This is a genomic window from Pseudomonas sp. QD4, assembly GCF_049199125.1.
In the GTDB taxonomy this organism is placed as follows: Bacteria; Pseudomonadota; Gammaproteobacteria; order Pseudomonadales; family Pseudomonadaceae; genus Aquipseudomonas.
On record NZ_JBLZOM010000001.1, the window covers coordinates 1,942,248 to 1,996,551 of the forward strand.

The following is a 54,304-nucleotide window of genomic DNA, read 5'->3' on the forward strand; positions in this document are numbered from 1 at the left end:
CGCACCCGTGAGCTTTATGGCGCAGATCCTGCGGGTCGCGGGCATCCACGATGAACGCCTGGACGCCTACCTGGCGATGCACGCGGCAGAGCACCGTCACCCTGGCTGAAAATCAAAAAAAGCGTGCTCTAATGGCGCCCTTTTTTCAGCTAACCGGACCCCGCCCATGGCTGCCCAACGCATTCGTCCACTTGCCCTCTGCGTCTTTCACCACAACGGCAAAATCCTGGTCAACCAGGCGTACGACAAGGTCAAAAAGCAGCATTTCTTCCGCCCGATCGGTGGCGGCATCGAGTTCGGTGAGCTGAGTGCACAGACGGTGGTCAGGGAGGTCCGTGAGGAACTGGGCGTGGCCATCAGCGGCGTTCGGCTGCTCGGCACCCTGGAAAGCCTGTTTATGTACGACGGCACCCAGGGTCATGAAATCGTGCAGATCTACGACGCCGACTTCGACGACTCCAGCCTCTACCAACAGCCTCACCTCAATGGCCATGAAACCGACGGCATGGCCTTTACCGCAAGCTGGCATGACAGCTCAAGCTTCACCCACCAGGCGCCACTGGTGCCCGTGGGGCTGTACGAGCTGCTGAAGAAGGCCGGGCTGCTCGACTGAGCCCGCGCTGCTTCAGATATCCAGGCGCGGGTAGCGGCTACCTGTCTCGGGATTGCGGATCTTGTGCAGGCGATACAGCGCCTGCTCCTTGAGCACCTGGTCCTCGGACTCGGCAAACGCCTTGATCACCGCCACCGCCTCGCTGGTGCCAATCGCCCGTAGCGCCCAGAAGCACTTCTTGTAGTAGGCACCATAGTCGTCGTATTCCAGGTACTCCAGGAGCGGCTTCAACAACACCGCCTGGCGCAGGAACGGCACGCTGCCAGGGTCGGCGGCCTGCTGCAGCGACCAGATGATTTCTTCATGGTCCTCGTGGTCGGTCATGATGAGGCGTTCGCAGGCCTCCTTCAGTTGCTTGGCGTCCATGGGGCGTAATCCGCAAAGCGGGCGCGAAATTGCGACCGCGGGCAAAAATACAACAGAGTGGGCGTGCGACGCGATCTTCCGGGCCGTGCAACGTCCCGGCCCGCAGGTGAACGTCACAGGTCCATAAAGGTCGAAACCTTTATGAAGACGCTGCTGATACGGGCGAGAGTCAAGATGTCGTGATCAGCGATAAGCGGATTCAGACGCAGCGAAGCACTCTGACAATCGAGTACTTCGCCTGATCGAGCGAGCACCCCAGATGTTCCGGGTGCCGCCCGCTTAACGAAGGAGACACTCAATGGTTACCCACTACAAGGTCGCAGGGCACCTTGCCTGCGGCCACCACGGCACCCACCTGGTCTCAAGCTCCGAACTGACCCGGGTCAAATGCCGTAGCTGCAGAAATACCGAGGCCTACAAACAGGCCCGCAAGGATGAGCGCAACGCCACCCGTCGCGCCGCTCGCAAAGCCAGGGCCACCCACACCGCCAATGATTGGCGCGCCGCATGGCGAGAAAGACTGACCGCCATGAAGGGGCCGCAACGCTTGCCCCGGGGCTTTGCTTCACAGCCGTTTGTCTAAACATTCGGGGCTGCAGATCCAGCCTATCCACTGCGCAGCAATGACCTGAGCACTGATCCGCCAAAGCCCGCCGAGTGCGGGCTTTGTTGTCCATGCCAACCCTGCAGTTGCCTGTCTGTACGAATTTCCAGTAACGCCCCGAGCCGCGCAAATAGTAGCCTCAACCACCCACACGGCGTCTTGCTCACCTGCATGCCCTTCAGCGCATGCACGCTGCTTTGATCAGGGACGGCCATCAGAAAATAGCGCACGCGCAGAGCTGGAAACGAAGTCGGGTGGGGCACGTTAATTGCAAAAAAATAACCATAACGAGAGCACGAACAACGAGTCGCGCTCCTTTCGCCTGATGTGCAGTTCAGAGGTCGCCCTTGCATGGATCTTTCAAAACTTACCCCGTCCCTGGAGTTTCAGGACCAGCGGCTGAAGTATCTCTTTCTCAGCTATCAACTAGGGTCCATGCGCGCTGCGGCAGACCAACTGGGGATCGCCCCATCGTCGGTCAGCCGGCAAATAAATTTATTGCAGACAGAGCTGAGCATCGATCTGATCGAAGCCGGCACTCACCGCATTCGCCTGACCGAAGCGGGCCTGGTCACCGTGGATTACTACCGTGCACGGGCGAGCCAACATGAGGCGCTGCTCAACCGGCTGGACGATTTGCGCGGCCAGCATTTGGGCAAGACAGTGGTGGCCGTGGGTGAAGGGCTCTTCGGTGCGCAGCTGATCGGCAAATTGCAGAGTTTTTTCAAATCCTACCCGGGCCTGCGCACCGAGATCCTGATTGCCCCGACCCTTGAAGTTCAGCACATGGTGATGGAAGACCAGGCGCAGATCGGCGTGCTCTTCGCTCCCCATCCCAACCCTGCATTGCGCCGCCAGTTCGGTATCAAGCAGCCGCTGCGGGCCATCGTCCACCCTGATCACCCGCTGGCCCGACAGCCATCCATTACCCTGGAACAACTGGCGAGCACCCAACTGGTATTGCCCAACCACGGCTATCGGGTGCGGGAGTTGGTCACCCTGTCGTGCAAGGGCAAGCCGTTTGAAATTGAGCCGGCAATCACTGCCAACTCACTGCAGGTGATCATCGACTTCGTCAAAGCCAACATGGCCAGCACCCTGCTGGCCGAGGTGATGATCCTGCCGGAGCTCAAGGCCGGAACCCTGGTGGCCCTTGAGGTGGAGTGCCCGGAGATGAACAGCACCGAGTTGCAGATCATTCGCCGCCAGTCACGCAAACTGCCCACCGTCACCCAGGAGCTGATCCGCCACCTGGCGCGTTCAATCAGCAAATTGAGCAACGCCGGCTGAGCCGGAACCACAAAAAAGGCGGAACGTAGAAACCGTTCCGCCTTTTTTGTCAGGGCAAGGTCAGTGAGGCAAATCCGGTTTGCGCCGGATGCTGAACAAGGTGCCCGTGGTGATCAAGCCAAACACAATCAACATCACTGACACCGGCCAGGCCGAGTGGAAGGCCCCGAACAAGGCCGTTGCCGCCAACGGTGCGAGCCCACCGGAAAAAATCGACGCAATCTCGTGCCCCAACGCCATGCCGGAATAGCGCACATGGGCCGGAAACAGTTCCCCCATCAACGCCGGCTGGGTACCGATCATGGCGCCGTGGCAGAAGGCCAGGCCGACCAGCAATGCCAGGTAGACGTAGCCGCTGACATGGGTATCGATCAACCAGAAGAACGGGAACGCGAATAGCACCAGGCTGATGGAACCGATGGCATAGACCGTACGCCGGCCAATGATGTCGGACAGCCAACCCCAGAACAGAATGGTGAAGGCCTCGACAATCATGGCGACCATCACCCCGCCCAGCACCACTTGCGTGCTCAAGCCGGTCAGCTTTGCGTAAGCCATCACGAAGGCGAGGAAGATGTACGCGCAGCTGTTTTCGGCCATGCGCAGCCCCATGGCCTGGAACACTTCCCTGGGGTGCTTGCGCAGAACTTCCATCGCCGGCGGATGCTTGACCTTCGCCCGTTGCGCCGCAGCATCCTCGAAATCGCGGCTCTCCGGCAGGTTGCGGCGAATGTAGATACCGACCCCGAACACCAGGACACTGGCCAGGAACGGCAGGCGCCAGCCCCAACTCAGGAAATCCTCGGTGGGCAGCATCTGCACCAGGTAGAACGCTGCGGCCGAGAGCACAAACCCACCGGAAACACCAAGCTGGCTCCAGGCCGCATAGAAACCGACGCGATTGGCCGGCGCGTTTTCGCTGATCATCAACACGCCACCGCCCCACTCGCCCCCCGAGGCGATGCCCTGGGCGATACGCAACAGCACCAGGGTGATGGGCGCCAGATAACCCGCTTGTTCGAATGTCGGCAGCAAGCCCATCAGGAATGTCGAAACCCCCATGATGCTGAGCGTCATGACCAGCGCTTTTTTGCGGCCGTCCCGGTCGCCGATATGACCAAAGATAATCCCGCCCAGGGGCCGGGCAAAAAAGCCCACGGCAAAACCTGCGAACGCGCCCATGGTGCCAAGCACCGGATCAGTCCCGGCAGGAAAGAACAGCGGGCCGAAAATCAACGCCGCCGCCGTGCCGTACAGGAAGAAGTCATACCACTCCAATGCGTTGCCAAACACCGAGGCGATGACAATTCGGCGCATGGTGGAAGAGCTGGGTGTTTGGGTGACGCCTGCTTTGAAATTACTCATCTACTTCTCCAAACCGAGCCAGCGGCTCACCAGATCTTCCAGGTGTATGAGGTGACGAGGCGGTACTCGTCATAGTTGTTGCCGTACTTCTGCTTGGTGTTGAAGTTCTTCAGGTCAACGCTCAAGCCCTGGAGCGCACCGCTTTGAACCACATAAGACAGGAAGATGTTGCGTTCACTTTCCTGGTCATGACTCAACCCTGCACCACGGTCGATCGCGGTGCCCTTGATGTAGCGCGTGAACAGTTTCAGGCCGGGTATCCCCATGTTTGCGAAGTCATAGCCATAACGCACCGACCACGATCGCTCGTCCGGCCGGATGAACGGCAGGCCTGCCCAGTTCGGCAGATACGGTTGCGGAACATAGCCGTTGAGCGTCGGGAACACCGTTTCACCCAGCATGCGCTGATAGCTGACGCCAAACAGATGGGCGCCTTTTTGCAGGGTCACCAGGCCGCTGTAGGATCGGTTGTCGACCTTGCCTGCAAGGGCACTGCCATCTTCACTGTTGTTGAAGTAGCCCAGGTCAGTCTTCAGGACGTAGCCGTCCCCCAGGTCCAGCGCATGTTTGAGACCGGCGTAGTGTTGGCGGTAGATATCGTTGAGCACGCCATAAAAATAAGTGCCTTGCAGGGTCGGCGTGAACGAGTAGGTGCCGCCGCCGAAATCCAGCCCCTTGCTGTCCAGATCGTCGGTCGAGCCGTACTTGTAGAGCTGCTCGTGGTTGGAAGACTGCCGGGTGACGCTGGACCAGAAGCGCCCTCCCGTCAGCTCCAGGCGGTCTATTTCCCGGGAGTTGACCACCGCCCCCTGGTAGATGGTATCGAGCTGCCGACTGGGATCGTTGGAAGCGATCGGCAGGTTGGGTTTCTGGTCACCGATTTTCACTTCGGTTTTCGAGTAACGCAGCTTCAGCGTGCCACCGGCGCGGCTGTAGTCATTAGCAGCCTTTTGCTCGTAGGTGCTGTAGGGCAATGAACCATCGTTGCCCGTGGAATCAAGCCGCAACGCGTACTGCGCATTGGCATCGAAACCGATGGCCAGCGGGGTGTCGGTGTATCCGGATTGAAACTGCAGATCAAAGCCCTGGGACCAGTTGCCGACTTTGGAGGTGGGCGCCTCGCTGTTGGTGAAGTTGCGGTTCAGGTACAGGTTCCTGAAGTTCAAGGACAGGTGACTCTCGTCCATCAGGTCGGCGTGAGCCGACCACGGTATTGCTATCCCTATAAGCCCTAAGTAGTGAATTGCATGCACACGCAAAGCTCGCTTTGACATAGTTACATCCATACAGGTTTGCCACGGTTGGGGGCAGAACTTCAGAGACATGGCAGTGAATGACAGCGCCGATCTGAACGCCCGCGGCTGTCATGTTTTTTATTGTTGTTTGAGTGGTGAATCAGATATCCAGAACCAGGCGCCCGGAGCGCGCCCTTGAACAGCACAGCAGCATTTGATCGTTCGCCTCGCGCTCGTCTGCAGTCAGGTAGACGTCACGGTGATCGGGCTCTCCTTCCAGCACGTCACACAGGCAAGTGCCGCAGACGCCCTGCTCGCACGACACGTCAATGGCGATGCCCACTTCGGCCAGGGCCTGCACGATGCTTTGCCCGGCTTGCACCTGCAGGGTTTTACCGCTGCGGGCGGTGTGGACTTCGAAGGCCTCACCGGAACCGTCAACCTCAACCTGGAAATACTCGCGATGCACCTGCTCATTGCCGTAGCCAGCCGCCGTGGCCGCGTCGATCACCCAGGTCATGAACCCCGACGGCCCACAGGTGTACACATGGCAGCCTGGAGCCGCAGTGCCGAGCACGGCATTCAGGTCGAGCTTGCCGGCCGGCTCATCATCGAAATGGGTGCTGACCCGCTGGGAAAACGGTGCGCTGGCCAGTTCTTGCAAAAACGCCGCCTGACTGCGCGAGCGACCGCAATAGTGCAACTCGAAATCAGCGCCCCGGGCGTGCAGTGCATAGGCCATGGCGATCATCGGTGTGATGCCGATTCCGCCACCGATCAACAGTGAACGCTGGGCATCAACCGCCAAGGGAAACAGATTGCGCGGAGCGCTGATGGTCACCACGCTTCCCTCGCGCAACGTGGCATGAACCGCCTCGGAGCCACCGCGCGAGGCCGGATCCTTGAGCACCCCCAATCGATAGAGGCCAGGGTCTGCCGGATCGCTGCACAGCGAATACTGGCGCACCAGGCCATCGGGCAAATGCACATCCACATGGGCCCCGGCCTCGAACGCGGGCAACGGCGTGTCATCCGAGGCACACAGGTCCAGTACCAGCACGTTGCCGCCCTGCTGCCGGGCCTTGTGCACCACAACCTTCAATACACTGTCAGTCATCGATTCACGCCCATGATCAGAGGATGTAACCGATACCGGCGAGGGTATCGTCGGAGTTGATCAGGCGAATCAGCTTGCGCTGAATCTTGAAGGTGCCTGCGTCCCGTTCCAGCTCATAGACGATGTCGGCGCTGTAGTGCTTGAGCGAGTCCTTGCGAAATTCCCGCAGGTTCTGCGCACAGCGCACCGTCACCTGTTGCGCGTTTTCCGACAGCACGCGAAAGCGCGACAACGTGCGCACGGTACGCGGCTGCGGGCTGGTGGAAATCGACTCGCCGCTGGTCAGGCGCTGCACCCGCAGCTGGCGCATGCCGGCGTCGTCATAGGCGTAATTGAGGGTGTTTTCGAAGTCCTGCTCCTGGGGGTCGATCGGGATGATGTAAGTGCCCTTCTCCGCCCATAGGTCCAGCCAGGCATCGAATTCGCCATGGTCGAGCATGTCGCCTTCCTGCCAGATGAAAGCGGTGACTTCGTTCAGTAATTTCAGGTTCATCAAGGTTCTCCGCCGGTTACACCGACATCATCTTTTTCCACTGCTGGTAGGCCGCGCGCATTCCGGTCTCAGCACTGACATCACTGACCAGGCCATCCTCGGTCGCCCGTTCGCCGGGCAAACCACGGTTGAGCATGATCCAGAGGTTTTCCCCGGCACTGGCGCCCTTCTGCACCCGCTCCCAGGCTTCGGAATCGTCCGGCGTGCCAAAGCCCATGGGGCCCTGGAAGTGTTCGTGCAGCCGCAGGCGGTAGCGGTTGGCCGCAACCGGGCCACCGTCCATGGTGATCACCGAATGATGGATTTCGGTCTCCAGCACCGAGATTGGCTGCAACACACGGAAGAACGCCATGGAGCAGGCGACGTTGGGAAACAGGTTGAGGTTGAAGCCCGAACCACCCACGGCGCGAACAATGCGCCGCACCTGGTTCTCTTCCAGGCCTTCATCGCGCAACTCGGCAGCCAGCCCGGCGAAACGCTCCGGGATCGGCTTGTCGAGATCGGCTTCCAGGTCCACCAGGTCGGGAATCATCACCATCACGCTGTGACCATTGCCCAGGTCTTCGACGTAGCCCGGGCCTTCGACGAAATCGAACAGCGCCAGGGTCTGTTCATCCACGGACGACAGGAACGACTTGTGCACCAAGGGGAAGTGGTAGGCGTCGGTGGTGTTTTCCAGCTGGATCTTCCAGTTGCCAGGGAAGCGGAAACGGTGCTCGCCCGGGACCTTGATCGGATAACCGGCGCCCTGCTTCATGAACAAGTCCATCCACTTTTTCGCCGGGCCGAGAAAGTCCACCAGGGGTTCGATGTCGTCCTTGAAGGTGGCGAACAGCATCCCGGCGTACTCCTCCACCCGCAGGCTCACCAGGGGCAGTTCGCCTTTATCCAGGCAATCCCCGTAGCTCTCCGGATGCGGCACACCGCGCAACGACCCATCGAGGGCGTAGCTCCAGCCGTGGTAGGGGCAGACGAAACTGTTGGTCTTGCCCTTCTTGTGCTCGCAGACGGTTGCCCCGCGATGACGGCAACGATTGAGGTGCACGTGCACCTGCTTCTTGCGGTCACGCACCACAATCACCGGCTGCTTGCCGATGTAGGTGCTTTTGTAACTGCCCGACTCCGGGATCTCGCTGACATGCGCCACCCAGACCCAGGTGCTGTAGAAAATCTTTTCAAGCTCTGCGTCGAACAGCTTGGCGTCGGTATACAGCGAAGTGTGGACACGGTCCGGCTTGACCAGGTCAGCGGGGTTGATGCCCAGGTTCACGGCGTCGATAAGTTGGGTCACGGTCAGGTCCTATACGTTGATGTCGAGCAGCGTTTTTTATGAGTCAGGCGTTCGCGATGGCGCACAACTGCGCATCGCCGCCCTTGCGCCCGATCAGTTGCAGGCTGGTTTTCAAACAGGTTTGTGGACAGGGGATGGGCACACTCAGGGCCGGGTGGCCACTGAGGTTGAACGGGCGTAGAAAACGGGTCAGATCGATTACCGGCGCACCAGCGCGCACATCCGCCAGCAAGGGCGGCAATCGCGGCAGGCTGGGCAGCACCAGGGCGTCGAACTGCGCAAGCAACCCGTCCACCTGTCCACTGAACGCAGCGCGGACAGCCTCGGCGGCGCGCAGCTCGTCGTCATCGGTGGCGGCTGCACGCAGCAGTCGGGCTTCGATGTCTGCACCCAGCAGGCCGCGACCGGTGTATTGGCCAAATGCGGCCCAGGTTTCAGCATTGATCACGCTCAACGCCGCTTCGAACGCCGAGTCCAGCAGCGTCAGGCTGACGACTTCACACTCCCAGCCACGACGGCTGACTTCCTGGTCAATGGCGGCGCGGATGTTGGAGTCACAGGCCACATCCACCAGGCCGATACGGATCCGTTCGGGCTCCCGGGGCATGACAAAAGTGGCGTCCATGGCGAGCATCGCGGCGACCAATGTGTCGAGATCGCGGGCCATGGGGCCGACACAGTCCAGGGAACTGAACTGCGGGTACACACCTTCCCGGCTCAAGCGGCCAAAGGTCGGCTTGAGCCCATACACACCGCAGCAGGCGGCAGGCATGCGAACCGAGCCACCGGTATCAGTCCCCAGCGCTGCATCGACCGCGCCTTGGGCGACAATCACCGCAGAACCGCTGGACGAGCCACCCGCAATGCGCTCGGGAGCCTGAGGATTGATCGGCGTACCCGCCCAATCGTTGATCCCGGTGACGCCAAAGGCCAGCTCGTGCAACACGGTTTTACCGATCACCTGCCAACCCGCGTCCAGCAGCGATCGCACCACGGTAGCGTTGCGCTGGGCCGGCGGCGCCGCTTCAAAGGCACGGCTGCCACAGCGGGTTGGCCAGCCGGCCACATCCAGCGAATCCTTTACGGCCACGGTAGGCCCTGGCCCCCGCTTATGAGTTTCAACAACCAGCGGGCTCATGACTGTCCTTCCTGTGCGTGCGCAAGGGGGCAGACATCGAGTCGCTCAGTGGTGAAAGACTCTATGCGCCAGGCGCCCTCCTCCAGGCGAAAACTCAGGCTCAGCGCAGCGACAATGGCTTCCCCCTGCCCCGAGTCATAACGCGAGAGCTGCTGCAGCAACCAACGGCCAGTCACCTCAAGACCGTCAACGGCGATTTGCTCGCCCGCCAGAAAATGCGCATTGAAGCGAAAGTGCGGGTTAGGCGGCAGATAACCCGCAAGCATCGCCACAATCGCCTCACGCCCCTCAAGCCGACCGAACTTGCGGGCATAACGCGACCCCACACCCTGCCAATACGCATCGCTGCAAAACAACTGGCGCAGCGCCGGCAGACGATCTTCCTCACCGGGAACGTCGCACAAAGCCATGTAGCGATGCAGCACCCGCCGCACCGCCGACTCAGCCTCAAGCACCCTGACGCGCTCGGCCAGGACCGTAATATCTGCAAGGGATGAATTCATAAGAGAGCACCTGCCAGCGTTTACATTGCGATGACAGGAAATTAGCGATGAGCTGAAGGGGCAACAATCACAGGGCGTGAGTAACTTGTTGCGTTTTATGCAACGAGTTGAGGGTTGGGGGGCGGGTGGTGAGGGGGCATGGCGTTGGGTAGGTGGGAGCGGATCAGTCTGCTGGAAGCTGGTGCACGGCTATCCCATGAAAGAGGCAACAACAGAATTTAATTTCATGAGGGATAACCTCCAGACATAAAAAGCCCCGCTAAGGCGAGGCTCTTGAGACGTATTTCTTATCACCACCCTGAAGAATCTGAAGTCTCTTCAATAACATTTGAAGGAGCTTTGACAGGCTGAGCATCAACAGCTTTCGACATCAGTTGGGGCTGTGAACTCTTCCGACCTTCCAACGGCTGAGCTTCCTCACGAAGCTGCTTGGAATCAACCCAGTAGGACGTCAACGCCATAAAAACTTTCATTACCTCCAGCCCCCCGATCCCGCCTGCCAACTCGACGGGGCCCGTATCAACATCTGGCGAGTCCTGTTGTCGCTGTAAACGTTCCTGAACTGCCAACTGCCGAACACTCTCACGGTACTCTTGATAATCGAGCGCATAAGGCAGAGCCACCATACAAGCCTTCATTGCCGCCAAACTCGCAATCACTCCCACCAACGCGTTGGCCCAAAACAAAGGAATACGACCACGCAAACGGATGGTTATATTGGCAACCAAAGTCCAAACTAAATAAAAGAGCTGAAAAGGGAGTGCGAGTATTGCGATAGACTCAAAAGCATCCCAATGGAACAACACCCAAAGCGTCTGTAACACCGATAACTCTCCATAAACCAAATGCCGTAGGGAAGCCGGGCAGCACTTGCTTGCCTTCTAGTCGAACCGCACATATCGATAGACATTCATATCAAATGATACGTACTGCGTTCTGAACTTTTTGAAATTGAATGCGAGTTCAAAAAACTACGGGAGCCCATTGCCAGGCTGAACCTCGTCTTTTCGCTTGCCAGTCCTCCTCGCCCAGGTAACCAACCCCTTTACTCGCAATGAATACTGTCAATAGTTGCGTCGCCAGTAAATTGCATACAACTAAACGACCGATCATTCCGTTTGATCTCCTTCCGAGGACCAAGGATCGTAGCGCATCTGCAGAGCAAGCGTTACCGACATTCAAACTAAGGTGCTAGCAAAGCAGGCACCGAGAAAACTTTTAACACCAGAACTTGAGTTATGCCGCGTGTGGACTATTTGCTTATCAAACGATTTGATTCGCCCACTCCCCTGACTCTCACTCAGCGACGCCGCCAAACGCGCACCAGTGGTTCCGCATCCGGGTGCGAGCGCGGTAAGGTAATTACATTACAAAACCAATGAAGAAGCTTGTGGACAGGAATATCTAGCACACAGACTACCAACCACTCAAAGCAAGCAAACCACAGCCTCTACTGGAGCAGAGGCCGGAGTAGGGATAAGAAATCTAATAAGCCCCCCTGGTAGGACGCTGTGTCCCTGCAATTCGCAAAATTGCCGTGTGGGGGGATGTGAGAGTATTTTCTGGAAATGAAAAAGCCCAACCTGTGAAGATTGGACTAAGTCATTAAAAATATGGTCGGGACGGAGTGATTCGAACACTCGTCCCCGAGCCCCCCATCTTCTTTTTCATACTTCTTGAAAGCTTCCAAAATTTTGTACAGGATTTTTCCAAGCCAGTATTTACGTGAGTTCCAGCGGTGTTCTGCTCTACGTGAGTCCGGTAACGTCCATCAGGAACCGACGTTTTTGTGGGGGTAAAAATAGGGAGCGCCCGTTTCATGGCCAAAATCACCATCAAAGAACTCGAGTCGCTGACCGCCAATGATGCCGGCCGCATCCTCAGGGAGGATGGCAAATCCGCCGGGCGAATCTCAGTGCGTAAGGACGGTGTGTCGGTCAGCTTTTTCAATCGTTATCGCTGGGGCAACCAGAACAAAAAGTACGCCTGCGGAACCTGGCCGCGCAAATCCCTGACGGACATCCGTAAGGCGCGTAACCAGGCCAGGGTGCTCATTGATGAGCAGATCAATCCCAACGAACACAAGAAAACAGCCAAGGCACAGGCATACGCCGCGGCTACCCTAGCGCATTCAACCCATAGCCAATCGGCGAAAGACTATCCCGACGCCGATTTGCCACCCGGTTCCTAGTGTCGACACAGTAAGACTGCAGACGTTCTAAAAGTAGTATTTGGCTACCAGCTCATACTCATCAACCCCGGTACTGTCACCCTGCTTGTTCCGGGCCATATCGAACTTTCTCTCAAGGCCAATCGCAAGGCTGTCATGCAAGGTGATCAGGGCAAAACCGGCCACCGAATACCCGCTGCGACCGTCACTGTTTTTGTCGGAAAACAGATTGATCCCGCCATACGCCTTGAAAAACCCCAATTCGCCCATTTCCGGAAATGAGTAGCTGCTGTAGGACTCCACGGCCTTCGCTTCACGGTAGCCGCTGGACGTTGGCGCTGAAGCGTTGAGGTTGCGGTACTCGCCGTACACCAGCGCGTGGTACCAGGGCGCATTGGTATACGTCACCCCCGACAGCCAGCCTTCGACGTTGGGGTGACGGGTGTTGAGTTGAGCCCTGGTGTCCAGCGAGCGTTCGCTCATTTCGGTGACGCCATAGGCCAGGCGCAACGACCAATTCTGCGCCGGGCGCCAGATGGTACCGACCTGGTACAGCGAGTCCCGCGAGCTGTCGACAAACTTGCCGGGGCCCACACTGCTGGGGTTGACGGAGTTGTGCACCGGACCGGTGCCAAAGCCGTACATCACCCCGAGCTCGAAATCGCCGCTGCGCACCCGGTAGTACAGCGATTTGTTCGGTCGGGAAAAGCCCAGCAACTGGTTGCCGCCATAGCCGTTGAACGTGCCCTGGCCCTTGGTGCCATAACCCAGGTACCAGTCAGTGACGGACCCGACCATGTCGAATGTCAGGGACTTTTGCTGCCCGTAACTCAACTGCCCCCAGCGGGCATTGCGCACAAACACATACTGGAAACGTTTGATCTGGGCGGCCGTGTGATCGTAGTAAAACGGGTCGTAGGCCCATTCCTGGCGCATTCCCACGGCCCACTCAGTACTAAGCTGGTGGGTGTAGATCATGTTGATGCGGTGGCCGATGCTGCCGGTGTGGCGGCCCTGGATGTAGACCTTGTCGTTGGCGGCAAAAATGCCTTGGGCGTGCAGTTCCAAGCGGTCACTGTCGGTTTTGATCAAGTCAATTGCCAGCGCTGACTGGACAACACCCAGCGCCAGGAGCGCCGCCAGGATAAAACGATGGAGCACGCAAAAGCCTTGTCCAACACGACGAACAGAGGAAATCATGGGGGAAGCTCCCGCTGCGCCACCAGGCAATGGCGCAGACGTTCAAGAGGTAGGTAGTGCTAAAGCCTGGATATTTTTATTTTTATGGGGTGTAACGGTCAGAACGAGACGGCTTGGCTCACCCTCACATTGTCCGACGCACTGGCTAGCTTCAAGGTGCGCTCGCCCTTTGGCAGTTCCCAGGTTTGGTTGTTGACCGCCCAATACTGGAGCTTGCGCAGCGGTACCACGATGGACACGGTTTTGGTTTCGCCGGCCTTGAGGCTTACCCGATCAAACCCAACCAAGGTCTGCGGTGCGAACTCGGCACCTTCGACCGGTTGTGAGGGAGCCCCGAGGTACAGTTGCGGCACTTCATCCCCCGCTACGCGACCAATGTTGGTCAATTTGAAATCGACCTTGAGGTCGCCATTCGCCAGGCGATGCGTCTGCAAGGCGCGGTAGTCGAAGCGGCTATACGACAGCCCGTAGCCAAACGCAAACAGCGGCGTTTTGTGCTGCGATTCGAACCAGCGATAGCCAATGTTCACGCCCTCGGTATAAGTGACTACGCCGTCAAGTTGCTGGCCACGCTCGGGGTAGCGCGGGTCAGTGGCCGGGTAATCCTGCAGGCTATGGGCCCAGGTGAACGGCAAGCGACCTGCCGGATTACTGCGCCCTGTGAGGTTATTGGCGGTAGCCGGGCCGCCTTCGTCGCCGGTCCACCACATCTGCACCAGGCCCTTGACCTTGTCCAGCCATGGCATGGCTACCGGCGTGCTGGTGTTGAGCACTACCACGACGTTGGGATTGATCGCGGCGATTTCTGCGATCAACGCGTCCTGGTCACCCGGCAAACCGAACTGCGGGTCGGTGCGTGCCCAGGCGAAAAACACCACTTTCTTCGCGCTGCGCGCCGCAGCCAACGCCTGTGCCCGATTGGCTTCGAGCATGGCCGGCGTGACCCACGCCAGGCGCACTTGAACCGGCTCGCCAGAGGTGTCGCTGTAGGTGCTGACTTCGATCAGGTGCTCGCCACGGCTGAGCTTGACCATGCGTCGCACGTTGTTGAGCCCGTCCGTGGTCGGCATCAAGGCGTCTTGACCGGGATGCACAACATCACCGTGCAAGGCATTTTTCAAAGAGCTGCTTTCACCGATGACTTTGCCGTCGACTTTCAATACCGCGCCGGCGCCGAGCATTTGCAGGTTGAGGTTGTAATCGCCTTCCTGCTCGATGGTCAGGTTCGTCTTCCAGGCCGGCAAGGTGTTGGCCGGCAAGGCATTGGCCTGCGTAAACGCCAGTTGGTTGTCGCGCGGGGCCAGCCCTTCCCTTACCCACCCCGGCTTGCCTTCAAACGACACGAACTGCGCCGGAATCGCGACGCCGGTCATGTCGTTGGCCACGGCCACGCTGACCTTGGCGGTTGGCTCCAGCGCACGCAACACGATGGCAGGGCCTACTTGCAGCGCTGGCACACCGATCGCGTGCTCGGCGGACACGCCCAGCGCCACTGGCTGCAACGCCCCCGGACCGATCATGGCCAGCCCCTTGAGATCCTCCTTGGACAGCGGCAGCACGTTGTCCTGGTTTTTCAGGAGCACCGCCGAATGCTCGCTGGTCCGGCGCACGATCTGCGACAGCCCGGCAACCATGGGCGTCGACTGCGGCTGATAACTGCCCTTGTCCAGCATGCCGAAACGCTCGATCTGGCCAAGCACCCGCCGGGCGGCCTTGTCGATATCCTGCTCTTGCACGGTCTTGTCGCGCAGGGCCTCAAACAAGTTGCTCGGCTTCTCGTCGTTGGGGAACTGCCCCAGCAGCACATTTGGCCGCTGGCCAACCATCCACTCTTCCGGCATGGGGCGGGCAAATACCTTTTTCATGCTGCCCATCGAGGTGTGCAACGCCGGCTGTTGTTGCTCGGTATTGTCGTAGTAGGAACGCATGATGTCCCAGAACGGGTGCTTCTCGTCGATGCGGCCGGGCATTTCCATGTCCATGCCCTTCTTGACGTACTGGGCACTGTGCACGCCACCCCAGTCGGAGGTGATGAAACCCTTGAAGCCCATCTGGCCGCGCAGTACCTGCTCCAGCAACTGTTCGTTGCCACAGGCGAACTCGCCGTTGAGCTTGTTGTAGGAGCACATGATCGAGGCCACACCGGCATCGATCGCGTCCTGGAAGGGTGCCAGGTACACCTCGCGCAAGGCCTGCTCGGGAATGCGCGTGTCATAGCCGGTCATGTCGTAGCCGACCAAGTGTTTGGCCTGGGCCATCACGCCCTGGCCCTGGATCCCCTTGATCACCTCGGCGCCCATGCTGCCGGTCAGCAGCGGATCTTCGCCGTACGTGTTCCAACCACGTCGGAAGCCCGAGTCACGGAACATATTGATGAAGGGCTCCAGCGCGACATCGATGCCCAGGCGCTTGGCCTCCTCGCCGATCACCGCGCCGTTGTCATAGGCATCCTGCTTGCTGAAGGTCGCGGCCAATCCCATGGTCGAGGTCGGGATGATCGAGGCTTTGCGGGTCAAGATACCGGGCGGGCCATCGGCCAGGCGCAACGCAGGCACACCGAGGCGCGCCACCCCAGGCAGGTAGCCGGCCTGGCCCTGGTTGGTGCTATCGTCCTCGGTCACGCCGCGAATCAGGTTGAATTTTTCATCCAGGGTCATCTTTTTCAGCAGTGCATCCACCCGCGCCGTGTCGGCCTCAGGGCGGACTTCAGCTTGGCTGGCCATGGCCGCACCAGCCAAGGATGCGCACACCGCCGCCGCCGTCAGCATCGACAGTCGGAAAAGTCGCGGGCGAACGCGCCCGTACCGCGTAATAACGCTAGTCATGATTAGCTCCGTTACTTCTGGGTTAACGTTGAATGGGTTCTTTGACGAGCAGGAGACCCAGCAGGGAAACCAACCCGCAAACCATCAGGTAGAACGCCGGCGCACTGGGGTTGCCGGTGAGTGATATCAACAGCGTGCAGAAGAACTGCGCAAAGCCACCGAAGATGATGCTGGCCAACGCATAAGTCACTGAAAGCCCCGTGGCCCGGACCTGCGCCGGAAAAATTTCCGCGAGTAACACCAGCGACGGCACGGTATTGCACACCAGCAGGGCTGCCAGGGTGCTCGCCACGATCACCAGCACCGGCAAGGTCGGCGACGCTTGTAACAGCACGAACGCCGGGTAGATCAAGACCAGCAAGGCGATCCTCGACCACAGGATCATGCGTTTGCGTCCCCAACGGTCGCAGGCGCGCCCGGAGGCCACTGCCAGCGCCACTTGCACGGCGCCCGCTGCGCAACCGGTCCAGATCCCTGCGGACAGCGGCAAGTGCAACTGCGCCACGGCAAAGTTGGAGAGGTAATGCAGGATCACGTAGGAGCCCGAGGTGCCACCGATTGCGATCAAGATGCCGGCGACCAGCGCACGCTTGTGTTCACGCCAGCTCAAGCGATGGCTGACGCCGTGCTTCACCTGTTCGCTTTCTTGCAGGTGGCGGCGCATATAGGAACCCACTGGAATCACCAGCAGCCCGATCACGAAAGGCAGTCGCCAACCCCAGGTCATGACCTGCTCTTCACTCAGCGCGTAGTTCACGCTCAAACCGACCAGCGCCCCGAGCAAGACGCTCAAGCCTTGGCTAAAAAACTGCCAACTGGTGAAGTAACCGCGCTCGTGACTGTCGGCTTTTTCCATCAGGTAGGTGGTGGATGCGCCCACTTCGCCGCCAATCGCAAAGCCTTGCAGCAACCGGGCAAACACGATGAGTAACGGCGCTGCGATACCAATTTGCGCGTAGGTGGGCGTCAGCACAAATATCAGCGAACCAATGGCCATCAACCACAGGGTCAGCACCATCGCGGCCTTACGCCCTACGCGGTCGGCGTATTGGCCGAGCAAAATGCTGCCCAGCGGCCGCATGAAAAAACCAATACCGTAAGTGGCGAACGCCAACAGCAACTGGTTCGTACCTTCCATGGGGAAAAACTGTTTGCCGATCACCGTGGCAAAAAAGCTGTAGACCGTGAAGTCGTAGAACTCCAGGCCATTGCCGATGGTCACCGCGGCGATGTTCTTTTTCCGGCTGGGCCGGACCGGCACCGATGAGTCAACGGGCACGGCAGACGCTTCAGATGAAGGAGTGTGCATGATTGAATCCGGGCCTCATTGAGCAGACGGAGCAGGCTTCAGCATTTTTTCCACCAGCTTGACCCAATACGAGGCACCGACCAACAAACACAGGTCGTTGAAGTCGTATTTGGGATGGTGACACATGACGTTCTCGGCACTGTCACCATTGCCAATGATCAAGTAGGAACCGGGGCATTTGGCCAACATGAAGGCGAAGTCTTCACTGCCGGTCAGCGGGCGCATGTCCTGGATCAAACCCTCTTCGCCGACCCATTCCAGCGCGGCACTGCGGGCCAGTTCGGTTTGCGGCTCATCATTGACGAGTACGGGATAACGCCGGTTGTAATGCACCTCGGCGTCGCCGCCATAACTCTGTGCAATGTGCTGCGCCAGCGTGGTAATGCGCGTTTGCAGGGTGTCACGGGTTTCTGCGCGCAACGAGCGCACGCTCACTTGCAGCGTGGCCGAGGCCGGAATCACATTGGCAGCAGCGCCCGCATGAATCGAGCCAACACTGACGATGGCGGTGTCCAGCGGGTCAATGTTACGCGACACGATGCTTTGCAGGCACAGGGTCAAGGTGGCCGCGATCACCACTGGGTCCACTGTCTTGTGGGGTACTGCGCCGTGGCCGCCGACGCCGTTCAAGGTAATCGTCGCGGTGTCGGATGAGGCCATGAACGGCCCCGCCAGAAAGCCCAGCTTGCCCTGAGGAAAACCCGGCATGTTGTGCATGGCGAAGATCGCATCGCACGGAAATAGCTCAAACAAGCCTTGTTCGACCATTTCGCGAGCGCCACCCAGGCCCTCTTCCGCCGGCTGGAAGATCACATTCAAGGTGCCGTTGAAACGTCGGGTATCAGCCAGCACTTTGGCTGCCGCCAGCAGTGTAGCCGTGTGGCCATCGTGGCCGCAGGCGTGCATTTTGCCGGCCTGGGTGCTGGCGTATTGCAGGGCGGTCTCCTCGTTGATCGGCAGCGCATCCATGTCGGCACGCAAGCCGATGCGCGGGCCGCTGCCGTTACACAGCTGGCCAACCACGCCAGTGCCCGCCAAGCCGCGATGCACCTGATAGCCCCACTCTTCAAGTTTTTGCGCCACCAAGTCACTGGTGGCGAACTCTTCGAAGCCCAATTCTGGATGCGCGTGGATAGCGTGTCTGATCGCTATCATCTCCTCCTGAATCTGCTCGATTTCTGCCAGTATTGTCATTTTTATTGTCTCCTCAGACTGAACATGGCCCTGATTCTGACCCGTATTGACAGGATGAAAAGACAAGGTTTAGGCTCGATGACAACTTTTAGTTGTCATCGTGGAGCGGCATGAAAACCAATCAGTTCGTAGCATTGGTGGCGGTTGCCGAGACCGGCAGCATCCGCAGCGCAGCCAAATCGATAGGGCTGACGCAAGCAGCAATTACCCGCACATTGCGTGACCTAGAGCAGCAGCAGGGAATGGCGCTACTGGAGCGAACGCACACGGGTGTGCGATTTACCGAAGCGGGCAAAAGCCTGCTGCACCATGCACGGTTGATTCTCAGCGAGATAGACAAAGCCAAGGCCGACTTGAATTTGATTCGCAGCGGTCAAACGGAGCGTTTGCGCATCGCCATCTCGCCGATGGTCAACTTCACTTTTTTGCCGGAATGCCTGAGCCTTTATCAGCAACAACACCCGCACGTGTTCCTGGAAGTGTATGAGGGACTGCACGGTATTTCCGTGCCACAACTGCGAGACGGCTATCTCGATTTTGCGATCATCCAGGCCAGTAATTTTGCCGCCGAAAATGAGTTTTCCATCGAGCCGCTATTTTCCTACCAGGCTCATGTGGTCGCGCGCAAAAACCACCCGCTGCAACACTCCAGCTCCATCGACGAACTCAACTCGATGAAATGGCTGGCCAACTACCCACCCTCGCTGCACAACAACTTCATCAACGACCTGAACCGAGAATTCCGCCTGTCTCCACCGCCTAGTCACGTCGTCAGCGTACATTCGGCCGGAATCCTGCTGCCGATACTGCTGCAGACTGACTCGCTGACGGTACTTCCCGATGTACTGCTCAAGTCGCCGTTCTTTTCCACCACCGTAGAACCCATGAGTGCGTTCAAAGCGTCGAAGTCCAGAATCCTCGGCGCCGTCAGCCGGCGCGGTACCGTGCGCAGCAAAGCCGCTAACGGCTTCATCTCGCTCTTGAAACAGGTGATCAAGCAGCACACCCGAAACTCAAACTCGCCCTACGGTGAGATGCTGTCACCCAAGGATCTGTTTTTTTGAGCGTCGATCTAAGCTCGACCCGGCAAACCCTTTGCCGGCGGTTATGCACTGCAAACGCCGTTCGGCACGATGCCGGCGAGCAACATCACCTCCGACAAGAACGCCGGTATCGGCGCCTGGTCCGAGCAGGAGTTCAACCGCGCGGTGCGCGAAGGCAAAGGCCGGCATGGCGAAAGCCTGTACCCGGCGATGCCCTACAACGTCTTCGTGAAAGTCAGCGACCAGGACATGCACGACCTCTGGGCGTATATGCAAACGGTGCTGGCGGCGGACAACGAAGTCGGCTCCAACCAGTTGCCTTTCCCGTTCAACATCCGCCTGATGATGGGCTGGAACCTGCGGTACTTCGATAACACGCCGTTCAAACCGGTGGCTGGCGCGTCTGAGCAGATCAACCGGGGCGACTACCTAGTGCAGGGCCTCGGCCACTGTGCAGCGTGTCACACATCGAAGAATTTTCTCGGCGGCGACAAGGGCGACGCGTTCCTGCAAGGCGGCGAACTGGCGGGCTGGCATGTACCGGAAATCACCGGCAACCCGTATGTCGGCGTCGGCGGCTGGAGCGACGCGCTGCTCGTGCAGTACTTGAAAACGGGCAGCAACTACGTCGCAGTAGCCTCATGCCCCATGGCAGAAGCGGTCACCAACTCGACCCAGCACATGCGTGACGAGGACCTGTACGCCATCGCCGCCTACCTCAAAGAGCTGCCCGGCTCGGCTACCCGCAGCCCCGCAATGCCCAAAGCCAACACCTCGCTGATGCAGCAAGGCGCCAATGTCTATTCGACCAGCTGCTCGGCGTGCCACAACAGTGACGGCAAGGGCATCAACCAACTGGCCTCGAGCCTGGCCGGCACGCAAAACCTCAGGATGGGAAGAGAAAGGAGCGACAGCATTGGTACAGAGACCATGCGCGAGTGCTAAAGCCTGCGTCCGTCCGCGCGAAAGTCGTAAGGATTCCACCCAGAGCCAGAAGTTTTGCGGGGGGGAGTAAAAAGCCTTAAAAGTAAAAAGGGGTCGCGAGATAAAATCTCGCAACCCCTTGAAATATATGGTCGGGACGGAGTGATTCGAACACTCGACCCCTAGCACCCCATGCACGCAGTACCCACGCAAGACCTTTTGTTTTGGCTGTAATCATTGGCGCTCGCTGCAATCGACTGCCCATAAGAGCCTGCAAGTGCGTGAAAGAGTCACGCAAAAGTCACGCACCCTCCCCTGGCGTCCTGCCGACCGAACATACCCCCCTTCAACTGCACGACACCTTCCACAGCTGATCAAGCTTGGTGGTGTAGCTCTGACTCATCATCTCCCGTCGCATTCCCCAGTCCGGATTGGTCGGTACGCTGGCTGATCGAAGCGTCCCCCGGCCCCAGCGGCTATTGATCTGATCAAGGACGGCCATCACCTTCGTGGCCTCGGCTGGCTGAGATATGGCGAAGAGATCGTCGGTGTACTCGCCAGGCTGGCACAGGTTCAGCAGCATCACCTCCGCCTTGCTGTAGTTGAAGCCGGGCCTGAACACCCGATCGAGGGCGTCAACCGCGGCCTTGGTCAGCAGCCGAACATCGTCGGTCGGGTATGGCAGATCCACTATCACGCCATTGGCGTACTTCGCCTCCTCCGGATTGAACATGCCGGTACGGATGCTGACGCGGATCTTTTTGCACAGGGAATTCTGGGCGCGGAGCTTTTCCGAGGCGCGCATCATGTAGGTGGCCACGGCCTCTTTAATCGGTGCCAGGTCCTTGAGGCGCTTGCCAAACATCCGGCTGCAGCAGATCTCCTGTTTCGGCGGGTCAGGCTCGTCCAGCTCCAGGCACGGCGTGCCGGCCAGCTCCCGGGCCGTCTTCTCAATCACCACACTGAAGTTCTTGCGCAGCGTCCAGGGGTCGGCCTTGGCCAGGTCCATCGCGGTCTTGATGCCCATGGCGTCCAGGTGCGCTTTCATCCGCCGACCAACGCCCCAGACCTCGGACACGTCGGTGTTGCGCAATACCCAGTCCCGCTTGACCTGGTCACAGATGTTCACGACGCCACCGGTTTGAGCCTGCAAGCGCTTCGCTGTGTGGTTGGCCAGCTTGGCCAGGGTCTTGGTGTGAGCAATACCGACGCCGACCGGGATTCCGGTGCAGCGCAGCACCTGGGCCCGGATCTGCCGGCCGAGCCCGTCCAGGCCGTTGATCCCCGTTAAGTCGGCGAAGGCCTCATCGATGCTGTAGACCTCGACCGCCGGCACCATCGACTCAATCAGCGTCATCACCCGCTCGCTCATGTCGCCATAAAGCGCGTAGTTCGATGAGAACGGGATGATGCCGTGCTGGCGAAGTTTCTGTTTGATCTGGAAATACGGCTCGCCCATCTTGATAAAGGGCTTGGCGTCGTAGCTGCGGGCGATGACACAGCCGTCATTGTTCGAAAGCACCACAATCGGGACCTTGGCCAGGTCCGGCCGGAATACCCGCTCGCAACTGGCATAGAAGCTGTTGCAGTCAATCAGGGCAAAAACAGGCGGGGCTTTAGACATGACTGCGCACTGTGCTGGTAATCACACCCCATATAGAGAGCTCGTCGCCTTCCAGGACATACCGGGCCGGGTATTTAGGGTTCTCGGACAGGAGAATGACTTCCTTGCCGCGCTTGCACAGGCGCTTGCAGACGGGATCATTGTTCAGCAATGCGACGACAACATGGCCATGGGCTGGCTCAATCGAGCGGTCTACCACGGCCAGATCCCCTTCATAGATTCCGGCACCTTGCATGCTGTCACCGGTGATCGACACCAGGTACACATGGGGAGCACGGATATTTAGAACCTCATCCAATGAGATGTGTGCCTCGATGTGGTCAGCCGCTGGAGATGGAAACCCGGCAGGGACCTGGAAGAGACACAGCGGCAGCTTCCGGCCGCCCTCGGCGATAGGGCCTAAAATTGAAAAGCTCATGACGCAGACGCTCAATACTGTACGAATGTACAGTTAACTGTGAGAACGGCTTGCGGTCAATTTCCACGTAGGATTTATCTGACAGGCGGATTGATATCAGCCGAGCTCGTCAGCGTATCCAGCGTCAGCCTCTTCCATCAGCTCTTTCCACTCCCACTTGTCGATAACGCCCCGCGCCACCAGGTCATCAGCAAGGGCCAACCTGGCGTCGTAGCGATCTTCAGGGGTCCCGGCTAAAAACTCGGGATCGTTAAACAGCGCGTACCACGCTTCAAGCTCGTTGATTTTTTGGATGTCGATTTTCATGACGATGCGCACCGGTCGGGGTCTACAGTATTGAAAACGGCCACGCCGGGCCGTTCAGTACTTCCGACATGTGGAGGCAGCGATGTGCGGACGCTTCGTGCAATACGAGGGGATGGCGGTCTACATGGAAGAGCTGAGCCCGCAGCTCAAGCTGTTCAGCGGCTACGACGCTCAACCGATAAACCGGTTCAACGTCGCACCTTCGACGCGCGTGCAGGTGCTGCACGGCCAAGAGGACGGACTGCACATAGATGCGGTCCACTGGGGATGGGCGCCATTTTGGGCGAAGGGAAAGCGGCCCGACCCGATCAATGCCCGGGTTGAGACCGTTACCACCGGCAAGTTCTTCAAACAGCTCTGGCCAAAAGGCCGTGCCATCGTGCCCAGCGAAGGCTGGTATGAGTGGGTAAAAGATCCCGATGATCCCAAGAAGAAGCAGCCTTACTTCATCCGCTTGAAGAGCGGGCGGCCCATGTTCTTCGGCGCCCTGGCCCAAGTTCACCCCGGGCTGGAGCCGCACGAAGGGGATGGCTTTGTGATTATCACCGCGGCGAGCGACTCAGGGATGGTCGACATCCATGACCGCCGGCCGCTTGTGCTGACACCTGAGCAAGCGAACGAGTGGCTCGACCCAGAGCTATCGCCCGAGCGTGCCGAGGAAATAGCCAAAAACCTATGCCAGGCCACTGAAGAGTTTGAGTGGTACCCAGTCGGAAAGGCTGTAGGCAACGTGAAGAATCAAGGCCCGGAGTTGATAGAGCCTGATCAATCCAATGAGTAAATCCAAAACACAAGCGCGACCGCGCAGACCCACGCCAAAGTCAGTAGAAACGACAGGCCAGCAAGCCGCTTATCCATCAATGCACCAGCATCATCTCAAAAAGTTGATAGTTAGAGCATAGGCGGCGTGCAAGTTCCCATCATCGTTTCAGCGTGCTTATTTCCCGAGCGTATGCCTGGCATGCCCGTAAGGCGATCAGTCCTTGATCGCCGTCTCCGGCGATGGCGATAATTCGTTGAGCAGCCGCTGGGTCAAGTCGGGCGCGTGTTCTTCCATGAACCACGCCGCCGGCGCCGGAACCGGTTGGCACTGGACAACCACAGGCCGACTCGTCGGCGTCGACCAGGACTGACAGCCGCAGGTCAGCAGTAGCAAGCCGGTCACGCAGGCGAGCCTGATTGGTTTGAGCATCACGCAGCTCCTTGTAATGGGTTTCGTCATTCACCTGCAGGCGGGTTTCCAGCGCTCGGCGCTCAACCTGCTGGCGTTCTTGCCACTCAATCACCGCCACCGCCGCCTGCTCACGCTCACGCTGATGCACCTCGGCCTGGGTGGCCAACTGGCGCTCGTAGCTGTTGGCCTGCCACTTCCAGGCAGCCACCCCGCTCCCGGCCATCAGTAACAGGACGACAAGAACCACGCCACACAGGCGCCAGATTGCGCCACTCACGACAGCACCTTCGCGGCCAGGTCACGCAGTGCCACGCGATCTGCTTGGCCAGTCAGCCCGCCGTTGATCGTTCGTGTGATCTTGGCGAACTGCCCAGAGTCGGCCAGCTCATTGAGGCCGTTCGACTGCCAGAACCACCCAGCGACCAGGGCGGCAGTCTCGGGCTGCTCCACCAGTTCAGGGTGATTCACTAGGTCCAGGCCCAGGGCGGCGCCGGCGGCGCGGTAGTTGTTCGCACCGGTCAGCTGGATCAGGCCCCGGCCTCGGTACTTCCAGCCGTCGCCCGGAAGCGCATTACCCATCCGGCCTCCATACGCGATGTTCGCGATCTGCTCCGGCTTGCGTGCCACCTGCGCGGCCAGGGCGGCGTCGAAGCGATTCGGCCAAATGACCTGGAGCCGATCCGCGCTGTAGTTGAGGTTCTCGACCATCCGGGTCAACTGGCCAGACTCATGCCCGACCTGGGCGATGAAGGCCGCCATGCGCACCGGTGAGTTGATCTTGAAGCGCGCCATCGCTGCATTCAGCGCGGGCACAAAAAAGCCCGCGACTTGGCGGGCTTGGGGAAGGATCTGCAGCAACTGCTGCTGGGTAATGGGCATGGTGTTTCCTCAGGCAAAAATAAACCCGCTCGATGGCGGGTGCGGTGTATCAGGTTGGCTCGACTGGCCGGTGGGTTGAATCAGGGTAGCCCTGGCGCCTGCGGTCCACGCTCGCAGAGCGTCGGCCGAGTCTTTGACACAGCTCTGCATCAGTGTGAGCGAGAAGATCCCGCCTGAAACCGATGCCCCCCCTGGTAAATTAGTGCAAAAGATAGTGCGCCCGTTTTATACCATGTTATTTATTTCCACTAAGAGATAGGCTTAGCGAATACTATCGGGACATAGAAAGATACAGAGTTACTAACCCCAACAATGAAAGGCACAACCCTGTTATTTTCGTACTCCCAGGTGCAGTATAGTTTTGCGTATGTTGTACTAGAACTTCCAACGTCCATGCCAATCGTATTTATCAACATGTAGTCTCCGGTATCAAGGGGCGAGTAAGCCGTCCAGTTACTCCTTCTTTGACCCTGACCAACAGTAGATGAACCTATGTAAGTCCAGTTCGTTATGGTTCGCGTAAACTGTGCACAAGGCGTTCCACTGTCGAATAGAAGTTTGGAGTTACCATCCCAAATGCGAAAACCATAGGTTGCAACCTCTCTTGATTGGAACGCGGCGCAGAAGAATTTTCCTCCACCGCCCCCAATAAAAGAAAACCCCGTCCAGTTGCCAGGACCACCACTAATGGTTGCGTATTGAAACGTGGTACTTGCATCAGGCCTGACAAATACCAGGGGCGGCTCCTGCGTGGTAACTGCGGGGGAGAAACCGGCGCCCCCTGCATACCTACCGGACTGCAAAACGACTAACCTTGAAAACTCCGAATCTAAAGTGACCACGTTATTGTTGTTGGTAAATTCAACACCATAAGACATCTATCTATCCTTCATAACCAAGAGCCGTTGTGTTCCCAGGCCAATCACCGCAGTAGAGTGGGATCTATTTCCAAACCAAACATAAACCCCGCCCTCGACAACCTGCGGCTCAAACTGAACCGCATAGGCATTTTGCGCATTTGGGTCTTGGGGGTATGCGCCGATTGGAAGGCATACAGCAGAGTGTGTTGAGGGGCTGACTCCGGGAATACTTATGTAGGTATTCCTAGGCCCTGAGTTATTAGGTACGCCTCTGCTGACAAGCCCTGAATACACAACTCTTACCGTGAACGAATTCTCATCCAACTCAAGATTGCCGGTTGGCCCCCATACTCTTATCCCATAGCTCATGCGGAAAGATCTCCCCACTGGAAGCGCCTGGCATCGTTCTCGTCGAAGATTTTGCCGCCGCGGTTATTGATGTTTTGGCGCCCACCAACACCGACGGTGCTGTTCAACTCGAACTCACCAGTGACAAAATTGATCATCAGCCCTGTTTTCCCCGGGACGTAGTTTGCCGACTGGATACTCTGGGTCAGCTTTGCCACGCCAATCGAAGCGTCCTGGATGAACGCCGACTTGATGTACGCGGCGTTGTTCTGCACCACAAATGGGTAGAACACATCGGTGGTGTTGGGGTCGATGATGGCGAAGCGGCTCGCAGCGATCAGCACCTGGCTGGTGATGACCCCCTCGTCGTTCTCCACCCCGACCCCGATGCCGGCCAGGTACGGCTTGCCGTCGACGGTGAGCTGGGTCTTGATCGAGTACATCGCTGCCAGTTCGGTCTTCAGCGCTTCCACCTCCACCGACGCACCACCGCCCGAGTCGATCTTCTCCAGCAGGTGCTGGCTTAACTGAGTCTCGGTGATCTGGTCGTTGAGGTAATCCAGGATCGGACCAGCGTCCGACGATGACTGCCCGGTGACCGGCCCGAAGAACGCCCCCTCGTTGCCAATGCGGTCGACCAGGCGGGCCCAGAAGAAGAACTGCACGCCGGCCGCCAGCCCCATGATCGTCAGATCTGTCTGCGGATAGGCGTAATCGCCGAACTTTGTCGCCGTGCCGACCTGATTGGTCTGGCTGTACCAGATCTCAGTCCGTTGAAGGTCGGCCGTGCTGAGCCCTGCCGGAATGCCCCACTTCAGCTTGATGCCGAACACAATGGACTCGGCGGTGAACGAGGACGGCACCGGCGGCGGCGTGGTCTTGCCGTTCAGCACGGTCTCAACCGAAGTGGCGAACACCGAGCCGATATCGAGCGAGTTGATGGCCCGCACCTTCGCCACGTAGCGCCCGGCGTAGATACCGCTGACATCAATGGACGTGGTGCCGGTGCGGCCGGCGAAGATCCAGTCGCCATCGTTCTTGCGCCAGTAGACTTCGTAGGCGATCGCAGCCTCTGGCTTCTCCCATGCGATGGTCATCACGCTGATTGCGCTGCCCTGATCCACAAAGTGCTCATTGCTGACGGTGACGTTCGTCGGCGGGCGCTGGACGCTCGGAGGGATCACCGTCACCGGCGGCCGCTCGATGCGTGTGCCATTGTCGATCGCATCGAACTTGCTTGAGTTGTGGCGCACCGCACTGATCGTGAACTTGATCTCAGAGTCGGAGAAGTCCTCAGCAACGGACATCACGCGGAACTGCTGGGTGGCCAGGGTTGGCGAGTCAATCGCCCACATCGAGTGCTGTGGTGGCAGTTCATCCAACCTCTTCTCCAGCACCACTTGCTGGACTTCAGCAGGAAACCCAGTGGTATCCATAGTTATCCGGCCGCTTGACCACTTGATCCCATTATGGTCCCAGGTCAACGGATACCCGACCGACTTGATCTTGCTGGAGACAGCCGTACCCGTGGGCATGATCACGGTGACGGTGTCGCCGGGGTACGCCTTCACGTCGGCATCCAGTATCAGGGTATCGAGCGTGGACGAGCGCAGGCGCCCGCCAATTCGGCGCCCTGCCCGATCATTGTCTGCGATGCGGATGATCTGCCCGGGGCGTGCCAGGGTGCCGTCCAGGCCCACGGAGAACCCCACGCTTTCGGTTTCCAGGCGGTTTGTCAGCAATGACCACTTACCAATGCGCTGGGCCTGAGCCTGGGAAGTGCAGCCGGTGGCGGAGATCTCAGTCTGCTGGATACCGTAGCGAGTGATCCCGGCTTGATCGTCGACGTACTCGACTTTCTGCCGGTAGAAGTCGGCCGGGTCGTTCCAGCTCACCAGGGCCACGGTGTAGCGAGTCTTCTTGGCTGAGCCGAAGTAACCGAATTTTCCGTCGATCACGTTGGCGTTCGAGTAGGTGTACACCGGGTCTTCCGGGATATCGGCAATGGCCATGACCGAGCCGGCGGCCCAGTAGGACATGCCCCTGAATGTGGTGGCCAGATCCTGCAGCACGTCCAGCGCGTTCGACCGGGTCTGCAAAAACAGATTGCAGGTAAACCGCGGCTCCATGCCGCCCTTCCCGTCCGGGACCGGCTGGTCGCAGTACTGGCCTATGCGGTACAGCTCCCACCGGTCGACCTGGCCCTCATTCAACAGGTGGCCCAGGCCATAGCGGAAGTGCAACAACAGGTCGTAGAAGATCCAGGCCGGGTTATCGGTCCAGGCGGACTTGAACGAGCCATCCCAGACGCCGGAGTAAAGCCGGCTTTCCGGGTCGTAGTTGCTCGGCACGCGAATGATGCGACCACGCAGGTCGAAGGACCTGGTCGGAATCGCCTGGAATTGGGAGGCGTCGAACTGCAGTCCGACGACAGCGGAACCCGGATAGCGCAGCTTGGCGTCGATGATCTCGGTGATGGCGTCGATGTTGGTGGTGTCGGCGATCACGCTGCTGGTGCTGTTCGGCGTCAGGCGCGACACACGCACCTGCCAGCTACTGCTCGCCGGCGGCAGGTTCACACGGTGCGATCGCTCGTACTTCGTCGAGGTCTTGCCGCTGAACGCCGAAACCAGCACCTGGACATAGGGCCCGCCGTCGGTTGAAACCTCGATTTTGTACTGCACGGTGTAGCCGTTGGTGTCGCCGTTGCTGGTGTTGGTCTGAGCCAGACGCGGGGTGGACAAGCGCACGCGTACGGCCGACAGCTGCAGGTTCTGCACAGCGCGAACCCAGGGCTGCCCGAACTTCAGCTCTACTCCCACGGCGATCTCACTTTCAACGGCAGGAAAGCCCGGGATATGCAGCTGATCCTGGCTGCCTGTGCGGGCATCCAGGGTGACGCCGCTGAAGTTCCGGGTGCCATCGGCATTGGCCAGCGGAGTCTCGTCGAGATAGACCGAGCGCTCACCTGCGACCAGGCCCTGGATCTCGCCCTCGCTCACAAGATCGAGAATCCGTGCATAAGCGGTGCTCTGCAGGCTGTCGGGGGCCTCAACTGACGGCCGCGGCTTCGACTCGCCGCCCTTGCGGCCGGTGATTTTATTGGTGGTCATGGCGTTCCTTCAGGCGAAAAAAACCCGCTCATGGCGGGCCTGCTGGCTGGGGTTCGAGTTACATCTGGTCTTCGGAGTAGATCCCGGCGCTGATCACTGCACTGCCGACGATCATTCGACCGTAAAGCAATGGGACTGGGTTGCCCTGGACGCTGGTGTTCACTGCACCATTGAATGAGTAGCTTGGCCTGTTATTTGGTCCGTCTTGTGAACTGAGGCCTTTCGCCTGCGGACTAAGCATTTGCATTACCCCGCCCAGCGCCATAGATGCGCCTGTCGTCCCCGCGAACATCACGCCAGCAGCAGACCACCCCAAAGGGTTCCACCAAGCCAAAGCGAGAATCACAACGCCGATAACTGTTTGCAGGACCCCAGCGCGCTTCGACCCACTGATTACCGGCACAATACGAATGACATCACGTCCAGTTGGCTTCCCGAGGTCATCCTCTCCGATGTTCTCTTTGCCATTGAAGATGGCGTACCGGAGACCCCTGCCTTCACTTTCCATCATGTGCTGCTCGAAGCCGGGGAACTGCTTGAAGTAGCCCGTCACATCTCTGAATCCACCGCTTGTGGTGAATCTATGACGCCGGCCGAACTGGCGAGCAAGAGAGCCAGAAAGCAGCACCGTTTGCATTTTTTCATTGTTCAAAACGTTTTCTCCAGGCAATAAAAAACCGCCCGAAGGCGGCGACTATTAATTTGACATTTAACTGCTACAAACTTTCACCACGCTGGTGACCTTTTCTGGAGGAGACTGCCACGTTCTGTAAAAGTGGTATCGAATAGCCGAGCCTGAGCCGGCGGGACTAACATCGACAACGTGCCAAGGCGACTCGGTATTGGGCGCCACAACTGAGTACTTTTCCCCAGACTGTTGCAGAATTCCGCCAACGCTGCCACCGACCAGCGGTGTATCCTGCCACCCATCACGGATACACTCAGCAACAATCCTCGCAGACCTGCTACTGGATACATCAATCAGTGCTCGCGTTTCCCGTATTTCGGAAACGCTTGAGCAAGCTGCGAGCGATACTAAAGAAGCTATTGCTATAGCTTTATAGAAGTGACTTGCTGACGTTTCAAAACTGATCATGGCTTCGGCGCCTCGGGAATCAAAGGATCGACAATATCATCTGAAATAACAAAAAAATCGCCAAACCTATTCTTCCCAAACGTCACATATGCAGCTCGCTTTGTTGAGCGATTAATTACTTTATCACCATCATCAGGCCAAGACGGATAGGTGCGATCTGGGTCAGGCTTACCAAACTCAGATTTTAGATACTTAACAATCGCCTCATAGGACGACTTTGTTCCAGGAATGATCAAAGCCGTATAAAAAACGCCATTATAAAAGCAAATATTTATTTTTTTAACTTTAACATCACCTACCACTCCCGCAACATCACTGCCTGAATAGCAAACATCTAAACCTTCAGATTTCGTCTGCTGCAAAGATATTTCAAGATTTGGGTAAGACTCGCCAAGCTCATATCCGTATATTTTAATACGTGGCGAGCGGTCTATACGCACGGCCAATCCTTCTATCTGAAATTTATACTGTAAAGGTCCATAGCCCTTTACATCCACCTCTATGAAAAGCCTCTTTGCCTTAGTTACTGTTCCAGCAAACGAAACCACTTGGGTGGGAACAAGATGCACTCCATCGTCAGTTGAGAAATTTTCCTCCCTTACCTTCCCTTCATCAAATTTTACGCTCACTTTGCAAAAGGAACTATCAAGAGATGGGCACCCATCTGCCTTTCCTTTATCCAAGCTCAAGACAACTCCAGGATGTCCATCATCTTTATCTAGAATCATCAGGGTCACTTCAGGCCCCGTACCGGATATCGGCATTTCCGTTTGCCGAAATACAGTCGTGGTCTCACTACGCATTTCGTCTTTAATTTCAGACTTTTTCCACTCAGCTTGGGCTGACGACACCAGCCAAGGGGCAAAAGTGAGTGCCAAAAAAAATTTAATGATCATTGGGTCCCTCCGTTGAATAGGGAGAAACTTTATCACCTGAAAGAGCACATCACCAAAAGCGCTTCGCAGCCTCCGTACAGACAAAGGTAACTTCCGATAGGCAACCTAAAGAAACCAATCAGTGCTCCGCGCTTCGGTGCCGCCAATAGCTGACCGTCACTTCACCCCAGTACCCGCCATACGTGTCGCGTTTGCTGTCCCGACCATAGAGGTGGTGCAGGATCGACCCAGGCGCCGGGTAGTGCTCGGGTTCGGTCTTCAGCACGCCGTCGGCCAGGTAGATCCCGGCGTGGTTCGGCACTGGCGACCGGATCTGCATCAGCACAATGTCGCCATGCTCGAGGGTTGAGACCTTCTCGAAGCCGGCGGCCGGCAGATTCTCCAGGTAGAGGTTTCCGCCTTTGTCCCACCAGCCATCCTCGCGCTCGTAATCGCCCAGATCGATGCCCATCTCGCGCCGGTAGAAGTCGAGGATGATGCTCAGACAGTCGTGCACACCGTGGGCAAACTTGCGGCCGATCAGTGGAGCCTGGTAACCCTCCGGCGCGAAGCTCACAAGCTCGCCTGGGCGCACCAGTTCGTCATCGCCCTTGCGGACCTCAAGGATGTACCAGGGAAGCCCGGAGGCCTCGCAGGAGACGCGATCAGCCTCACTGGGGGCCGCTGGATAGTCAGGGTGGCTATGCACGACAGCGAGTACCCGGCCGCGGTCCTCGGCGGCCGCATAGTCCTCTGGCGCCAGACGGAAGTGTTCGCTCGGCGTGGACGCAGTATTGCGGCAAGGTACATAGACCTCCTTGCGCCCTTCTCGCACCAGGAGCCCGCAACACTCCTTGGGATACTCGGCCAAGGCATGCCGCTCGATTGCTGCTCTATTTGCTTTGTTCATGGTCAGCTCCGAAGCAGGCCGGCGGCCGGGAATGAACCGAAAGGCAGTGGGTTGTTCTCGCCAAAGCGCAGTTTGCAGCTCGTCAGGCGGCCGCCGCATTTGTCCTTGGCTGCATCCGTGACGATGACGTCGTTCTCATCAGCCACGGGCGGCCCGTTGTAGCCGCAGTACGGCCCGCGGTAACCGCCGCAGCTCAACCACCAGCAAACGTTGGCCACGATCTGCCGGCGCGGGAGCTGAACACCCGCGAAGTCCAAGGCCGTAGCCAGTTCGAACTGCACGGTTTCGTTGTTCTCGGCCGACTTGCGCTCGACGTACCAGATGTCAGGCGGGAGTTCTTCGTCAGGGTCCGCCTCAGGCTGACCATCCAAGTACTTGCCCAGGGTCCGATGGCGGATCAGCTTCGACCCGACCAGGTCCTCGAAGTAAAGAACTAGTGCTGTGATGAACCCGCCGACGTTGCCGACAGAAAGCGTTGGAGTCGGCTGGGCACCCTGCCCCGTCATTTCGAACCCTTCAGCCTTGATCGGCCAGGGCGAGTACTCGTTGCCTTGCCAGAAGATCGAGGCCTGCTGGGGGTAGCCGTGGAAGCGGTAAAGCTCGGCGCCCAGGGCAGTGGCGTCGAGCTCAAAAAGCTCCACCCACGCGCCAGGCTCCAGGGTCTGGATATCGGCCGTGATCGGCATGGTGTTTCCTCAGGCAAAAATAAACCCGCTCAATGGCGGGTACGGTGTATCAGGTTGGCTCGACTGGCCGGTAGGTTGAATCCGGGTAACCCTCGGCGCCTTCGGTCCACGCTCGCAGTGCCAGCCAGTAGGTCTTCCACTGCGCTGCGGTGCCTGGGATTGAATCATCGCCGAATTCGATAGCGGTCACGTTTTCGCGGGCGCGGGTCATCTCAGCTTCGCGCCATTCGTTTTCGATACCCCTGAGCGCCGATGGGCTATTGCCCCACCCAGGAAACTGCCAAGGTTGGTCGGCACGCTCTGGACCGACAGGAACTTCAAACTCGCTAAGGGGGGCGTCGTCCGTTGACCCTAAATAAACGCCCTCCTCCGAAACGTAGTAGCGTTGCGGATTACCAATGCCATCGGATGGCAATTGGTTTTCGTCAGTCCGTTCAATCATGCGTACAACTCCACTGTTAAGGTGCCAGTACTGGCGGAAATACTTAGTGGACCTCCGACAGTGGTCAATAGCGCTATCCCTGCGTTTGCCACTATGAACATGGCCTGCGAAGCGGTTGACTTGACAATTTGACACCCGAATCCAGTGTTCGCTGTTCCGTAGTAATCCGCCGATGCGGGCAAGATAATCTTCTCGCCTGCCGCGTATCCACCAAAAGCAGTACTCAGCGTTAGAGTGACCTTTGAAGCCTTAACTTCTAGCCCGAAGTTATGCGTAAGAAGGGTTGTCGCACCGAACGTAGGCGTGATTGGTGAACTCGTCCACTTCTTGGAAAACACCAGGTTCGCGGTGTCAGCCTTGGCCGCCAAGGCCGCCTGTAAATCTGCCTGACCTGTGAGAGCGCCCCACGCCCCATCAGCGCGCAGGAATTTGGCCTGGTCACCAGCTACCGAAGCCGGCACCAGACCTTTAACGCCTGCGGTGGATGCGGTAGCTCCGACCATGGTCGAGGTGTAAAACGTCGGCGGCTGGCCACCAAGCTTGTCAGAGTCCGTCGCTGCTTCACTCTTGCCCAGCTTGGCGTTGAGCTGCCCCTGCAGCTTCGCAAAGGCCTGCAGAACTGTATCGCTTGCCAAGATCGCAGCATTCACCAGCGCCCCCAGGCCCGAAAGGGTCGTCGAGCGCACCCGGGCTACGGTGAAGTACTGGTTTGTCGATCCCTCCGGGACCTGGTCAGTTGAGCCAGGTGAGGACGGGATCAGTACATACGCCGCACCGCTCCAGCGGTACTGACGTGTCGGATTTGTGGGACTGTCCCCGTCGTTGATCGCGATGTAGATCTTCCCTGTCTCGCCAATCGCCGGGAAATCGGCCCGAACTGGAAACTCCAGCACGTCATCGACAAAGCTCGGAAGCTGAGACGCCGGCACCGCCCCGTTAATCAACTGAGCCACCGAGACACCCACCGCTGCGCCAGGAACTGCAGCATCCGCTTTAGCCTTGGCCGCAGCAGCATCCGCAACACCTTGCTCAGCTTTCGCCTGTGCCGCCGCTGTTCGAGTATCCAGCTCAGCGAAGTTGGCATTGATCCTTATCCCGCCATCGCGAAGCGTGTCGCCCGTTTCGTCGTTCGGCTCTTGGCCAACGTCAATTGGAACAATGCTCATGGGTGGAATGCCTGTTCGAAGGTGGCAGTCAGGGTGTAGGTATCGCCGCCCATGGCCTTGGGCTGATACTCGGCGCAGCGGTATAACTGCTGGTCGCCAAGTGGATCGGTCCAGTAAAACGGAGTCGCGCCAGCCTGCCGATCGAGGAACGCCATGATTTCCTTGATGCGCGCCTTCTGGCCTGTGAACGTCAGTGGCCAGGACTGCGAACGGTTGTTGATTCCGTCCTGGGCACGCTGCTCGTAACCATCACCGAACTTGGCAGACTTCGTGCGAAAGTTGATGGTCGCCGCTGGGTCGCCGTTCGGTGTCCAGGTGAAAGTTTCAGTTGCCATGTTTTCTCCAGACATAAAAAAGCCCGCCGAAGCGGGCAACGCCAATCAACCACGCCCCCTGATGGCCATGTAGATCTGGCCTCCTGGCCGGAGGTCCCTCGCGATCTGCTCCTGGGCGCCCTGCTTGGCCGACTTGGCGTAAGCCTGGGCCACGGCCTGGCTATCCGTGTCACTCGCGCCACCTTGTCCTTCAGGCACTGCAAAGCTTTGCTGGATCACCACCTGGTTGTTGCTTGAGCTTTGCCCGCCCCCCAGCGCTCGCACGCCCAGCGCGCCGCCTGCGGTTCGGGTCAAAGGCATGATTGCCTCGGGCCCTGCCTCACCCATCACCCCAGCCTGCCCGCCCGCCATACCGAACGCGGTGGGCTTGCTGACGATGGAGTTGGTGAACGCCCCACCATCCGCGAACATCTGCACACCGCCCGACCACATGCCGCCATTGGCCTGGTAGCTGGAGAAGTCCGTTCCAGAGGTGTAACCGGCCTGGGTAGAGCCCGCAGAGGCAGCGCCGCCGAAATACGACCCAGCAGCGGACGCCGCCATACCAAACAGAGAGCTAAGCGCCGAGGAAGCCGCCTGTCGGGCCGCAATCCGCGCCATGTCGGCAATGATCGATTTGGCGAAGTCAGCGAACGACAGCTTCCCGGTCAACGCGAAGTTGACGATCGCGTCTTCCATCGAGCTGAAGGCGTTGGTGAACAGGCTTTTGGTCTGGCCGGCGACGTCCTTCGCAGACTCCAAATAAGTGGAGAATGCTGAACGAGCCCCATTTGCCCAGTTGCCTTGCGCCTGATCCACGTCCGAGTAATACCGCTCCTGCATCTCCAGGCGATCGTCCAGAGACCGCTGCAGCGCATCGTTCTCTTTCTGGTAAAGCCCTGGGCTGATTCTGCCTTCGTTTCGCTGCTGGAGAAGGTTGTCCATCTGTTGCTGGTATTGCTGCTCGATGCTGAAGCGTTCCTGCATGCGCTGACGTTGCTGATCCCCCAAGCTCGCACCAGCCAGGTTGCTATCGAGCCCCGCCTGGGCTTTGGCCAACTGACTGGATAGGTTTGTCTGGAACGCTGACAACTTTCGGCCCTCCTCTTCGGAAAGCTTCTTAAGCGCTATCTCCTTTTCCAGGCCAGCGTTCTTTTTGAGTTGGGCGGTTATAAGGTCCTGGCTTGCGATCAACGCCTTCTGATCCGCCGTCAAAACCTTCTTGGTTTTGATGTCTGCCAGCTCCTGCTCCCACTTGACCAAAGCCTGCCCAGCCGCTCCAAGCTTGTCCACTTCGCCTTTTTGGGCGCCGATCAGAGCATTCTGCTGCTCCAGAACTGCAAACTGCTGGCGAGCCTGATCTAGAGCCTTCATGCCCGCATCTTCTCGGTAGGCGGCAGGCTTTTTCCCTGCCGCCTCCTTGTACACCGTGTTTTCACGAATAGCCTTTAGGGCGTCTTGCTCCTGCTTGGCTGTAATCGTGTAGCCGGCTGCTCGTGCGGCGCTTATGCGTTTTTCTTCATCCTCCAGCGCCTTGTTCATCTTTTGGCGCTTGGTGAAGTTCTGCTCAAGGCTCTTTTGGAACCCTTCGTAAGCGGCCTGTCCGTCACGCTGGACACGAGCAGCATTCGCCGTGGCATCTGCGGCGTCTTGCTCCGCCTTCGACTTTTTCTGGAAGGCGTCGAGCTCTGCCTGGAGGGATTTAATCCGATCCCTTGCGTCATCATCCTCGTAGGCCGTGTCCAGCATCGATCTCAGAGAGTTGATTTTCTGCTGAATGGCTTTTACGTCTGGCCCTGAACTTGACTCGCGCCCAATCCCGAGAATCGCATCCCAACCGCTTTTAGCCGCGCCGGCCAAGTCATTCCAGGCCCGTTCGAGGGTGCCAAGGTTTGCTTTCATGGTCGCGGCGCGCTCGCTTAAAGCTTGCGCCAATGCTTCTTGAGCAATGCTGGCGGCCGCTTCCTTCTCCCCCATTTCCTGAGCAGCGCGCACCTGCTCGTACACCGAGGCAGTGAGGAAGTTGTATTTGTTGTTCAGTTCCGCGACCGCTTTTACAGGGTCATCTGCGAGCTTTACGAATTCGGCGATGGTCTCAGAGACCGCTCTTCCAGTGGCCTTTTCATAGGAAACTGCTGCGGCGGCGATTTCCTCAAAGCTCGAACTCGCGATCTTCCCTGTTCCTGCCAGCTGTGCGAGGGCTGCGGCGGCTTCGCCAGTAGTACCTACCGTTGAGCTGACGCGCTGGGCCATAGCGGCCAGCGCTGTTGTGGTGGTGCCCGCGGCATTCCCTGTAGTCACAAGCGATAGCCGAAAGGCGTCTTGCTCCTTTGAGCCCTGATAGTAGGCCAGTGCCAGCACTCCTACAGCAGCAGCTGCAAGTGTGTAGGGGTTCACCAGGCCCAGGATGTAGCCACCCATAGCCCGCGCTGCGGGGCCAATGCCGCCAAACATATCCTTCAGCTGACCGCCTTGTTGCAACAGCACCGTCAGGGGCGCTTGTCCGCCTTGAAGCGATACGAATATGTCCGTGAATTGCGCTGGCACGCCCCGCAGTGCAGCAGCGGTTTGCTTGGCAGTGTTCCCGGTCCGGCTCAGCGAATCATCAAACCTGGACAGATTTGAACGCGTTGTATCGATCTTGGATTGGTACGCGCTGAAAGTTTCGGGATCGAGACCGAGTTTCTTCTGCTGCGCAAGTTGGCGCTCTTGCTCATCCAGCCGATTGAGTGCGCGAGTGGTCGGGTCTATCTGCTCCAGCAGTTGTTGAAGCTCGCTTTGCTGGGCTGTTGTTGCTGCTGTCGCTCTTGCACTGGAAGCCGCCAAGCGGTCGGTGGAGACGACGGTCTCCCTTTGCGCGGCTGAGGCCTGGGCTTGTGCCTGAGCAGATCCAGCAGTTGAGGTGATGAGCCCCTGCTGCGCCTCAGACAGCCCTGTCGCAACATTCGAAAGATTCTGCTGGGCTTCCTTTGCCGCAACAGCGGCTTTGGCCAGTTCCAGAATTCGCGCCTGCGCTTGCTCGGAGGTCTCTCCAAGTGCGCTGGTTGATTTCTCGGCACGGCCACCTGCCTCGGTCAACTTGTCGAGATCGGAGCTCGCCTGCACCGCATCGGTCGAGTCGACCTTAATACCGAGCTCTGAGATGGAGGTCATGCGTGCTCCGCTATTTCGATTCGCTCATAACGAGCATGGCTTCGGCTTCCATAGCCCGAATGTCAGGGAATACCTCCCGCACTTCTCGACGCTTGAGGCCGATCATGCTGGCGACTGGGGGGATGGCGTTGTAATCGAGGCCTATCGCCCCGCCCATACCCACGCGCCACTGGGTGGACAAAGCCTCGAAGATCAGGAAGGCTGGCCAGTTCCCTGGCCAAACCTCGTACTCCACATCAGGAATGTCGGATCGGGACATGCCGAAGGCAGCCAAATCAGCGTCTGAGGGGCCCGGCTCGTAAAGGACACGAGCAAGGCCTGTCAGTTTCCCAGGCGAGCAGGCTGGTAGGCGGCCTGATAGGCGTCGAGGACTGCCTTCGGCGCGCCCACGCAAGTGGTCACCAGAGCAGTCAGCGACTCGTCCGACAGCTTCTCTTCAAAGCCCCAACCGCTGACGATGTCCTTGAGCTGGCTGACCTGCAGCGCGATTTCTGAAGCTGTGGCGTCTTGCCAGGAAAGACTGTCGTCCTGAACCTTGGCGGCATGCTCATCCCGGGCGGCGTTCCAGCGGTCGAAAAGGCCCGACAGCGACATTCGATCCAGGTACTTGAACTCGAAGTCCACGGTAACCGGGTCGGCCCCTACACGTGGAATTGCTACCTTCGCCTTGAAGATGGGGTTATGGGAAATCTTGATCTTGGCCATGGGTTACACCACCGCCGAGTAACGGGTTGGACGGCCAGCCAGAGACAGAGTGATGACGCGAGTCATCAGGTTGTTCCGCGACAGAGCCGGAGTGGAAGTAATCGAGACGTAGGCGTTGTACAGAATCGCATCACCATTCGGCAGATTCAGCCGAAGAACTCGAGTTGACTTGTCCTCATCGGCGGCCTCAGTGATCGGCACATAGGGCAACTCTGGATCATCGGCCACGGTGATGGTCATGCTGATCGGATTCTTGGTGGTTGGCAGTTGCCGATCATCATCGTCGGCCAAAAAGCCAAAGGTCAGGAATTGCTGCTCCCCGCCGCTCGTCGATACGTCAGTGATCTGAGCGATTTCCGCCCATGTTGCAACCTCACGAACAGAGCCGGCACCAGAGCCAGCCGGGTATGGTTGCGTGTTAACCGTGTTGATGCCCTCAAGCGCGAAGGTGCCAGTCAGGCTGTTACTTACACGAGCAGCCCGATCATTCAATCGAGTCCAGCCAGAAGTCACCGCGATTACCGCGCCATCTTCGAGCCCGTGTGCAGCCGCTGTTGCAACAGCAGGGTTGGCATTGCTAACGGCTGTCACCGGAATGGCAGTGCCATAGGTGGCCGCGATTTCAAGGGTGGCGCCGTTGGGGAGTCGAAAGCCCATGTGTATTTTCCTCTTTGCAGAAATGACAAAACCCGCTCAGTGGCGGGTTCTGGGGTTGCCCAGCGGGCGAATCAGTTGGTATCGGCTCGGTATTGGAACGAAGCCGATACCGTGAAGGTGCTGCCGTCCGGGATGCCCGGCCCAGGCGCTACCGGTGTCATAACCAGGGCTACCAGGCCAGCGCGCGGAATGCGCAGGTTGAGCGGGAACAGTGCGGCCAGTTCGTCGACAATGCCGCTCGCCTCGGTCCGATACTTCCCAGACGGTGCCACGATGTTGACCTGGAACACGCCCTGATAAAGACGGTGGTCACCGCCCAGCGTATTGCTGGCAGTAACCGCTGGCAGAGTGAAGGCCCGGAGGTACGTCTCTCCGGCAGAGGGTGTGTAGGTTTCGTTCTCCACCACTACCTTCAGCGGCTTGGTTCGAGCCTTGGCCCAAGCCAACATGCGCGACTCAAAGGCCGCGGCGATGATGTTGTGGCTCATACCTGGCTGTTCCTGATGGCTTCGAGGACGATCTGCTGGAATCGGGCGAGCGTGATTTGCACCATGCCGGCGGGTGCCTGATCGGAATGCCCGTACTCAAGCGGCACCCCGTACACCAGGTTGTTGACGATGTAGGCAACCTGCCCCGCCTCAAGGTTGCTGGCCTGGGCGACCAATTCGGCAATGGTTTCGTGACCGGACTTGTCGACTGTATCGAGGCTCTGGTTGGAGGGGGCCCCTACGGTGAACTGCCAATTTCCCTTAAATCGCCCGGTGTCCACCGGTGAAAGGCGGATGACCGAGGTGCCGATCTCGATCACCACCTCGCGGAACACATCGTCGATGGCTTCCTTCGTCTGCTCGGCGAATGCCGCCAGGCTCTCGGCAAAGCTGCCTTGCTGGCCGCCGTAGCGACTGGTCATGTGATTGGCCATTACTTGCGCACCTGCAGTTCGAAGCCAACCGCCAGGCCGGCGTAGTTCCATGGGCCGACGGCAATGACGGTGTAGCTGGTGCCGTCGAACTGGATGCGGTCATTGCTCAGCGGGATCGGCATATCCGCACCGCTGAGCTGCACCGGCGACACCAGCAGCTTGACGTCGCCGCGAACGATCAGCGTGCCATCGATGTACTTGTTGTCGTATTCCTCACGGAAGCCGGAGCCATTCACGACCAGCTCACTTGGTACCGGCGGCGCGTCTGGGTCGTACTCCCCGACGATCTCCCGGCGCAGGACCAACTCCAGCCCTTTGCCGCCCTTATTGCGCGGCGCAAGCATGCGCGTGGCTAGAGCCTTTGCGCGATCGTAGATATCTGGCATCACTGGCGCCTTATTCTGTAAATGGCGGTGCATCGGCAGTTGGCGCGATCCTCCCAGCCCGCCCCCAGGGATGAATCGCCGGGGTAGCGAAGAAGTGCACCGGTAGGGCTCTGAAATGGCTGATCCTTCTGCACGACCTGGCCGCCCAGAATCATGTGTGCGTGGCGAACCTTGTTGTCCCGACGGTCGCGCCACTCCTTCTCTACCGAATCGCGGTCCAGGCCCTGCGCAATCAGTTGCTCGTAGACCTGGTCTCGGCCGGCACCAAACGATTCCAGCGCCTCGGCCTTCGCCCGCATCTCGGCATAGTTCTTCATCAGCCGATCGGCATAGCGTCCGGCGATCTTGTCCACGTCAGCCTGGGCGACAGGAGTTCCGGCTTTGATTGCGCGGTTGACGATCCCGTCAAATCGGCGATCCCGGCGGGTACGCTGCAGGTATTTGCGCATCTCGGCGGGATTTCCGCCCAGCAGCTGCGAACGGGCGTTCAGCACGTACTGGGCATAATTGCCAGGCAGGCCGATGACGCCGCCAGACCGAGAGCCGGTCTGCGCACTTACACGCCCCAGCAGGTCAAGCGCCGATTGGCGAGGTGTGCGCACCATAGGAGTGGCACTCACCTCAACCTGGGCGACATCAGGCTGAGAAGCAGGCCAGCCTACAATGCGCCGACGACTGCCCATCACTTCGCGGATGGCGGATCGCACATCGACAGCGGCACTTGCCCGAATCTCTTCTGCTTTGGCCGCCACCCACCTCTCAGCCGCAGGTTGGCGGACATCGAACTCGAACCGCCCCAGATCGCGGGGAATGACGATCGCCTTCACTTCAAACTTGGCGCCGGCGATGAATACCGACCTGGCCAACTCGAGGAATGCGGACAGAGCGCCCAGGCTGAGCAGCGCCACCAGGCCATCCTCATCCTCATCGGCGATCAGGCGCTCGACTTCTGCAACCGTTGCCGCGCCGACCACCGTCTTGACCTGCTCCAGATAGGCCCGCTGCATCGCAGGCTCCATTCCTTCGATGGCCTGGATAATCTGCGCCGGGGTCATACCGTAAACACCGCAGGCAGCGTGTAGCGAGCCACCAGCACTGGGGCAATCATCTCGTCGATGATGCTTATCACTGGGCGGACAGATCCGGCTGCGTCCGCACCTACCGCCACGGCGAATTCAGTTTCCAGCGGCCCGACCTTCTCGCGCTTGACCAATGATGCAGACACGAAGTCAGGGCTGAGGCTTCCCGGCTCGACGATCTCACGCAGAGCCGCCTCGTACGTTGCCTGCTCAACCTCGACGGGCACCTGGTCAGCTGGGATCGGGTTGCCCTCATAGTCATAGGCACCAGTCCGCGGCCATTCCCTGGCTTGCCCTCTGCCCTCGGTCTTCACGCCCGGGAACAATGACTGCCACACACCAGAGGCCAACAGCTTCCGGTAGCGACCGTCGATGTAGACCGATGCCCGGATCAGCGCAGCCTGCTTCGCCACGTCATCGCCAGCCCAGGCGGTATTCGCGCGCGCAGCGTGATAGGCGTCGGCTTCTGCGACGTTTCCGTAAAAGTCTGGCATCGGGATATCTCGAATAGGTGGAGCGTCATGCGCTCCGGTTTTGCGGGGTGTTACGCCTTGGCGGCGGCCAGTGCGGCCTGCAGGGCTTCCAGATTCGCTTCCTTGTCGAACTCGACATTCAGCGCGGTCAGCTCGTCGATAACCTTCTGCTTTTCGGCAGCCGCCAGGGCTTCGTCCAGCTTCTTCTGGAGGGTTTCGGTCTTGCTGTTGCCGGCGGCATCGATGCCCAGCGTTTTCAACTTGGCGAACAGGTCGGTTCGCTCGTCGCCGTCGCTGGCTGGCGCTTTGCCTTCCACGCTCAGGTAAGCAAGGCGTGACGCGCCCTTGTGGCCTTCGGGGGTCAGATCGACCTCCTTGGTTTCGCCGGGCAGGATGTAGACGACACCATCCGTGGTGTGCACGCCCTGCAGCGCCTTCGAGTTATTGGTCACTTTCATGTCGACCTCCTATCAGGCTGCTGGCGGGGTGATTTCGTCGAGGTACGCCACGGCGCCCGGCAGACGAATCTCGGTACCACCAGTACGGGCGATGATGCCGGTCTCGAAGCCCATGATGGACTTCTGGCGCGGGGCCAGGACGCGGCGAGGCATTGGCAGGTGGAAGCGAACCACTTCCGGGTCCTTGCGGTACGCAACCAGACGACCACCCCCATCAGCCGAAGCGTTGCGAGCCTCGCGCAGCGGCGCGATGTCCAGCGGCAGGCCGGTTTCGGCGGTGTAGATGTTGTTGCGGCGCATGTATTCCAGCACCGTCATGAAGCCATCGCCAGCACCCATGCGCTTGGTTGCCACGGCGCGGAATGCATCAGGCGGCATGCGCAGGGTATCTGCCCACTCGACTTCGCCAGTGTTGGTGCGGATGCCGCCCAGCAAGCCGTTCACGTCAGCCATGATCAGGTCGACGTCTTTGGCAGACCAGTAGGTCGAACCAGCAGTGCCGGACGAAGCCGCGTCAACGCGCGAAACGTTGCCGTCGTTCAACAGACCAGTCCAGCGCTTCTCAACACTGCCAGTAAAGGCAATGCTGTTCAGCAGGCGCTCAACCTTGTCGGCGGCCGAATCGGCCTTGGTGCCGCTCAGGTTGATGCCGTACAGCTGCGCTTGGTTCACTTCTTCCAGGTTCCATTCCCAGCCGGAGCCGATCATGGCGAAGTCGTGCGAGGCCTGGTCGTGCGTTGCGGAGTTGAAAGGCATGTCGGTGCCGGAGCCAGACAAGAACTTGGCTTCACCGGCGGTATCGACAGTGAAGAAGGTGGTGCCGATGGCCCATGGAGCGCCTTCAGTGACCACTGGAATGCTCGCGGCGTAGTTAAACGTCGGGTAGCGGCGCGTGTAGATGCGCGTTTCGATGTTCCGGCCTTGAGCCAGAACGAACGGGAACGCCGACTGCGCGTCTTCGAAAACTTGAGGCATGTTAAGCGCTCCGATGTTTGAGGGAGATTTCGACGATGTCGCCGTTCGCACCGGTGGTGTCGAAGAAGGCGCCTGGAATCAACACAGCACCGGCGGCGGCAGTCGTCACGTAACGGTTGGTGGCAGCGACGTAGTACACGTCATCGCCTGGCACTACAGCGGCGCCAGCGGTGACATACATCTGGCCATCGGTCATGAACGCGCCGGTGAAGTCCTGCGGGTAGCCGTCGACCAGCGTCGAGCCAGTAGCAACTGGCGGTACAGCAGCGGTGAGCACGGCCAGGCCGAGGAACAACGTGCCAGTGGCGGCGATCTTGTGATCGTTGCCAGCACCCGCCACACGGAAGCCAGGCGCGCCGAAGACAATGCCTTCAGCGTTCGAGACGGTGCGGCTGATCTTGTTGCACTTCTCTTCGTTGGCGACCAGGCCGGGCACGCCCTTGGCTGGAGCGTTGGTGTACGTGGTTTGGTAAGTAGCCATGGTGTGCTCCTTATGCCTTCGGCAGGTGGGCGGTTTGCATGTCCGAAATCATCTTCAGGCGTGCCTTTTCCGAATCATCGCCGCCGGCTGCACTGTCCTGATGGATCATGTGCTGGCGGAACGGGTCATTGGCCGGGCTCTTGTCGGCGTCTTCCACCAGGATCTCGAAGCGAGCGTCGATGTAGGCGTCAGCCTTGCCAGCAACGGCCGCATCACCCAGTTTTGCGACCACGACAGCCTTGCGGATGTCAGCGTCGGTCTTTCCGGTGTAGTCGGCGTCGGCGATGGCCTTAGCCTTGCTGATCAGGTCGGCACGGGCAGTCACGCGCTTGTCGATGTCGGCATCGCTGAGCTGCTTGGCCTTGAGGGCGTCGAGCTCGGCGTCTTTCTTCGCCAGTTCGCCGTCCTTCAGCGCGATCGCTGCAGCGTGCGCATCGGCCAGGTTCTTGGTGGCGGTAGCAGCATCGGCAAGCTTAGTGTTCAGCTTCTCGATGGCCTGGGCGCCTTGTTCGGTGACATCAATGGAGATGCCATCGACAAGGAGTTTTCGCAGTGCATCAGCCATGTCATGGCCTCCTTTGGGGGTGTCTGGTTTGTGGTCACCGATGCGTAGATCGATGCCTCCCCGAGCGCGATGCTCAAGGCTGAGGTGATTCATTTTCATGGGGCCCAGATAGCAGTCGTACTGCTCGCCGTCGCCGGTTACGCCATCCTGGAACACGACTTCGGCGCCGTAGCCCATGGAGAGCTCACGCTTGCCTGACTCGTAGTCCTCGATGGCTTTGGCATCCATCAGCACCAGCGGCACCTTGACGAACTGCCCGTCGCGCACCACTTCGCCACCGGTTTGGCCGATCGCGACGTCTTTCCAGTTCTTGGAATTGACGCCATCGCCGCCCGGGTGGCCGTTGGTCATTGGCCGGTAGGCGTACGAGTGCATCGCGTCAGCGTGGAACACCGCGCTTTCGGGCCGGTAGACACGCACGATTGGCTTATCGCGCAGGCCGTGTTCGTTGTCCGGGTCAATCTCGGTGCCCAGGTAGTCCTGGATACCGGTGCGCGCCACCCGAGCTTCGGCCACCAGGTAGCCGTCCTCGGTGCGTCGCACGCCCGTGACTGGCACGGAGTCGGTGAAGATCATGACTGCTCCTTGATCTTGCCCTGCCAGTTCTCTACGACTTCTTCGAAGATTTCCGGCCCAAGCTCAATGGGTCCCCGGTATGGTTCAACCTTGCTCAGGTCAACGCTGCCAGGGTCATAGGTGAAAGTGATATGCGGCTGGTAGTCCGGCCAATCCCACGAGGCACCGGCCTCAACGATGGAGACATGCCGCCATGCCAGTTCAGAGCTGTTGAACAGCACCACCACCGCCCCCTCGCCGAACTTATCGATGAGCCGGGCACCGCCTGGGGCAATCTTCAACTGGCCTTTGCCATCGCCAGACCAGGTCTCGCCAACTTTCATCCAGTCAACCGGCGAACGGCTGTAGGCGATGGTGACGTGCAGATCGCTCGCAGGAAGCGTCGATTCGAATCCTTGGGCCTTGGCCCAGGCGACGATATCGGCACCGTTGGTGACCTTGCGGGACACGTACAGCGTGCGGGGAGCGGCGTCCGACAGGTCTTTCTTGCCAGTTGCCGGGTCGTCTGCGCTTACCGGTAGGTCGACATCAATCTCGCCGTCAGCCCCTTCGTCATCCAACTCGGCGCCGTACTTGTCGATGGCCGCCTCCAGCCCAGGCATAACGCTCAGCTCGACCAGCAGGTTCACCGATGCCGCCGAGAGGGCATCATCCGGGAACAGGCCGGAGTCTTTCAGCGCCTTGATGGTGTCAGCCGTGGTCTTGCCGATGTCTGCCCGCTCCTTGGCCGTGGCCTGCCACAGTGGCGACCAGGTGTAATGGATCTCCTTGGGCCGAACGCCCAGGGCGGAACGGATCAGGCACTCATCCAGCACGCTCATGGCTGGCTTGATCTCCAGCTTCTGGCGTGATGCGACGTTGTCGTAGTAGTTGCGGGTGTTCTCTTCGCCGTTGGCGCCCAGTCCGGTCGACGACTGGCCAAACATTCGGGTGCCGGGGATATCGAAGGCGCCGGACACACCCTGCTCCGTCTTGGCGATCACATCAGGCAGAGTGCCGAAGCTGGCCGACTTGGAGCTATGCGTCTCGGCGCCGTCGAGGATCAGGGTGCCATTGATGCCCTTGGCGGTAGCGGCCAGGCGCAGGCGCTCCAGCAGCTGCCGCTCGTAGTTCTTGTCCGCAATGCTCGACATGAGGTTGGGGATGTTGATGACGTCGATCTTGGCCTCGTAGACCAGGCTCACCACGTTAGCCACCGTCTCGTCGTAGTGACGCACAGCAGGCATGGCAGCCAGCAGGACCGAGTCACCCCAGCCAAAGGCGGCGCCCATGGCCAGCTCAGGGTCTGGGTGTGGTGTGCCAACAAAGATCACAAGGCGCGAAGGGTGGATCTCGACCAAGCTGCCCGGCAGGCGGTACGCCTTGGGCTTGCCGAAGCGCGGGCTTTGAGGATCTTGCTCGATCTCTGTCGCGCTCAGCTGCCGGCGCGTCATCACAGTCAAATACTTGATCCCGCCCTGCTTCACCCGATCCGGGCTCAGCTCAGACGCGGTATCACGCTCACCGGTGCCGATAAACACCGCGGCCCCGCCGAACAGCCTGGCCTTCAATAGGGCCTCCAGAATCTTGCCCTTGACGTTCAGGCGGTCCTCTTCGGCCTCTATCAGCTCAATCTGGCCTTTGTCGGCCTGCCAGCTGCGCCAGTTACGGCACGCATCGACGGCCGGGATGGTGACGCCCTTCTGCGCAGTCCAGGAGCCACGGAAGGCGTTCAGCAGCTGCTGATCATCCATCTCCGGGACGACATAGTGCGAATGGGATGCCTTGTCGCGCGCAGTACCCAGTCCTGCGACCAGGTTCTGCAGGCTGTCTTTCAGGTAGCTGAATGCGCTCATTGTTGGCTCACGTTTGCGAGTGTGTAGCTGCCCGCAATCGGGAAGCGCTGGACAATGAAGTAGCCGAGTGCGTCGACCGGGTCTTCAGTGCCGTCCTTGTTGGGTTGGCCATGCTCGTCGTAGGCCTGCTGCTCCAGAACCTGGGTGGTCACCGGACAGTTGTCGGTGTTCACCAGGTAGCGGCGCTTCTGTCCGATGTTCAGGAACATGGCGTTCACGGCCAGCACCCGGTCCCGAACCATTGGGTTCGACGGGTTCACCATCACCATGAAGCCAGCAGCGCGGAGCAGGCTGTGATCAGACTCGCTGCCGTTGACGCTCTTGCGGTTCTTGCCGCTGGCGTCGGGATAGACCGTGATGCTGTGCCCCGGGAAGCGGCGCTTCAGCTCGACGATCATGGCCGGGGTGTCGAACAGGCTGGTGGCCTCTTCCAGCAGCATGGGCAGACCGTCGCGGATGACGTGGACCGTCGCTGCCATCCGGTTGATGTTGAAGTCCATGCCGATGTGCAACTGCTCGCCTGGGCGGATGGTTGCATCCGTGTGGTTCTGCTTGCGGCAGAAGCTCGGGTACACGCTCCCAGACGTCAGGTTGACGAACAGGCCGTCGATGTATGCGTCCACCAGGTTGGCTGGGTATGACTCACGCAGCGACTTGATGTAGTCCTTCGGCAGGTTCTTGGCGTTCTGCCGCGTGGAGGCGTGCACGATGCCGTACAGGGGCCGCTGGCTCGGATTGGATGCCAGCTCCTTGACGAACTTGCGATAGACCCAGTTGAAGCCCTCCGGCGTCGTGGTGACGTCGATGGTGTTCATGTCGCGACCAGGCCACACCGTGGACATCCGCGCGATGATCTTCTTCCAGGCGCTATCGGCCTTCTTGATCGGCATGCAGTCGATCTCATCGACCAGGGCATGGGCGATGTTGAAACCCACAATGCGGTGCGGGTGCTCCATGCTCTTGCACACGATGGTCGATAGGCACCGGCCCCGGTTGTCACGCAGATACACACGCTTCTTGCTCGGCACGATGTCGGCGAACAGGCCGAAAGCCTCAGCGACCACCGGCATGGTGTCGTAGAAGATGTCTGCGATCTGCGGATAGGTCGGCGCGAAGTAGCCCTGGGGAATGCCTGGGTTCTCCAGAGCGTTGATGCATAGCCGCACGCAGCCCACGAATGTCTTGCCGCTACGGTAGCCGCCGACGAACGCTGAAAACTTCTTGGGGTGACTGATGAACTCGAACTGGGGCTTATTCAGCTTCAGGGTCGCTTGCATCTTCTACCCCGATGATTACTTGCTTGGGCTCGGGCAGGCCCTTATTCGGGTCTTCCAGTTCGCGGCGCAGCTTCTCGTTGAGCAGGCGCTTGTTCTCTACCTCAATTCGCTTGAGCTCTGTGTCGAGGTCAGCATGGCCTGGCGGGGAGAACATACCGAGATGGCGGCCGATATCGACCAGCGCGCCCTTCTTGTCGTGGAGCTTTACCTTCAGTCCATCTCGACCTTGCGACACTTCAGCAATGGCTGCCGCCGTGGCATCGTCAACCTCGTCCGAGTCGATCAGTGCCAGCCCATGATATGGAACCATGTCCTCTGGCTCATCGCCCTCACCGTCAACCATGCGGACCTGAGTCTCGCCCCAGCGCACTACCTTGCGGATATCGCTGAAGCCGATCTTCGCGAGCTCCTTGAGGACCATGTCCTGGGTTATCTCGGTCCTTTGCGCTCTATCCGTCTGCCGTTGTGCCAGATATTCACGAACCTTGACATTTGTTAACAGGCGACTTGCCTGCTGATCGGCGGTCTTAGCGCTGTAACCCGCGCGGATGGCTGCTTGCGTGGCATTCAGGTCTATCAGGTACTCATCGACGAAGCGCTGCTGTTTTGCTGTCAGCGCCATAGGGATTCCTTGAGACTTTGGTGCCTCGCTTGGGCAGTGCTTGAAATGGTGGCTGGTTGCCGGTATTGGTGACGCTCCAACACTCACGGAGCAGAGACATGAAGTTCAAAGTGAAGGCTTATTTCAACGAGTCGAAGCATAGAGCCCTTGCCATTCCAGAAGACAAGACACTCGAAGATCTTTCCGCAGAAACGCGAGCTTGGATTGGCCCGACTGTTACCCAGCAACTCCGTGAGCTGGACACATCCGAAAAGCTCATGGGCTTTGACCCTCAAACAGTTTGGGATGATTTCCTGACAAAGGGGTTTTCGACCTATGAGATCACCGCAACGATAAATGTGATCAACGGGTAGCCCCGTGCCGCGACACAATTTGCTGATAGGCAAAACGTGTCGCGAATTATTTGATTCGTCGGTCGATCCCGCTGGGCGACTTGTCACAGCGCAGACAGTGCTCACAGTTCAGCGTGCGGCAGAGCCATGCCTTTACTGCCTTCCAGTAGGTGACCATGAAGATGTGTCGGGCGCCGGCCAGGGCCAGGGACACATGCAGCGTCAGGCCGGCCGAGCTCGGACCGAAGAAGATGTTCTGACTGCGCGCCATCACAACAAACCCGCTGATGGCGATCGCCGAGTAGATCAGCTTGCCGAGGATGCCGTCTCTCACCTTCCCGCTCAGAACGCACCAGGTCGCCCACAAGGCGATCAGGCCGCAGGCGATGGAGTTGATCAGTTCAAGATTCATGGTGGGTTGCCTCCCCCGAACCGCTGGCGAATAAGAGCCCAGAGGTCAGCGGATTTGATAGCTCGGTTGATGGCAGCCAGAAGCGAGCCGCCGAACGCCCCCAGGAGAAAGCCGACACCCGCAACGATCTTCGGCTCGGTGACGCCAAGGTAGGTGCTGACCATGCTCGTGAGGTAGATCGAGCACGCCATTCCTGTGATCAGAAAGATCACCCAGGCTCGCCAATCACTCAGATCGTCCTTGTGCCACCAGCTGGCGATCACGGCCCCGACAAGGCCTGCAATCAGCAATTCGAACCTGTCGATCTTGTCGAGCAGGCGCTGTAGATACTCCATGCGCTCGACTCCGGGGGGCATGATTGAAGAAAAAAGGCCTGCGTCGGCCTGGGCATTGCCCAAAATGAAAAAGGCCCAGCAGAGAGCCGGGCCTTGTATATTCAAAGATCACAAAAAAGGAGATGCTCATGTTTCAACGTAGCGAATTCGATAGCTTGATGCGCATTGCGCAAAACTACCTTGATCAATCAGATACCGATCCGGTCCAACTGCGCAACGCCCTCATGATGATGATGGCTGCCATGAGCAAGCTGGCGGATAGCTGTGAGAATGATTTGAACAATCAATTGAAAGAGATGGCGGAGCAAAACAGGTCCGCCATAGAACGCTAACAAAAAACCCGGCGCGGTGGCCGGGTTCTATGTAGTCAGTCCTACACACGCAGGAATGACAGGATGGATGAATAATGCGACATGGCGACATGATATTGCAAGCCCTTTTGAGGGACTATTTCACGCAGCCTCGCACTCCAGCACTCCCACGGCCTCAAGCATGTGCTGAGCATCGACCAGCGCCTCGTCCACCATTGATTCCAGTGCTCCCTTGATAGTCTTGTTCCAGCGCTGGTAGGTGCGCTCCGTCAGGCCCCGAGAATCCCAGTTCGTCATGTCATAGTTCGACTCGGCCAGGACGATCATCTCGCCCGGCTTCGACTCGGCCACTGACCTGGCGTGCTTGTTGGCCCGCGCCACATCCGCATCTGCCGCCTTATTGCGCCAATCCCACTGGCCATCCTCCTTGTTGGCGCGGTGCTTTGGTGCCTTTACCTCGACCGCGGCGCGCTGGATACCCTTCGACTGCTGTGGAACCGCCCAGACCAGAACCGCCTGCTGAGTAAATCGCTTGGGCGCCGGCGATGGCACAACCGCAACAAGCCGGCCGATGGAATCGATCTTGCGTCCGCGGTGGGTGCTGTACTTCGCCACCAATGCATTCCAGTGGCGCGGGCTGAGCTGGGCGTGCAGAAGCTTGTGCACGATGCAGTCGGCGAGCAGTGCAGCGTCCTTTCCGGTGATCTCGCCTTTGAGCTTGCTGGTCTGCACCCGGGGCTCGACATTGCACCCGCCGGCGCTGTTGATGGTTTCCGCTGCCAGGGCACGGACGACTGCCGAAATGACATTTTGATAGTTCATGCTGCAGCCCTCTTGAGTTCTTTGGTCTTTGCCCGGTATTCGGCGGTGATGGCTTTCAGGTCTTCTATGGTGTAGCGCTTGGGTTCGCTGGGCCCTAATAGGGCCTCGACTGCTTCCTGGCCGATGCGGCGGATCAACTCTGGCTGATAGCCAAGGATGTTTCCGCTCAGGTGGTTGTTGCAGACGGAACAGGCGCGGTGCACGTTGAGCGGGTTAAACCGGTGCTCTGGCGATGAGCCAACACTGCGGAAGTGAGACGCGTGCCATTGACCGGCCCAGGTCGAAGGCTTGTCGCAGCTCACACAACCCAGGGCGGCGTCACGCAATCTCACCCAGGCGTTAAACGCAGCCTGGGCCTCACGCATGTACTGCCCCTTCGGCTTTACACGCTCCTTGGCCGCTCTCAGCTCCTTGCGGCCTACATCAGCGAGGGCCTTGCGGGCTTTGGTTTGGTTCACGTCCTTGATGGCGAGTCCACACTTAGGGCTGCACACTGCTTGACCCAGGCGCTGGGCAACGAACTTCTCGCCGCATGCTGGGTTCTTGCAGGTCTTGGGCCGGGGCTGTTTGGCTGAGAAGCTCATGCTGCCGCCTCCCACTGCTCGGGCATCTGGCCCTTCGGTTCGCTCCAAATCACGTCCTTCTCGGCGCCGAAGACGTACATGCACTCGATGACGTCTCCCAGTTCGGCCACGGTCATGCGCTTGGTGCTCTCCCCGAGCATCACTACGCCGCCGTTGATGCCCTGGGCCATGCGGATCTCCTGGCGCGCCGCAGCTGTCATCAGCGCCTTCCAGTCCTCGCTGTCGAGCTTCTGCATGACGCCATTGACCGGCCATTCAACCTGGCGGGAGATGTCGCCCAGCATCGCCCAGAGCTTCGCGTTCTGCTCCAGGGTGCGGCGGGACTTGACTGGGCGGACGATGATCTCGACGGCGCCGATGGCAGATAGCTCAGTAGCGAACAGATAGGCCAGCTTGAACACGTCGCGGATTCGGTTGGAGCCGGGTGACCAGAAGTGTCGAGGCTTGTGGATGATGTTGGTCATGGCCGACCTCCCGCTTTCACCCAGCGCCGGACGTAGAATTCACAGCCACCCGTAAGGGCCACGCCATTGGCCTTGCCGAGATGCGTTTTAGGCGCCCCGCAGCCGCAATGGCACTTAGGTTGGCGGCCGCGTCGCTTGGGGCGCACTTCCATGTACAGGATGTGTTCAGCCAAGCCGCCGACTTGCCCCCAGCCAGCAATACCGCCACGCATGGCAGCAGAACGAGCTGCTGGCGAAAGCTGATTCAAGTCAGTCATGACTAATCTCCCTTGCCCATAGCGGCGTAGTCCGATTCCCTCTTCGGTGAATAGAAGCCAGCCCCTACCACCTCCTCGTGCAGCTTCCGCATCTCGGCAATGGCGCACTCGACCATGCGGGCATGGCTAACGCCGTTGTTCGTACGACCCAGCAGCTTTTGGTCGTAGTAGCCTGGGCACCCAAGCGCATGGTCGTTTCGGATTGCCATGCTCATCAGCAGGCCTTCGGATGGAGTGACAGGCACCAGGGCCATACCTTCGCGCTCCTTACGCAGCGCCTCAACCTCAGCCTTCAGCCCCTTATTCACGGACTCATAGGCTTCGTAGCCGGTGCGCAGGCCGGCGAGTTCGGACTTGAGCTGGTCGCGCTCGGCTTGCAGACAAATCTCAAGCAGCCTCAGCTGATTCGAAAGCATCTCGATTGCATGCATCTGTGTCTCTGTCGAGATGCTCAGCACGACACCTGCTTTAGCCGCAGCTCGAACCATCTGGTCAAGCGTTTGGGTCATGGGAAGAGTCACGCCAGTAGCGGCACATACGGCCTCGCTGACGTAACTGCGAAGGCGCATTGCCTGCTCTTCGATATTTTCACGACGCATGCTCATATCCGTTGCTCCGTGGTCTTATTCTTGAATTTCGCCATCAGCAGCTCGCGGGCGGACTTGCCGTCAGTTGGGATGCCCTGCTGGAGGATTCGCGCCTGGGTCTGCTGGTCGGCCAGTTCATTGGCCAATTCGAAGGCCGTCTTCTGGCTGTCGTGGCCGATGCCGGTGAGGATCTTGCCGTCGAGCGGCTGGCCTTCCTGGGCCCGGCGAATCACCACGGCGTAGTTCCGGTCGAAGCGCTGGCGCAGCCCCTTGTCTTCCTGCTTGGCGGAACGCAGGTCAAACAGGCCCGTGGCAATGGCGGCGATCTTCACGCCTTCGTGGCTGTAGACGCCCATCAATGCCTCCACCCATGCGTCAGCGCTCGCTGGCAGGCCGAACGCCTCTGGCCCTGGCGTGCACCAACCTATGAACTGGCCGACGCTTGGCGCGAACGGTGAGCCGCTTTTCCGGCACTGCTCGATTCCATAGCGGATCTGCTCCAGCGAGCGGATGCCGGCGGCCATGAAGCCCATTGTCCAGTTGCGCATTGCGGCGGCCTTGGCCTTGTCGTCTGGCCATGCCTGCTTGTGGGCCGGGAAGATTGCCTGCAGCTGGCGGAACAGGCGCTCAACCACTTCACCGGTGGCGTCATCCACCACGCCAAGCTGAGTGCCGGGCTGCGCCGGGGCCTGATGAGGGGCGGCGGTGCCCAACGCACGCGCGGCACCGGGAATCATCTGAGTGACTGTTTTCATAGGTCATCACTCGTATCGGTGCGCCACGACTGGTCGTAGAAGTCCGGGCCGTTGCTGACAGTCCTGCCGCCAGGCAATACCTTCTCCGGGAAAAGACCGGTCCAGCCGTTGCTGATGGACTGATTGATCACTGCATCAGGGTCGTGGTGGCCGGCCAGGGTCTTGGCTTGTTTGGCGCAGGTGGTGGCGGTCAGAGGCTTCTTGATCTCGCGGCGGTGCTGACACCAATCAGCCCAAGTCGATTCACTGACATTTGACGGTCGAGCAGAATGAGGATCGAACTTCGAAGCCTTGCGCGAAGCGGACGGGGAAGCCTTGACTGAGCCGCGCTTTTCACCCTCAGTTGTACTGTTGCTCTTTGTATTGCTCTCCTGCGCCTTTTCCGAATAG

At 59.2% G+C, this 54,304-nt stretch carries 61 protein-coding genes and 1 pseudogene (2 of these 62 only partly in view); 10 read left to right on the top strand and 52 right to left on the bottom strand.

Going from position 1 to position 54,304, the window contains the following annotated elements; all coding sequences use genetic code 11:
• Together ACOZJV_RS08505 and ACOZJV_RS08510 are read left to right on the top strand one after the other, a co-directional pair.
• Positions 1–109: the final stretch of a type 1 glutamine amidotransferase family protein gene (locus ACOZJV_RS08505; RefSeq protein WP_421547336.1), read on the top strand. Its footprint begins 464 nt before the window's first position; the window shows 109 of its 573 coding nt (coding positions 465–573); its start codon lies beyond the left edge, outside the window; its stop codon occupies positions 107–109.
• A gap of 57 nt (positions 110–166) precedes the next feature.
• Positions 167–613, top strand: coding sequence for an NUDIX hydrolase (locus ACOZJV_RS08510; RefSeq protein ID WP_421547337.1), 447 nt, complete (start codon positions 167–169; stop codon positions 611–613).
• Between the two features lie 12 nt (positions 614–625).
• On the opposite strand, the gene ACOZJV_RS08515 is transcribed toward ACOZJV_RS08510, so the two are convergent.
• Positions 626–979: a hypothetical protein gene (locus ACOZJV_RS08515; RefSeq protein WP_078473825.1), complete on the bottom strand. Its 354-nt coding sequence runs from the start codon at positions 977–979 to the stop codon at positions 626–628.
• A gap of 298 nt (positions 980–1,277) precedes the next feature.
• On the opposite strand from ACOZJV_RS08515, the gene ACOZJV_RS08520 reads away from it, so the two are divergent.
• Complete coding sequence (locus ACOZJV_RS08520) at positions 1,278–1,562, top strand: hypothetical protein (protein WP_078473826.1); 285 nt, start codon at positions 1,278–1,280, stop codon at positions 1,560–1,562.
• A 372-nt stretch (positions 1,563–1,934) separates the two neighbouring features.
• Positions 1,935–2,873, top strand: coding sequence for a LysR family transcriptional regulator (locus ACOZJV_RS08525; protein WP_421547338.1), 939 nt, complete (start codon positions 1,935–1,937; stop codon positions 2,871–2,873).
• A gap of 60 nt (positions 2,874–2,933) precedes the next feature.
• On the opposite strand, the gene ACOZJV_RS08530 is transcribed toward ACOZJV_RS08525, so the two are convergent.
• The 8 genes from ACOZJV_RS08530 to ACOZJV_RS08565 all read right to left on the bottom strand — a co-directional run bounded on the left by ACOZJV_RS08530 (position 2,934) and on the right by ACOZJV_RS08565 (position 10,839).
• Complete coding sequence (locus ACOZJV_RS08530; protein WP_238596244.1) at positions 2,934–4,238, bottom strand: MFS transporter; 1,305 nt, start codon at positions 4,236–4,238, stop codon at positions 2,934–2,936.
• A 26-nt stretch (positions 4,239–4,264) separates the two neighbouring features.
• On the bottom strand, positions 4,265–5,425 hold the full coding sequence (locus ACOZJV_RS08535; protein WP_242487587.1) for an OprD family outer membrane porin: 1,161 nt from the start codon (positions 5,423–5,425) through the stop codon (positions 4,265–4,267).
• 208 nt (positions 5,426–5,633) lie between these two features.
• The gene (locus ACOZJV_RS08540) at positions 5,634–6,590 is read right to left on the bottom strand and encodes a PDR/VanB family oxidoreductase (RefSeq protein ID WP_421547339.1); all 957 of its coding nucleotides are present in this window, start codon (positions 6,588–6,590) and stop codon (positions 5,634–5,636) included.
• A gap of 16 nt (positions 6,591–6,606) precedes the next feature.
• Entirely contained in the window at positions 6,607–7,083 is a 477-nt protein-coding gene (locus tag ACOZJV_RS08545) for an aromatic-ring-hydroxylating dioxygenase subunit beta (protein WP_078473831.1), read from the bottom strand.
• A gap of 16 nt (positions 7,084–7,099) precedes the next feature.
• On the bottom strand, positions 7,100–8,374 hold the full coding sequence (locus ACOZJV_RS08550) for an aromatic ring-hydroxylating oxygenase subunit alpha (RefSeq protein ID WP_078473832.1): 1,275 nt from the start codon (positions 8,372–8,374) through the stop codon (positions 7,100–7,102).
• Positions 8,375–8,417: 43 nt separating this feature from the next.
• Positions 8,418–9,512 carry an amidase gene (locus ACOZJV_RS08555; protein WP_421547340.1) on the bottom strand — a complete coding sequence of 365 codons (1,095 nt, stop codon included), beginning with the start codon at positions 9,510–9,512 and terminating at the stop codon, positions 8,418–8,420.
• Entirely contained in the window at positions 9,509–10,015 is a 507-nt protein-coding gene (locus ACOZJV_RS08560) for a nuclear transport factor 2 family protein (RefSeq protein ID WP_421547341.1), read from the bottom strand. Before ACOZJV_RS08560 ends, ACOZJV_RS08555 begins: the two co-directional genes overlap by 4 nt.
• A 290-nt stretch (positions 10,016–10,305) precedes the next feature.
• Positions 10,306–10,839 (bottom strand): hypothetical protein, encoded by a 534-nt coding sequence (locus ACOZJV_RS08565; RefSeq protein ID WP_078474045.1) that lies wholly within the window; start codon positions 10,837–10,839, stop codon positions 10,306–10,308.
• A 995-nt stretch (positions 10,840–11,834) separates the two neighbouring features.
• On the opposite strand from ACOZJV_RS08565, the pseudogene ACOZJV_RS08570 reads away from it, so the two are divergent.
• Positions 11,835–12,140: pseudogene (locus ACOZJV_RS08570) on the top strand (integrase arm-type DNA-binding domain-containing protein); the annotation flags it as partial.
• A 93-nt stretch (positions 12,141–12,233) separates the two neighbouring features.
• On the opposite strand, the gene ACOZJV_RS08575 reads toward ACOZJV_RS08570, so the two are convergent.
• The 4 genes from ACOZJV_RS08575 to ACOZJV_RS08590 form a co-directional block, all read right to left on the bottom strand.
• On the bottom strand, positions 12,234–13,385 hold the full coding sequence (locus ACOZJV_RS08575) for a porin (RefSeq protein WP_421547342.1): 1,152 nt from the start codon (positions 13,383–13,385) through the stop codon (positions 12,234–12,236).
• A 98-nt stretch (positions 13,386–13,483) separates the two neighbouring features.
• Complete coding sequence (locus ACOZJV_RS08580) at positions 13,484–16,108, bottom strand: beta-glucosidase family protein (protein WP_421547343.1); 2,625 nt, start codon at positions 16,106–16,108, stop codon at positions 13,484–13,486.
• A gap of 124 nt (positions 16,109–16,232) precedes the next feature.
• Positions 16,233–17,519 (bottom strand): MFS transporter, encoded by a 1,287-nt coding sequence (locus ACOZJV_RS08585; protein ID WP_421547344.1) that lies wholly within the window; start codon positions 17,517–17,519, stop codon positions 16,233–16,235.
• A gap of 15 nt (positions 17,520–17,534) precedes the next feature.
• Positions 17,535–18,713 (bottom strand): M20 aminoacylase family protein, encoded by a 1,179-nt coding sequence (locus tag ACOZJV_RS08590; protein WP_421547345.1) that lies wholly within the window; start codon positions 18,711–18,713, stop codon positions 17,535–17,537.
• Between the two features lie 110 nt (positions 18,714–18,823).
• On the opposite strand from ACOZJV_RS08590, the gene ACOZJV_RS08595 reads away from it, so the two are divergent.
• Both ACOZJV_RS08595 and ACOZJV_RS08600 read left to right on the top strand, forming a co-directional pair.
• A complete protein-coding gene (locus ACOZJV_RS08595) occupies positions 18,824–19,777 on the top strand; it encodes a LysR family transcriptional regulator (RefSeq protein ID WP_084471763.1) in 954 nt (317 codons plus the stop codon).
• A gap of 69 nt (positions 19,778–19,846) precedes the next feature.
• Complete coding sequence (locus tag ACOZJV_RS08600; RefSeq protein ID WP_421547346.1) at positions 19,847–20,701, top strand: c-type cytochrome; 855 nt, start codon at positions 19,847–19,849, stop codon at positions 20,699–20,701.
• Positions 20,702–21,026: 325 nt separating this feature from the next.
• Here the strand turns inward: ACOZJV_RS08600 and umuC are convergent, their stop codons facing one another.
• The 3 genes from umuC to ACOZJV_RS08615 all read right to left on the bottom strand — a co-directional run bounded on the left by umuC (position 21,027) and on the right by ACOZJV_RS08615 (position 23,028).
• Entirely contained in the window at positions 21,027–22,304 is a 1,278-nt protein-coding gene (umuC, locus tag ACOZJV_RS08605) for a translesion error-prone DNA polymerase V subunit UmuC (protein WP_421547347.1), read from the bottom strand.
• A complete protein-coding gene (locus ACOZJV_RS08610) occupies positions 22,297–22,722 on the bottom strand; it encodes a LexA family protein (protein WP_421547348.1) in 426 nt (141 codons plus the stop codon). The genes umuC and ACOZJV_RS08610 overlap by 8 nt, the downstream gene beginning before the upstream one ends.
• Before the next feature lie 96 nt (positions 22,723–22,818).
• Entirely contained in the window at positions 22,819–23,028 is a 210-nt protein-coding gene (locus ACOZJV_RS08615) for a hypothetical protein (RefSeq protein WP_421547349.1), read from the bottom strand.
• An 82-nt stretch (positions 23,029–23,110) separates the two neighbouring features.
• On the opposite strand from ACOZJV_RS08615, the gene ACOZJV_RS08620 reads away from it, so the two are divergent.
• The gene (locus ACOZJV_RS08620) at positions 23,111–23,809 is read left to right on the top strand and encodes an SOS response-associated peptidase family protein (RefSeq protein ID WP_421547350.1); all 699 of its coding nucleotides are present in this window, start codon (positions 23,111–23,113) and stop codon (positions 23,807–23,809) included.
• Between the two features lie 139 nt (positions 23,810–23,948).
• Here ACOZJV_RS08620 and ACOZJV_RS08625 read toward each other — a convergent pair whose 3' ends face one another.
• From ACOZJV_RS08625 to ACOZJV_RS08755, 27 genes are all read right to left on the bottom strand, one after another.
• Complete coding sequence (locus ACOZJV_RS08625) at positions 23,949–24,425, bottom strand: lysis system i-spanin subunit Rz (protein WP_421547592.1); 477 nt, start codon at positions 24,423–24,425, stop codon at positions 23,949–23,951.
• A gap of 50 nt (positions 24,426–24,475) precedes the next feature.
• Complete coding sequence (locus ACOZJV_RS08630) at positions 24,476–25,081, bottom strand: glycoside hydrolase family 19 protein (RefSeq protein ID WP_421547351.1); 606 nt, start codon at positions 25,079–25,081, stop codon at positions 24,476–24,478.
• A gap of 248 nt (positions 25,082–25,329) precedes the next feature.
• Positions 25,330–25,959, bottom strand: a complete 630-nt coding sequence (locus ACOZJV_RS08635) for a hypothetical protein (protein ID WP_421547352.1) — start codon at positions 25,957–25,959, stop codon at positions 25,330–25,332.
• 347 nt (positions 25,960–26,306) lie between these two features.
• Entirely contained in the window at positions 26,307–29,402 is a 3,096-nt protein-coding gene (locus ACOZJV_RS08640; protein ID WP_421547353.1) for a host specificity protein J, read from the bottom strand.
• A gap of 58 nt (positions 29,403–29,460) precedes the next feature.
• Entirely contained in the window at positions 29,461–30,054 is a 594-nt protein-coding gene (locus tag ACOZJV_RS08645; protein ID WP_421547354.1) for a tail assembly protein, read from the bottom strand.
• 440 nt (positions 30,055–30,494) lie between these two features.
• Positions 30,495–31,394 (bottom strand): hypothetical protein, encoded by a 900-nt coding sequence (locus ACOZJV_RS08650; protein WP_421547355.1) that lies wholly within the window; start codon positions 31,392–31,394, stop codon positions 30,495–30,497.
• A gap of 118 nt (positions 31,395–31,512) precedes the next feature.
• Positions 31,513–32,283 (bottom strand): C40 family peptidase, encoded by a 771-nt coding sequence (locus ACOZJV_RS08655; RefSeq protein ID WP_421547356.1) that lies wholly within the window; start codon positions 32,281–32,283, stop codon positions 31,513–31,515.
• Between the two features lie 2 nt (positions 32,284–32,285).
• A complete protein-coding gene (locus ACOZJV_RS08660; RefSeq protein ID WP_421547357.1) occupies positions 32,286–32,969 on the bottom strand; it encodes a phage minor tail protein L in 684 nt (227 codons plus the stop codon).
• Positions 32,970–33,018: 49 nt separating this feature from the next.
• Positions 33,019–33,411, bottom strand: coding sequence for a hypothetical protein (locus ACOZJV_RS08665; RefSeq protein WP_421547358.1), 393 nt, complete (start codon positions 33,409–33,411; stop codon positions 33,019–33,021).
• A complete protein-coding gene (locus ACOZJV_RS08670; protein ID WP_421547359.1) occupies positions 33,408–34,577 on the bottom strand; it encodes a hypothetical protein in 1,170 nt (389 codons plus the stop codon). Before ACOZJV_RS08670 ends, ACOZJV_RS08665 begins: the two co-directional genes overlap by 4 nt.
• Positions 34,574–34,912 (bottom strand): phage tail protein, encoded by a 339-nt coding sequence (locus ACOZJV_RS08675; protein ID WP_421547360.1) that lies wholly within the window; start codon positions 34,910–34,912, stop codon positions 34,574–34,576. Before ACOZJV_RS08675 ends, ACOZJV_RS08670 begins: the two co-directional genes overlap by 4 nt.
• Before the next feature lie 45 nt (positions 34,913–34,957).
• Complete coding sequence (locus ACOZJV_RS08680; RefSeq protein WP_421547361.1) at positions 34,958–38,044, bottom strand: phage tail tape measure protein; 3,087 nt, start codon at positions 38,042–38,044, stop codon at positions 34,958–34,960.
• A gap of 10 nt (positions 38,045–38,054) precedes the next feature.
• On the bottom strand, positions 38,055–38,303 hold the full coding sequence (locus tag ACOZJV_RS08685) for a DUF1799 domain-containing protein (protein ID WP_421547362.1): 249 nt from the start codon (positions 38,301–38,303) through the stop codon (positions 38,055–38,057).
• Between the two features lie 62 nt (positions 38,304–38,365).
• Positions 38,366–38,749, bottom strand: a complete 384-nt coding sequence (locus ACOZJV_RS08690) for a phage tail assembly chaperone (protein WP_421547363.1) — start codon at positions 38,747–38,749, stop codon at positions 38,366–38,368.
• A 3-nt stretch (positions 38,750–38,752) separates the two neighbouring features.
• On the bottom strand, positions 38,753–39,406 hold the full coding sequence (locus ACOZJV_RS08695) for a phage tail protein (protein WP_421547364.1): 654 nt from the start codon (positions 39,404–39,406) through the stop codon (positions 38,753–38,755).
• 71 nt (positions 39,407–39,477) lie between these two features.
• On the bottom strand, positions 39,478–39,894 hold the full coding sequence (locus ACOZJV_RS08700; protein ID WP_421547365.1) for a phage tail terminator-like protein: 417 nt from the start codon (positions 39,892–39,894) through the stop codon (positions 39,478–39,480).
• A complete protein-coding gene (locus ACOZJV_RS08705) occupies positions 39,891–40,316 on the bottom strand; it encodes an HK97 gp10 family phage protein (protein WP_421547593.1) in 426 nt (141 codons plus the stop codon). Before ACOZJV_RS08705 ends, ACOZJV_RS08700 begins: the two co-directional genes overlap by 4 nt.
• 11 nt (positions 40,317–40,327) lie before the next feature.
• Positions 40,328–40,714, bottom strand: coding sequence for a hypothetical protein (locus ACOZJV_RS08710; RefSeq protein ID WP_421547366.1), 387 nt, complete (start codon positions 40,712–40,714; stop codon positions 40,328–40,330).
• Entirely contained in the window at positions 40,714–41,769 is a 1,056-nt protein-coding gene (locus tag ACOZJV_RS08715) for a hypothetical protein (RefSeq protein ID WP_421547367.1), read from the bottom strand. The genes ACOZJV_RS08710 and ACOZJV_RS08715 overlap by 1 nt, the downstream gene beginning before the upstream one ends.
• Positions 41,766–42,287: a DnaT-like ssDNA-binding protein gene (locus ACOZJV_RS08720; RefSeq protein ID WP_421547368.1), complete on the bottom strand. Its 522-nt coding sequence runs from the start codon at positions 42,285–42,287 to the stop codon at positions 41,766–41,768. Before ACOZJV_RS08720 ends, ACOZJV_RS08715 begins: the two co-directional genes overlap by 4 nt.
• A gap of 50 nt (positions 42,288–42,337) precedes the next feature.
• The gene (locus tag ACOZJV_RS08725; RefSeq protein ID WP_421547369.1) at positions 42,338–42,724 is read right to left on the bottom strand and encodes a hypothetical protein; all 387 of its coding nucleotides are present in this window, start codon (positions 42,722–42,724) and stop codon (positions 42,338–42,340) included.
• 12 nt (positions 42,725–42,736) lie between these two features.
• Positions 42,737–43,699 carry a DUF2184 domain-containing protein gene (locus ACOZJV_RS08730; protein WP_421547370.1) on the bottom strand — a complete coding sequence of 321 codons (963 nt, stop codon included), beginning with the start codon at positions 43,697–43,699 and terminating at the stop codon, positions 42,737–42,739.
• A 1-nt stretch (position 43,700) separates the two neighbouring features.
• Positions 43,701–44,180 carry a structural cement protein Gp24 gene (locus ACOZJV_RS08735; protein WP_169956919.1) on the bottom strand — a complete coding sequence of 160 codons (480 nt, stop codon included), beginning with the start codon at positions 44,178–44,180 and terminating at the stop codon, positions 43,701–43,703.
• 10 nt (positions 44,181–44,190) lie between these two features.
• Entirely contained in the window at positions 44,191–45,321 is a 1,131-nt protein-coding gene (locus ACOZJV_RS08740) for a DUF2213 domain-containing protein (protein WP_421547371.1), read from the bottom strand.
• Positions 45,318–47,156 carry an anti-CBASS protein Acb1 family protein gene (locus ACOZJV_RS08745; RefSeq protein WP_421547372.1) on the bottom strand — a complete coding sequence of 613 codons (1,839 nt, stop codon included), beginning with the start codon at positions 47,154–47,156 and terminating at the stop codon, positions 45,318–45,320. Before ACOZJV_RS08745 ends, ACOZJV_RS08740 begins: the two co-directional genes overlap by 4 nt.
• Positions 47,153–48,433 (bottom strand): terminase large subunit domain-containing protein, encoded by a 1,281-nt coding sequence (locus ACOZJV_RS08750; protein WP_421547373.1) that lies wholly within the window; start codon positions 48,431–48,433, stop codon positions 47,153–47,155. Before ACOZJV_RS08750 ends, ACOZJV_RS08745 begins: the two co-directional genes overlap by 4 nt.
• Positions 48,408–49,055, bottom strand: coding sequence for a terminase small subunit (locus ACOZJV_RS08755; protein ID WP_421547374.1), 648 nt, complete (start codon positions 49,053–49,055; stop codon positions 48,408–48,410). Before ACOZJV_RS08755 ends, ACOZJV_RS08750 begins: the two co-directional genes overlap by 26 nt.
• Before the next feature lie 98 nt (positions 49,056–49,153).
• Here ACOZJV_RS08755 and ACOZJV_RS08760 point away from each other — a divergent pair, with 98 nt between their 5' ends.
• Positions 49,154–49,408 carry a hypothetical protein gene (locus tag ACOZJV_RS08760; RefSeq protein WP_421547375.1) on the top strand — a complete coding sequence of 85 codons (255 nt, stop codon included), beginning with the start codon at positions 49,154–49,156 and terminating at the stop codon, positions 49,406–49,408.
• A gap of 46 nt (positions 49,409–49,454) precedes the next feature.
• Here ACOZJV_RS08760 and ACOZJV_RS08765 read toward each other — a convergent pair whose 3' ends face one another.
• Both ACOZJV_RS08765 and ACOZJV_RS08770 read right to left on the bottom strand, forming a co-directional pair.
• Positions 49,455–49,799, bottom strand: coding sequence for a hypothetical protein (locus tag ACOZJV_RS08765; RefSeq protein WP_421547376.1), 345 nt, complete (start codon positions 49,797–49,799; stop codon positions 49,455–49,457).
• The gene (locus ACOZJV_RS08770) at positions 49,796–50,134 is read right to left on the bottom strand and encodes a hypothetical protein (protein ID WP_043230687.1); all 339 of its coding nucleotides are present in this window, start codon (positions 50,132–50,134) and stop codon (positions 49,796–49,798) included. The genes ACOZJV_RS08765 and ACOZJV_RS08770 overlap by 4 nt, the downstream gene beginning before the upstream one ends.
• Before the next feature lie 128 nt (positions 50,135–50,262).
• Here ACOZJV_RS08770 and ACOZJV_RS08775 point away from each other — a divergent pair, with 128 nt between their 5' ends.
• On the top strand, positions 50,263–50,466 hold the full coding sequence (locus ACOZJV_RS08775) for a hypothetical protein (RefSeq protein ID WP_421547377.1): 204 nt from the start codon (positions 50,263–50,265) through the stop codon (positions 50,464–50,466).
• 120 nt (positions 50,467–50,586) lie between these two features.
• On the opposite strand, the gene ACOZJV_RS08780 is transcribed toward ACOZJV_RS08775, so the two are convergent.
• The 7 genes in view from ACOZJV_RS08780 to ACOZJV_RS08810 are tightly spaced (at most 2 nt apart) and all read right to left on the bottom strand, a layout consistent with a single transcriptional unit that may run on beyond the window.
• A complete protein-coding gene (locus ACOZJV_RS08780; RefSeq protein ID WP_421547378.1) occupies positions 50,587–51,267 on the bottom strand; it encodes a hypothetical protein in 681 nt (226 codons plus the stop codon).
• Complete coding sequence (locus ACOZJV_RS08785) at positions 51,264–51,851, bottom strand: recombination protein NinG (RefSeq protein ID WP_421547379.1); 588 nt, start codon at positions 51,849–51,851, stop codon at positions 51,264–51,266. The genes ACOZJV_RS08780 and ACOZJV_RS08785 overlap by 4 nt, the downstream gene beginning before the upstream one ends.
• Positions 51,848–52,315, bottom strand: coding sequence for a recombination protein NinB (locus tag ACOZJV_RS08790; RefSeq protein ID WP_421547380.1), 468 nt, complete (start codon positions 52,313–52,315; stop codon positions 51,848–51,850). The genes ACOZJV_RS08785 and ACOZJV_RS08790 overlap by 4 nt, the downstream gene beginning before the upstream one ends.
• Positions 52,312–52,572 carry a hypothetical protein gene (locus ACOZJV_RS08795; protein WP_421547381.1) on the bottom strand — a complete coding sequence of 87 codons (261 nt, stop codon included), beginning with the start codon at positions 52,570–52,572 and terminating at the stop codon, positions 52,312–52,314. The genes ACOZJV_RS08790 and ACOZJV_RS08795 overlap by 4 nt, the downstream gene beginning before the upstream one ends.
• 2 nt (positions 52,573–52,574) lie before the next feature.
• The gene (locus ACOZJV_RS08800; RefSeq protein WP_421547382.1) at positions 52,575–53,177 is read right to left on the bottom strand and encodes a hypothetical protein; all 603 of its coding nucleotides are present in this window, start codon (positions 53,175–53,177) and stop codon (positions 52,575–52,577) included.
• Complete coding sequence (locus ACOZJV_RS08805) at positions 53,174–53,914, bottom strand: replication protein P (protein WP_421547383.1); 741 nt, start codon at positions 53,912–53,914, stop codon at positions 53,174–53,176. Before ACOZJV_RS08805 ends, ACOZJV_RS08800 begins: the two co-directional genes overlap by 4 nt.
• Positions 53,911–54,304, bottom strand: the 3' portion of a protein-coding gene (locus tag ACOZJV_RS08810; protein ID WP_421547384.1) for a helix-turn-helix domain-containing protein. The gene runs 350 nt beyond the window's last position; only the last 394 of its 744 coding nucleotides appear in the window; its start codon lies off the right edge, out of view; its stop codon occupies positions 53,911–53,913. The genes ACOZJV_RS08805 and ACOZJV_RS08810 overlap by 4 nt, the downstream gene beginning before the upstream one ends.

Excerpts from the sequence above, each read along its gene's own strand:
- ACOZJV_RS08510 (WP_421547337.1), top strand. The coding sequence starts at position 167 with ATGGCTGCCCAACGCATTCGTCCACTTGCCCTCTGCGTCTTTCACCAC.
- ACOZJV_RS08515 (WP_078473825.1), bottom strand. The coding sequence starts at position 979 with ATGGACGCCAAGCAACTGAAGGAGGCCTGCGAACGCCTCATCATGACC.
- ACOZJV_RS08520 (WP_078473826.1), top strand. The coding sequence starts at position 1,278 with ATGGTTACCCACTACAAGGTCGCAGGGCACCTTGCCTGCGGCCACCAC.
- ACOZJV_RS08525 (WP_421547338.1), top strand. The coding sequence starts at position 1,935 with ATGGATCTTTCAAAACTTACCCCGTCCCTGGAGTTTCAGGACCAGCGG.
- ACOZJV_RS08530 (WP_238596244.1), bottom strand. The coding sequence starts at position 4,238 with ATGAGTAATTTCAAAGCAGGCGTCACCCAAACACCCAGCTCTTCCACC.
- ACOZJV_RS08535 (WP_242487587.1), bottom strand. The coding sequence starts at position 5,425 with ATGGACGAGAGTCACCTGTCCTTGAACTTCAGGAACCTGTACCTGAAC.
- ACOZJV_RS08540 (WP_421547339.1), bottom strand. The coding sequence starts at position 6,590 with ATGACTGACAGTGTATTGAAGGTTGTGGTGCACAAGGCCCGGCAGCAG.
- ACOZJV_RS08545 (WP_078473831.1), bottom strand. The coding sequence starts at position 7,083 with ATGAACCTGAAATTACTGAACGAAGTCACCGCTTTCATCTGGCAGGAA.
- ACOZJV_RS08555 (WP_421547340.1), bottom strand. The coding sequence starts at position 9,512 with ATGAGCCCGCTGGTTGTTGAAACTCATAAGCGGGGGCCAGGGCCTACC.
- ACOZJV_RS08560 (WP_421547341.1), bottom strand. The coding sequence starts at position 10,015 with ATGAATTCATCCCTTGCAGATATTACGGTCCTGGCCGAGCGCGTCAGG.
- ACOZJV_RS08575 (WP_421547342.1), bottom strand. The coding sequence starts at position 13,385 with ATGATTTCCTCTGTTCGTCGTGTTGGACAAGGCTTTTGCGTGCTCCAT.
- ACOZJV_RS08580 (WP_421547343.1), bottom strand. The coding sequence starts at position 16,108 with ATGGCCAGCCAAGCTGAAGTCCGCCCTGAGGCCGACACGGCGCGGGTG.
- ACOZJV_RS08585 (WP_421547344.1), bottom strand. The coding sequence starts at position 17,519 with ATGCACACTCCTTCATCTGAAGCGTCTGCCGTGCCCGTTGACTCATCG.
- ACOZJV_RS08590 (WP_421547345.1), bottom strand. The coding sequence starts at position 18,713 with ATGACAATACTGGCAGAAATCGAGCAGATTCAGGAGGAGATGATAGCG.
- ACOZJV_RS08595 (WP_084471763.1), top strand. The coding sequence starts at position 18,824 with ATGAAAACCAATCAGTTCGTAGCATTGGTGGCGGTTGCCGAGACCGGC.
- ACOZJV_RS08600 (WP_421547346.1), top strand. The coding sequence starts at position 19,847 with ATGCCGGCGAGCAACATCACCTCCGACAAGAACGCCGGTATCGGCGCC.
- umuC (WP_421547347.1), bottom strand. The coding sequence starts at position 22,304 with ATGTCTAAAGCCCCGCCTGTTTTTGCCCTGATTGACTGCAACAGCTTC.
- ACOZJV_RS08610 (WP_421547348.1), bottom strand. The coding sequence starts at position 22,722 with ATGAGCTTTTCAATTTTAGGCCCTATCGCCGAGGGCGGCCGGAAGCTG.
- ACOZJV_RS08615 (WP_421547349.1), bottom strand. The coding sequence starts at position 23,028 with ATGAAAATCGACATCCAAAAAATCAACGAGCTTGAAGCGTGGTACGCG.
- ACOZJV_RS08620 (WP_421547350.1), top strand. The coding sequence starts at position 23,111 with ATGTGCGGACGCTTCGTGCAATACGAGGGGATGGCGGTCTACATGGAA.
- ACOZJV_RS08625 (WP_421547592.1), bottom strand. The coding sequence starts at position 24,425 with ATGGCCGGGAGCGGGGTGGCTGCCTGGAAGTGGCAGGCCAACAGCTAC.
- ACOZJV_RS08630 (WP_421547351.1), bottom strand. The coding sequence starts at position 25,081 with ATGCCCATTACCCAGCAGCAGTTGCTGCAGATCCTTCCCCAAGCCCGC.
- ACOZJV_RS08635 (WP_421547352.1), bottom strand. The coding sequence starts at position 25,959 with ATGTCTTATGGTGTTGAATTTACCAACAACAATAACGTGGTCACTTTA.
- ACOZJV_RS08640 (WP_421547353.1), bottom strand. The coding sequence starts at position 29,402 with ATGACCACCAATAAAATCACCGGCCGCAAGGGCGGCGAGTCGAAGCCG.
- ACOZJV_RS08650 (WP_421547355.1), bottom strand. The coding sequence starts at position 31,394 with ATGATCATTAAATTTTTTTTGGCACTCACTTTTGCCCCTTGGCTGGTG.
- ACOZJV_RS08655 (WP_421547356.1), bottom strand. The coding sequence starts at position 32,283 with ATGAACAAAGCAAATAGAGCAGCAATCGAGCGGCATGCCTTGGCCGAG.
- ACOZJV_RS08660 (WP_421547357.1), bottom strand. The coding sequence starts at position 32,969 with ATGCCGATCACGGCCGATATCCAGACCCTGGAGCCTGGCGCGTGGGTG.
- ACOZJV_RS08665 (WP_421547358.1), bottom strand. The coding sequence starts at position 33,411 with ATGATTGAACGGACTGACGAAAACCAATTGCCATCCGATGGCATTGGT.
- ACOZJV_RS08670 (WP_421547359.1), bottom strand. The coding sequence starts at position 34,577 with ATGAGCATTGTTCCAATTGACGTTGGCCAAGAGCCGAACGACGAAACG.
- ACOZJV_RS08675 (WP_421547360.1), bottom strand. The coding sequence starts at position 34,912 with ATGGCAACTGAAACTTTCACCTGGACACCGAACGGCGACCCAGCGGCG.
- ACOZJV_RS08680 (WP_421547361.1), bottom strand. The coding sequence starts at position 38,044 with ATGACCTCCATCTCAGAGCTCGGTATTAAGGTCGACTCGACCGATGCG.
- ACOZJV_RS08685 (WP_421547362.1), bottom strand. The coding sequence starts at position 38,303 with ATGTCCCGATCCGACATTCCTGATGTGGAGTACGAGGTTTGGCCAGGG.
- ACOZJV_RS08690 (WP_421547363.1), bottom strand. The coding sequence starts at position 38,749 with ATGGCCAAGATCAAGATTTCCCATAACCCCATCTTCAAGGCGAAGGTA.
- ACOZJV_RS08695 (WP_421547364.1), bottom strand. The coding sequence starts at position 39,406 with ATGGGCTTTCGACTCCCCAACGGCGCCACCCTTGAAATCGCGGCCACC.
- ACOZJV_RS08700 (WP_421547365.1), bottom strand. The coding sequence starts at position 39,894 with ATGAGCCACAACATCATCGCCGCGGCCTTTGAGTCGCGCATGTTGGCT.
- ACOZJV_RS08705 (WP_421547593.1), bottom strand. The coding sequence starts at position 40,316 with ATGACCAGTCGCTACGGCGGCCAGCAAGGCAGCTTTGCCGAGAGCCTG.
- ACOZJV_RS08710 (WP_421547366.1), bottom strand. The coding sequence starts at position 40,714 with ATGCCAGATATCTACGATCGCGCAAAGGCTCTAGCCACGCGCATGCTT.
- ACOZJV_RS08715 (WP_421547367.1), bottom strand. The coding sequence starts at position 41,769 with ATGACCCCGGCGCAGATTATCCAGGCCATCGAAGGAATGGAGCCTGCG.
- ACOZJV_RS08720 (WP_421547368.1), bottom strand. The coding sequence starts at position 42,287 with ATGCCAGACTTTTACGGAAACGTCGCAGAAGCCGACGCCTATCACGCT.
- ACOZJV_RS08725 (WP_421547369.1), bottom strand. The coding sequence starts at position 42,724 with ATGAAAGTGACCAATAACTCGAAGGCGCTGCAGGGCGTGCACACCACG.
- ACOZJV_RS08730 (WP_421547370.1), bottom strand. The coding sequence starts at position 43,699 with ATGCCTCAAGTTTTCGAAGACGCGCAGTCGGCGTTCCCGTTCGTTCTG.
- ACOZJV_RS08735 (WP_169956919.1), bottom strand. The coding sequence starts at position 44,180 with ATGGCTACTTACCAAACCACGTACACCAACGCTCCAGCCAAGGGCGTG.
- ACOZJV_RS08740 (WP_421547371.1), bottom strand. The coding sequence starts at position 45,321 with ATGATCTTCACCGACTCCGTGCCAGTCACGGGCGTGCGACGCACCGAG.
- ACOZJV_RS08745 (WP_421547372.1), bottom strand. The coding sequence starts at position 47,156 with ATGAGCGCATTCAGCTACCTGAAAGACAGCCTGCAGAACCTGGTCGCA.
- ACOZJV_RS08750 (WP_421547373.1), bottom strand. The coding sequence starts at position 48,433 with ATGCAAGCGACCCTGAAGCTGAATAAGCCCCAGTTCGAGTTCATCAGT.
- ACOZJV_RS08755 (WP_421547374.1), bottom strand. The coding sequence starts at position 49,055 with ATGGCGCTGACAGCAAAACAGCAGCGCTTCGTCGATGAGTACCTGATA.
- ACOZJV_RS08760 (WP_421547375.1), top strand. The coding sequence starts at position 49,154 with ATGAAGTTCAAAGTGAAGGCTTATTTCAACGAGTCGAAGCATAGAGCC.
- ACOZJV_RS08765 (WP_421547376.1), bottom strand. The coding sequence starts at position 49,799 with ATGAATCTTGAACTGATCAACTCCATCGCCTGCGGCCTGATCGCCTTG.
- ACOZJV_RS08770 (WP_043230687.1), bottom strand. The coding sequence starts at position 50,134 with ATGGAGTATCTACAGCGCCTGCTCGACAAGATCGACAGGTTCGAATTG.
- ACOZJV_RS08775 (WP_421547377.1), top strand. The coding sequence starts at position 50,263 with ATGTTTCAACGTAGCGAATTCGATAGCTTGATGCGCATTGCGCAAAAC.
- ACOZJV_RS08780 (WP_421547378.1), bottom strand. The coding sequence starts at position 51,267 with ATGAACTATCAAAATGTCATTTCGGCAGTCGTCCGTGCCCTGGCAGCG.
- ACOZJV_RS08785 (WP_421547379.1), bottom strand. The coding sequence starts at position 51,851 with ATGAGCTTCTCAGCCAAACAGCCCCGGCCCAAGACCTGCAAGAACCCA.
- ACOZJV_RS08790 (WP_421547380.1), bottom strand. The coding sequence starts at position 52,315 with ATGACCAACATCATCCACAAGCCTCGACACTTCTGGTCACCCGGCTCC.
- ACOZJV_RS08795 (WP_421547381.1), bottom strand. The coding sequence starts at position 52,572 with ATGACTGACTTGAATCAGCTTTCGCCAGCAGCTCGTTCTGCTGCCATG.
- ACOZJV_RS08800 (WP_421547382.1), bottom strand. The coding sequence starts at position 53,177 with ATGAGCATGCGTCGTGAAAATATCGAAGAGCAGGCAATGCGCCTTCGC.
- ACOZJV_RS08805 (WP_421547383.1), bottom strand. The coding sequence starts at position 53,914 with ATGAAAACAGTCACTCAGATGATTCCCGGTGCCGCGCGTGCGTTGGGC.